46 protein-coding genes and 1 pseudogene (2 of these 47 cut by a window edge) are annotated in these 57,671 nt (G+C 47.3%); 24 read left to right on the forward strand and 23 right to left on the reverse strand.

All coding sequences use genetic code 11. From position 1 onward, the window contains the following. Both AC6I8U_RS11130 and AC6I8U_RS11135 read right to left on the reverse strand, forming a co-directional pair. On the reverse strand, positions 1–36 hold the start of the coding sequence (locus tag AC6I8U_RS11130; RefSeq protein WP_042474315.1) for a YbaN family protein. The gene continues 375 nt to the left of window position 1, outside the view; only the first 36 of its 411 coding nucleotides appear in the window; its start codon is at positions 34–36; its stop codon lies beyond the left edge, outside the window. A gap of 271 nt (positions 37–307) precedes the next feature. Beyond that, complete coding sequence (locus AC6I8U_RS11135) at positions 308–1,399, reverse strand: response regulator (protein ID WP_498016895.1); 1,092 nt, start codon at positions 1,397–1,399, stop codon at positions 308–310. A 357-nt stretch (positions 1,400–1,756) separates the two neighbouring features. Between AC6I8U_RS11135 and AC6I8U_RS11140 the strand changes: the two genes are divergently transcribed. Next, the gene (locus tag AC6I8U_RS11140; RefSeq protein ID WP_234494129.1) at positions 1,757–2,632 is read left to right on the forward strand and encodes a LysR family transcriptional regulator; all 876 of its coding nucleotides are present in this window, start codon (positions 1,757–1,759) and stop codon (positions 2,630–2,632) included. Between the two features lie 120 nt (positions 2,633–2,752). On the opposite strand, the gene purF is transcribed toward AC6I8U_RS11140, so the two are convergent. The 10 genes and pseudogenes from purF to fabB all read right to left on the reverse strand — a co-directional run bounded on the left by purF (position 2,753) and on the right by fabB (position 16,990). Further along, positions 2,753–4,267 (reverse strand): amidophosphoribosyltransferase, encoded by a 1,515-nt coding sequence (gene purF, locus AC6I8U_RS11145; protein WP_498016896.1) that lies wholly within the window; start codon positions 4,265–4,267, stop codon positions 2,753–2,755. Positions 4,268–4,303: 36 nt separating this feature from the next. Continuing rightward, a pseudogene (locus AC6I8U_RS11150) lies at positions 4,304–4,793 on the reverse strand (CvpA family protein). Between the two features lie 61 nt (positions 4,794–4,854). Beyond that, positions 4,855–5,403: an SPOR domain-containing protein gene (locus AC6I8U_RS11155; RefSeq protein WP_234494131.1), complete on the reverse strand. Its 549-nt coding sequence runs from the start codon at positions 5,401–5,403 to the stop codon at positions 4,855–4,857. Positions 5,404–5,428: 25 nt separating this feature from the next. After that, entirely contained in the window at positions 5,429–6,700 is a 1,272-nt protein-coding gene (gene folC / locus AC6I8U_RS11160; RefSeq protein WP_498016897.1) for a bifunctional tetrahydrofolate synthase/dihydrofolate synthase, read from the reverse strand. Between the two features lie 42 nt (positions 6,701–6,742). After that, the gene (gene accD, locus AC6I8U_RS11165) at positions 6,743–7,672 is read right to left on the reverse strand and encodes an acetyl-CoA carboxylase, carboxyltransferase subunit beta (protein ID WP_042474304.1); all 930 of its coding nucleotides are present in this window, start codon (positions 7,670–7,672) and stop codon (positions 6,743–6,745) included. Between the two features lie 179 nt (positions 7,673–7,851). Further along, the gene (truA, locus tag AC6I8U_RS11170) at positions 7,852–8,655 is read right to left on the reverse strand and encodes a tRNA pseudouridine(38-40) synthase TruA (RefSeq protein ID WP_234494133.1); all 804 of its coding nucleotides are present in this window, start codon (positions 8,653–8,655) and stop codon (positions 7,852–7,854) included. 196 nt (positions 8,656–8,851) lie between these two features. Continuing rightward, positions 8,852–13,102 (reverse strand): FimV/HubP family polar landmark protein, encoded by a 4,251-nt coding sequence (locus AC6I8U_RS11175; RefSeq protein ID WP_498016898.1) that lies wholly within the window; start codon positions 13,100–13,102, stop codon positions 8,852–8,854. Between the two features lie 289 nt (positions 13,103–13,391). Beyond that, positions 13,392–14,405: an aspartate-semialdehyde dehydrogenase gene (locus AC6I8U_RS11180; protein WP_498016899.1), complete on the reverse strand. Its 1,014-nt coding sequence runs from the start codon at positions 14,403–14,405 to the stop codon at positions 13,392–13,394. Then, complete coding sequence (locus AC6I8U_RS11185) at positions 14,402–15,535, reverse strand: 4-phosphoerythronate dehydrogenase (RefSeq protein WP_498016900.1); 1,134 nt, start codon at positions 15,533–15,535, stop codon at positions 14,402–14,404. Before AC6I8U_RS11185 ends, AC6I8U_RS11180 begins: the two co-directional genes overlap by 4 nt. A gap of 243 nt (positions 15,536–15,778) precedes the next feature. Further along, a complete protein-coding gene (fabB, locus tag AC6I8U_RS11190; protein WP_042474295.1) occupies positions 15,779–16,990 on the reverse strand; it encodes a beta-ketoacyl-ACP synthase I in 1,212 nt (403 codons plus the stop codon). A gap of 175 nt (positions 16,991–17,165) precedes the next feature. Here fabB and mnmC point away from each other — a divergent pair, with 175 nt between their 5' ends. From mnmC to dgcA, 8 genes are all read left to right on the forward strand, one after another. Next, positions 17,166–19,181: a bifunctional tRNA (5-methylaminomethyl-2-thiouridine)(34)-methyltransferase MnmC2/FAD-dependent 5-carboxymethylaminomethyl-2-thiouridine(34) oxidoreductase MnmC1 gene (gene mnmC / locus AC6I8U_RS11195; protein ID WP_498016901.1), complete on the forward strand. Its 2,016-nt coding sequence runs from the start codon at positions 17,166–17,168 to the stop codon at positions 19,179–19,181. Positions 19,182–19,394: 213 nt separating this feature from the next. After that, positions 19,395–20,471 carry an ABC transporter substrate-binding protein gene (locus AC6I8U_RS11200; RefSeq protein ID WP_498016902.1) on the forward strand — a complete coding sequence of 359 codons (1,077 nt, stop codon included), beginning with the start codon at positions 19,395–19,397 and terminating at the stop codon, positions 20,469–20,471. Continuing rightward, positions 20,468–22,294, forward strand: coding sequence for a sensor domain-containing diguanylate cyclase (locus AC6I8U_RS11205; RefSeq protein ID WP_498016903.1), 1,827 nt, complete (start codon positions 20,468–20,470; stop codon positions 22,292–22,294). Before AC6I8U_RS11200 ends, AC6I8U_RS11205 begins: the two co-directional genes overlap by 4 nt. Before the next feature lie 172 nt (positions 22,295–22,466). Beyond that, on the forward strand, positions 22,467–23,540 hold the full coding sequence (locus tag AC6I8U_RS11210) for a DUF4056 domain-containing protein (RefSeq protein WP_498016904.1): 1,074 nt from the start codon (positions 22,467–22,469) through the stop codon (positions 23,538–23,540). Positions 23,541–23,543: 3 nt separating this feature from the next. Then, positions 23,544–23,918 carry a diacylglycerol kinase gene (locus tag AC6I8U_RS11215; protein ID WP_234494141.1) on the forward strand — a complete coding sequence of 125 codons (375 nt, stop codon included), beginning with the start codon at positions 23,544–23,546 and terminating at the stop codon, positions 23,916–23,918. Positions 23,919–24,138: 220 nt separating this feature from the next. Then, entirely contained in the window at positions 24,139–25,035 is an 897-nt protein-coding gene (locus AC6I8U_RS11220; RefSeq protein ID WP_498016905.1) for a LysR family transcriptional regulator, read from the forward strand. 113 nt (positions 25,036–25,148) lie between these two features. Further along, positions 25,149–26,153 carry an N-acetyltransferase DgcN gene (gene dgcN, locus AC6I8U_RS11225; protein WP_498016906.1) on the forward strand — a complete coding sequence of 335 codons (1,005 nt, stop codon included), beginning with the start codon at positions 25,149–25,151 and terminating at the stop codon, positions 26,151–26,153. A gap of 97 nt (positions 26,154–26,250) precedes the next feature. Continuing rightward, positions 26,251–27,216, forward strand: a complete 966-nt coding sequence (dgcA, locus tag AC6I8U_RS11230; RefSeq protein ID WP_498016907.1) for an N-acetyl-D-Glu racemase DgcA — start codon at positions 26,251–26,253, stop codon at positions 27,214–27,216. 80 nt (positions 27,217–27,296) lie between these two features. On the opposite strand, the gene AC6I8U_RS11235 is transcribed toward dgcA, so the two are convergent. Next, the gene (locus tag AC6I8U_RS11235) at positions 27,297–28,679 is read right to left on the reverse strand and encodes an MATE family efflux transporter (protein WP_498016908.1); all 1,383 of its coding nucleotides are present in this window, start codon (positions 28,677–28,679) and stop codon (positions 27,297–27,299) included. A 268-nt stretch (positions 28,680–28,947) separates the two neighbouring features. Here AC6I8U_RS11235 and AC6I8U_RS11240 point away from each other — a divergent pair, with 268 nt between their 5' ends. Next, entirely contained in the window at positions 28,948–30,339 is a 1,392-nt protein-coding gene (locus AC6I8U_RS11240) for a DEAD/DEAH box helicase (RefSeq protein ID WP_498016909.1), read from the forward strand. 87 nt (positions 30,340–30,426) lie between these two features. Here AC6I8U_RS11240 and AC6I8U_RS11245 read toward each other — a convergent pair whose 3' ends face one another. Beyond that, positions 30,427–31,062, reverse strand: a complete 636-nt coding sequence (locus AC6I8U_RS11245) for a murein L,D-transpeptidase catalytic domain family protein (RefSeq protein WP_234494147.1) — start codon at positions 31,060–31,062, stop codon at positions 30,427–30,429. 548 nt (positions 31,063–31,610) lie between these two features. Here AC6I8U_RS11245 and AC6I8U_RS11250 point away from each other — a divergent pair. Both AC6I8U_RS11250 and AC6I8U_RS11255 read left to right on the forward strand, forming a co-directional pair. Continuing rightward, positions 31,611–32,894 carry a DEAD/DEAH box helicase gene (locus AC6I8U_RS11250; protein WP_234494148.1) on the forward strand — a complete coding sequence of 428 codons (1,284 nt, stop codon included), beginning with the start codon at positions 31,611–31,613 and terminating at the stop codon, positions 32,892–32,894. Positions 32,895–33,030: 136 nt separating this feature from the next. Then, the gene (locus AC6I8U_RS11255; RefSeq protein WP_498016910.1) at positions 33,031–33,903 is read left to right on the forward strand and encodes an aspartoacylase; all 873 of its coding nucleotides are present in this window, start codon (positions 33,031–33,033) and stop codon (positions 33,901–33,903) included. Positions 33,904–33,959: 56 nt separating this feature from the next. Here AC6I8U_RS11255 and AC6I8U_RS11260 read toward each other — a convergent pair whose 3' ends face one another. From AC6I8U_RS11260 to AC6I8U_RS11280, 5 genes are all read right to left on the reverse strand, one after another. Then, a complete protein-coding gene (locus tag AC6I8U_RS11260) occupies positions 33,960–34,976 on the reverse strand; it encodes a CobW family GTP-binding protein (RefSeq protein WP_498016911.1) in 1,017 nt (338 codons plus the stop codon). Then, positions 34,966–35,526: an LbetaH domain-containing protein gene (locus tag AC6I8U_RS11265; RefSeq protein ID WP_498016912.1), complete on the reverse strand. Its 561-nt coding sequence runs from the start codon at positions 35,524–35,526 to the stop codon at positions 34,966–34,968. Before AC6I8U_RS11265 ends, AC6I8U_RS11260 begins: the two co-directional genes overlap by 11 nt. A gap of 24 nt (positions 35,527–35,550) precedes the next feature. Then, positions 35,551–36,885 carry a dihydroorotase gene (locus tag AC6I8U_RS11270; RefSeq protein WP_498016913.1) on the reverse strand — a complete coding sequence of 445 codons (1,335 nt, stop codon included), beginning with the start codon at positions 36,883–36,885 and terminating at the stop codon, positions 35,551–35,553. A gap of 26 nt (positions 36,886–36,911) precedes the next feature. Then, positions 36,912–37,376, reverse strand: a complete 465-nt coding sequence (locus AC6I8U_RS11275) for a Fur family transcriptional regulator (RefSeq protein ID WP_498016914.1) — start codon at positions 37,374–37,376, stop codon at positions 36,912–36,914. Between the two features lie 151 nt (positions 37,377–37,527). After that, a complete protein-coding gene (locus AC6I8U_RS11280) occupies positions 37,528–39,672 on the reverse strand; it encodes a TonB-dependent receptor (RefSeq protein ID WP_498016915.1) in 2,145 nt (714 codons plus the stop codon). Positions 39,673–39,828: 156 nt separating this feature from the next. Here AC6I8U_RS11280 and AC6I8U_RS11285 point away from each other — a divergent pair, with 156 nt between their 5' ends. The 11 genes from AC6I8U_RS11285 (at position 39,829) to AC6I8U_RS11335 (ending at position 51,257) form a co-directional block, all read left to right on the forward strand. Further along, positions 39,829–40,800: an ABC transporter substrate-binding protein gene (locus tag AC6I8U_RS11285; protein ID WP_498016916.1), complete on the forward strand. Its 972-nt coding sequence runs from the start codon at positions 39,829–39,831 to the stop codon at positions 40,798–40,800. After that, positions 40,785–41,786 (forward strand): FecCD family ABC transporter permease, encoded by a 1,002-nt coding sequence (locus AC6I8U_RS11290; protein ID WP_498016917.1) that lies wholly within the window; start codon positions 40,785–40,787, stop codon positions 41,784–41,786. Before AC6I8U_RS11285 ends, AC6I8U_RS11290 begins: the two co-directional genes overlap by 16 nt. Positions 41,787–41,788: 2 nt before the next feature. After that, positions 41,789–42,763, forward strand: a complete 975-nt coding sequence (locus AC6I8U_RS11295; protein ID WP_498016918.1) for a FecCD family ABC transporter permease — start codon at positions 41,789–41,791, stop codon at positions 42,761–42,763. Next, positions 42,763–43,590 carry an ABC transporter ATP-binding protein gene (locus AC6I8U_RS11300; protein WP_498016919.1) on the forward strand — a complete coding sequence of 276 codons (828 nt, stop codon included), beginning with the start codon at positions 42,763–42,765 and terminating at the stop codon, positions 43,588–43,590. Before AC6I8U_RS11295 ends, AC6I8U_RS11300 begins: the two co-directional genes overlap by 1 nt. Beyond that, positions 43,590–44,504 (forward strand): (2Fe-2S)-binding protein, encoded by a 915-nt coding sequence (locus tag AC6I8U_RS11305; RefSeq protein WP_498016920.1) that lies wholly within the window; start codon positions 43,590–43,592, stop codon positions 44,502–44,504. The genes AC6I8U_RS11300 and AC6I8U_RS11305 overlap by 1 nt, the downstream gene beginning before the upstream one ends. Before the next feature lie 23 nt (positions 44,505–44,527). After that, positions 44,528–45,835 carry an MATE family efflux transporter gene (locus tag AC6I8U_RS11310; RefSeq protein ID WP_498016921.1) on the forward strand — a complete coding sequence of 436 codons (1,308 nt, stop codon included), beginning with the start codon at positions 44,528–44,530 and terminating at the stop codon, positions 45,833–45,835. A 199-nt stretch (positions 45,836–46,034) separates the two neighbouring features. Then, complete coding sequence (locus tag AC6I8U_RS11315) at positions 46,035–46,790, forward strand: ATP-binding cassette domain-containing protein (RefSeq protein ID WP_498018356.1); 756 nt, start codon at positions 46,035–46,037, stop codon at positions 46,788–46,790. After that, positions 46,790–47,662, forward strand: a complete 873-nt coding sequence (locus AC6I8U_RS11320) for an ABC transporter ATP-binding protein (RefSeq protein ID WP_498016922.1) — start codon at positions 46,790–46,792, stop codon at positions 47,660–47,662. Before AC6I8U_RS11315 ends, AC6I8U_RS11320 begins: the two co-directional genes overlap by 1 nt. Positions 47,663–47,674: 12 nt before the next feature. Further along, on the forward strand, positions 47,675–49,180 hold the full coding sequence (locus tag AC6I8U_RS11325; RefSeq protein WP_498016923.1) for an ABC transporter substrate-binding protein: 1,506 nt from the start codon (positions 47,675–47,677) through the stop codon (positions 49,178–49,180). Positions 49,181–49,185: 5 nt separating this feature from the next. Continuing rightward, positions 49,186–50,922, forward strand: coding sequence for an ABC transporter permease subunit (locus tag AC6I8U_RS11330; protein WP_498016924.1), 1,737 nt, complete (start codon positions 49,186–49,188; stop codon positions 50,920–50,922). An 80-nt stretch (positions 50,923–51,002) separates the two neighbouring features. Then, positions 51,003–51,257: a hypothetical protein gene (locus AC6I8U_RS11335; RefSeq protein ID WP_234494168.1), complete on the forward strand. Its 255-nt coding sequence runs from the start codon at positions 51,003–51,005 to the stop codon at positions 51,255–51,257. A gap of 107 nt (positions 51,258–51,364) precedes the next feature. Here the strand turns inward: AC6I8U_RS11335 and AC6I8U_RS11340 are convergent, their stop codons facing one another. Further along, complete coding sequence (locus AC6I8U_RS11340; protein ID WP_498016925.1) at positions 51,365–52,078, reverse strand: hypothetical protein; 714 nt, start codon at positions 52,076–52,078, stop codon at positions 51,365–51,367. 15 nt (positions 52,079–52,093) lie between these two features. Here AC6I8U_RS11340 and AC6I8U_RS11345 point away from each other — a divergent pair, with 15 nt between their 5' ends. Further along, on the forward strand, positions 52,094–52,219 hold the full coding sequence (locus AC6I8U_RS11345) for a hypothetical protein (RefSeq protein ID WP_498016926.1): 126 nt from the start codon (positions 52,094–52,096) through the stop codon (positions 52,217–52,219). On the opposite strand, the gene AC6I8U_RS11350 is transcribed toward AC6I8U_RS11345, so the two are convergent. From AC6I8U_RS11350 to AC6I8U_RS11360, 3 genes are all read right to left on the reverse strand, one after another. Beyond that, on the reverse strand, positions 52,216–55,347 hold the full coding sequence (locus AC6I8U_RS11350; protein ID WP_498016927.1) for an efflux RND transporter permease subunit: 3,132 nt from the start codon (positions 55,345–55,347) through the stop codon (positions 52,216–52,218). The two genes, AC6I8U_RS11345 and AC6I8U_RS11350, sit on opposite strands and share 4 nt — an antisense overlap. Positions 55,348–55,359: 12 nt before the next feature. Beyond that, on the reverse strand, positions 55,360–56,403 hold the full coding sequence (locus AC6I8U_RS11355) for an efflux RND transporter periplasmic adaptor subunit (RefSeq protein ID WP_498016928.1): 1,044 nt from the start codon (positions 56,401–56,403) through the stop codon (positions 55,360–55,362). Between the two features lie 132 nt (positions 56,404–56,535). Next, positions 56,536–57,671, reverse strand: the 3' portion of a protein-coding gene (locus AC6I8U_RS11360) for an OmpP1/FadL family transporter (protein WP_498016929.1). Its footprint extends 31 nt past the window's final position; the window shows 1,136 of its 1,167 coding nt (coding positions 32–1,167); its start codon lies beyond the right edge, outside the window — the gene reads right to left on this strand; the stop codon is at positions 56,536–56,538.

The raw sequence follows: 57,671 nt of genomic DNA on the forward strand, positions 1-57,671 counted from the left end.
AAGTCGTTTTACAGTGGTGAGATTGTCTCTGGTCAAAAACCCGCGTATCCGTTCATTACTCTAATCCAAGTGAGAGTAGCGGGAAGCGTAGGGATAAGCAATGCTGCGATGAAACCTAAAAAGTAAAAAATATTGTATGGTTCTTTGAATTCTGAATCTGACATGACTTTGCTCTTGGGTATAGTTGTAATAAAAAGGGAGGCAATCGCCTCCCAATGCTGTAACATTTTCACTATATACCAATTACATTTCGTCAAAAACAGATGAAAAGTAGGGTTATTCGCAATCGTAATTTGATTTAGCCAAACTAAACTAAGCGAATGTCCCAACTGAAGCTACTCGTGCCAACCTGACTCAATGTCAGCTTGCCTGCGTCGTTAAGCGCCAAATCTTTGGTCATAAAATTACCCAAGCAGTTTTCGCCTAACTTTTTACCTCCAGCCACGTTGAAATGTGCCTGCCCGTTCTCCCATCGACAGTTCAAGCCCGCAGGAAGGATAGATAAAGATCCATCATTAAGGTCGATGCTGCCAAACAGCGCATTCACAGGCCCGGTTCCATTTGCACAGGTCATCCCTTTCTCGATATCACGAGCCAACCCTTTCAGATCAACGCTATTGTGTTGAAGTCGACGGACGTAATCATCAAACAAGGTTCTGACTAGCAAGGTACTCGCCACACCGCCATCTTCGGCAGAGTCGGCGTCGACGAGATAAAACGCCAGTTGACCACTCATTAACCAAGTGTAGTCGAATACCAAGGGTAAACTGTTCGCAGACTGGAGTAGCCGGTAACTACTACGCCATGCTCCGAGCGCAGAGTCTTTCTCTGGCAACAAGGCGGTTAACAACTCTCTCGCCGCGTTGGGGTTCTGTTGAAGATACTCCAAATGCCAGTGAAGCTCCTTTTCCTCATCCGAGCCGCCTGGTTCACCATCTTCAAGATGGAACCATCGACTAACAAAGTCAGATTGCTCACCCACGCTAGAGTTCTCTTCGAGCACCACATCGATAGCCTCGGCCAAATAACGGTAATCGCTAAGAGGCTTGGTGAGGAAGTCTTTTACGCCCATCCTCAATGCTTTCGCAACATCCCCCATGTCACCAGTAGCTGAAATGACGATGACGGGCAAAGACGGATATTCCACCCTTACCTCTTCAGTAAACTCCATACCAGTAAGCAGTGGCATGGCTAAATCACAGAGGACCAGATCAGGCTGAACCTCTCCTAACATCTTTAGTGCTTCTAGACCATCGCCGGCTTCAACGACCTGATGACCAATTGCTTCTAAGAACTTTCTGGTCACACTCCGGAAGATGGGGTCATCGTCCACGACCATAACCCTAGCACTATGCTGTTGCTCTATGGCAACGGCGACTTGACTGTCGGTTTTAGACATAAAAATACGCCTCACAAAAATCTATTGAGCGTTTAATTGTTATTATTTTTGGTTTACATCAAACGTCGTATCGTAAGGAAACGCTACAATGATGCAATTAATTGACTATTGAACTCAGCATACAATCCTCTCCTGAGTACTTTAACTGTAGGCAGAAATCCACTTTTATACAAATGCCCCCATTTGTGGCATTATCTTGTGTTCTAGGTTTTGTTATAAAGGCGCTCAAATCGCTGATTTCCCCGTACTTTAAAAACAAAAACGCGATTTGTCTTGTGAAGGTAAGTCTTGGATAAAGGGTTACTTTTTCAGGATTTGGGCTATATTAAAAACCAATAATTACAAATAGTTGAATATATGAAACTCGATGACTTAAATCTGTTCCGGCTTGTTGTAGAAAATGGGAGTTATACGGCAACTTCTCGTAAAACCATGATCCCAGTTGCAACAATTACTCGACGCATTCAAGCTCTTGAAGATTCACTGAACCTTCGTTTGCTGAATCGTCACGCGCGAAAGCTATCGCTCACCGAAGCAGGCGAACGTTTTTATAATGAATGCTCTCCCCTTCTTCAACGTCTGACATCGACAACAGAAGAAATCACGGACGAGTGTAAAGGCGCATCGGGTAAACTGAAGATTTCCTCCCCTTCAAATCTCACCAAGCGCATGATGATGCCAATGTTCAATGACTTTATGAGTCAATATCCTGACATCAGCCTCGATCTCACAATGAGTAATCACGCCGATCAGCTTGATCCAACAGAGTGGGATGTGATCTTCCGTGTTGGCCCTCAGCGCGACTCAAGCCTCATCGCTCGTAAGCTAAGCACTGTGAAAGATATCTTGGTCGCACACCCAGACTATCTCGCTAAACATGGCGAACCTAAACATGCGGAAGAGCTTTCTTCACATAGGCTCTTAAAAGGTGCGCCACTTATCAAATGGCAGCTAAAAAATGTCAGCGGTGAGTCGATCATTGAAAACTCTAAAGGGCGCTTCGAAGCAAATAGCTTGAACGTGGTTCGCCGCGCTTGTTCTGCAGGCCTAGGCATTACACTAATGCCTGACGTCATGTTGCAAGAACACATCGACAATGGCGATTTGGTACGCGTACTCCCTGAGTGGAGCGCAAACCCACGTGACATCTATATGCTCTACAACCATAAAGACCACCTACCAGAGAAAGTGCGCTTGTTTATCGACTTTGTTATCGACTACTCATTGCATTAATCGGCCAGCAAAACATCGGTCTCAACTTAACAAGCATAAAAAGACCCCCAATAATTGGTGTCCAACTATTGGGGGTCAGTTCATCGCTCTGGTTTTTTCTTAGAACTCTATCCGAGACGATTAGATACCTTCGTTGTGAAGCTCTAAGTTCGCCAGATCTTGTTGGATATCACGCTGCACTTTCGCATCGTCATTACGCAGAGAATCTAGATAGTCTAAGTATGACTGGTCGATATCACCTGTTACGTACTCACCGTTGAATACCGATGCTTCAAACAGCTTAACATCTGGGTTACCCAAGCCAACCGCTTCGATAAGGTCAGGGATAGTCTGGTAAATCAGTGCATCTGCGCCAATTTGCTTACAGATAGCATCGTTATCACGACCGTGGGCGATAAGCTCGTTCGCACTTGGCATATCAATGCCATAAACGTTCGGGAAGCGAACTTCTGGCGCAGCTGACACCATGTACACTTTGTTTGCACCGGAGTCACGAGCCATCTCGATGATCTGTTCTGATGTTGTACCACGAACGATAGAGTCATCAACAAGCAGTACATTCTTGCCTTTGAATTCTGAGCGAATCGCGTTTAGCTTGCGACGTACAGATTTCTTGCGCTGCTGCTGACCTGGCATGATAAAGGTACGGCCCACATAACGGTTTTTCACAAAACCTTGGCGGTATGGCTTATCAATAGCTTGTGCAATTTGCAGAGCAATGTCACAAGAAGTCTCAGGGATCGGAATAACGACATCGATATCAAGGTCTGCGAACTCATCCTTGATGCGCTCACCAAGCTTTTTGCCCATCTCAACGCGTGCGCTGTATACCGAGATCTTATCGATAAATGAATCTGGACGAGCAAAATAAACAAACTCGAAGATACATGGGTTCAGTGTCGGGTTGTCAGCACATTGACGCGTGAATAGCTCACCATCGAATGTTGCGTAAATCGCTTCACCTGGCGCAACGTCGCGAACGAAATCAAAGCCTACTGCATCAAGTGCAACCGACTCAGACGCTACCATGTACTCAGTTTTGCCTTCGAATTCGCGCTTACCAAGACAAAGAGGACGGATACCGTTTGGATCGCGGAACGCAATCATGCCATGACCGATGATCATCGCAGCGACCGCATAAGCACCTTTGATAGTGCGGTGCACATTCGTTACGGCACGGAACACATCGTCAGAGGTCACATTGCCTTTAACAGTATCAATTTCGTGTGCAAGTACGTTAAGAAGAACCTCAGAGTCAGAGGTAGTGTTAACGTGACGACGATCTTTCTCAAACAGCTTTTCACGAACTTCGTGAGCATTTGTTAGGTTACCGTTGTGTGCCAGGGTAATACCAAACGGAGAGTTTACGTAGAACGGCTGAGCTTCAGAGGCGCTAGAACTGCCTGCTGTCGGGTAACGAACATGTCCAATACCTACGTTACCTTGGAGGCGCTGCATATGCTTCGCTTCAAAAACGTCTTTTACTAGACCATTCGCCTTACGCAGACGAAAACGATTGCTTTCTATGGTAACAATACCAGCGGCATCTTGGCCACGATGCTGTAAAACGGTCAAAGCGTCATAGATAGACTGATTCACAGGCGTAGAGCCAACGATTCCAACAATACCACACATGTCCTAATCCTCGATTTGCGACATTAGCTGACGCCATTAGGCGCCAGACAGGAAACTAGAAGTTGCTTCGATATGTTCAAAAAACGGCTCGATGATTAACTTAAAGTGCGGAATCAATTGAGATGAATCCCACCACTCACTGTTATTCAGCGTGGTAAACGTGTCGACAAAGAAGAGCACTGCCGAAACAATCAGCACACCTCGAAGAGCACCGAACACGATTCCCAGTACCCTATCGGTACCAGAGAGTCCCGTTTTTTGTACTAACTGCCCCAACACATAATTAATGAGCGCTCCAACAATTAGAGTCGCAACAAACAGGGCAGCGATTGCGGCGCCATTTCGAAACATGTCATCTTCGATATTGGTAAAGTACACCGCTAGTTTAGCGTAGTACTGGCTAGCGATAAAAAAACGCGCCAAACCATATCACCAACGACATTGCCTCTTTGGCAAATCCGCGAACTAAACTGATTAAAGCTGAAAGCCCAATCACACCCAAAATGACAAAATCTAACCAATTCATGAATTCTTCATCTCAAGTTGGCGCGCATTTTAACAGAAAAATGCGCGACGCAAACGTTTTCTTATGGATTTAGTGGTTTAAATTTGAGCAATTGACCTCGAGAACCGGTAATTTCCTCCAATTCAATCAATTGCTTCTCCAATTTACTTTTTGAAACATCTGGACCGATGATGACGCGAGTAAATGTCGCTTCTTGTTTCACATGAGCTTGATAGCCACGCTTTTGCAGATCCTCTACTAATGCACGTGCATTATCGGCATTTTTTAGCGCCATCAGTTGAATAATCCAAGCACTGTCTGCGTAATCGTTGCGCTCTGGAACCTCTTGTACCGCAACGTCGACGATATCAGCTGGCGGACTTTGCTCCTCTACCACTTCTTCACCTACGGTTGCTTGTACTGGCGACTCCGGAAGGACAGAGATGTCCTCCTCTGGCTCCAGCACTTCAAAGCTCTCTACATCCGCATTGATCTCTGGCTTAAGAGGAATGCTGGCAAACTCTTCTTTGTAATGCAGTTTCTTACCATCAAGTAAGTCAGGCAGAATGATCACCCCTACAGCGACCAATACTATGGTCCCAACTAAACGGCTTTGGAATTTACTCGCCATCGTTTCTCCTAGATTAGTCTTCGTCCTAGCTTCTCGTACCGCCGCAATGCGCGAGAACCTCACCAACGGTATGGAACGACCCTACGACCAGAATCAAATCCTCTGGCTGAGCATCCGCTTTGGCTGCATCAAAGGCCGTAACTGGTGAATCGTATCGAGTTAGTGTCTCATTGGACTCTAGATGTGAGCACAACTCATCCGCAGAGGCGGCGCGAGGCCCACTTAAAGAAGCAGGATACCAGTGCTCTGTCAGAGGATTCAAAACTCGAATAGTCTCCTCGATATCTTTGTCGTGAAGCATACCAATAACCACTTTGAATCGAGTCTCAGGATAGAGTCGACCTAATTGTGCTACTAAATACTCTGCTGAGTGCGGGTTGTGCGCAACATCAAGAATTGTCGTCGGTGAGCCCGCTAACACCTGCATACGACCCGCCAAGCGTGCTTGTTTTAACCCATTAACAATATTGATATCTGTAATATCGAGGTTTGCGGCACCAAGCGCCATCAGCGCCGTATTGGCATTCATTAATGGTAAAACAGGGATTGGAAGGTCTTCTAGCGTGAACGTGCCATGATGCCATGTCCATGTCGAATCCGAGGTTTGCGCATAATCGAACTGAATACCCGTTTGGTAGAACTCAGCGCCTATATCATCAGCATGAGCAGGAACCGTTGCAGGTGGCTTAGGTTGTCCGCAAATCGCAGGCTTGCCAGAGCGGAAAATACCCGCCTTTTCAAAACCGATGACATTGATATCATCACCTAACCAATCTACGTGGTCCACGGCCAGACTGGTAATTACTGACACATCATGATCAACCACGTTGGTCGCATCAAGTCGGCCACCTAGTCCAACTTCGAGCAGAACCACATCAACGCTCTGCTCTTGAAACTGCTTCAGCGCGGCAAGTGTCGCATACTCAAAGAAGCTTAAACTCACATCACCACGAAGCTGTTCAATATAGGCGAATGCCTTGGCATGAGATTCGTCGGGAAGTTCGCTGCCATTGATACGAACGCGTTCGTTGTAGCGAATTAAGTGTGGTGAGCTGTAAACACCAACCGAGTAACCTGCATCGAGCAAGATGGCTTCCATCAAAGCACACGTTGATCCCTTGCCATTGGTGCCGGCAACGGTAATAACTTTAGGAGCAGGTTTGGTGAGTTGACCTTTTTGCGCCACGACTGACACACGGTCTAGGCCAAGATCTATGGCACTGGTATGAATACTGGTTAAGTAATCAAGCCACATCTGTAGTGAAGATGTGGCTTGAGGAATGGATTGTGAACTCATTTAGCCGTCAATATCTTAACGTTTGATAACTTAGTGAGTACTTTACCCTTTTTCGTCCGCTTCTGGTACTTCATATGATGGTTCTTCTGGAGAATCTTCTACAGAGACCACAAGAGGAGACGCTTGATTTGTCATTTTCGCTAGCAAGCTGCCCACACGCTGACGCATTTCACGGCGGTCTACAATCATGTCGATCGCACCATGCTCTAGCAGGAACTCACTGCGTTGGAAGCCTTCTGGCAGGTCTTCACGTACCGTCTGCTCGATAACACGACGGCCCGCAAAGCCGATAAGCGCTTTAGGCTCACCAATGTTGATATCACCTAACATCGCCAAACTTGCTGATACACCGCCCATTGTTGGGTCAGTCATGACAGAAACGAATGGCAGACCTTTTTGAGATAGACGCTCAAGTGCAGCGCTGGTTTTCGCCATCTGCATCAGAGACATCAATGCCTCTTGCATACGTGCGCCGCCACTTGCAGAGAAGCAGACCAGACCACAGTTGTTTTCCATAGCCGCTTCTACTGCACGTACAAAACGAGCACCCACAACAGAGCCCATAGAACCACCCATGAACGAGAACTCAAAGGCACAAGCGACCACTGGTTGACCTAACAACTCACCTTGCATAACCACAAGCGCATCTTTCTCACCACTGTTTTTCTGAGCAGCAGAAATACGCTCTTTGTAGCGCTTAGAGTCTTTGAACTTAAGTTTGTCTTGAGGCTCAAGTTCAGCAGCAAGTTCAACACGGTTACCTTCATCTAGGAAAGTCTCTAGACGACGGCGCGCTTTCATGCGCATGTGATGATTACATTTAGGGCAAACTTCTAGGTTACGCTCTAGTTCAGCGTGATATAGAACTTGCTCGCACGACGTACACTTAGTCCAGATACCTTCTGGGATTGACGCTTTGCGCGAGCTAACAATGTTATTACTTTTTTCTAAAATCTTTTCAAGCCAACTCATGGAAGACCTTATCTCTCGTTACCCCCGCCAAAATGGCGAAAGTGTTAAATTCTAATTAATGCCGTTGGATTAAACCATATTACAGACAAACTGTAGATAAAAAACTGGTTGTACCTATCCTTGTGACCAAGCCGTAACTCTTTATTAATGCAACTATTCACTCATCAATATGAGCGAAATTACCAGCCAGAGTTCAAATCATTTGGCAAAAATAGTGGACCAATTGGCATTTCTGGGAGCTGGTACTCATCAGGATAATCAACGTCAACCAAGTACAACCCCTCCGCCTTAGCAGTCGCTCCTGCCAGTTTGCGATCTTTCTGCGCCAGCAGCCATTCAAACCACTCTGGTGGCTGCTCGCCTTTACCAACGACAATCAAGCTGCCAGTGATGTTGCGAACCATATGATGTACGAAGGCATTGGCTTTAATGTCGATCACGACATACGGGCCATGGCGTGACACATTTAAATGCATGATATTACGCCACGGACTGCGAGACTGACACTGTACCGCCCTAAACGAAGTGAAGTCATTTTCACCTAGCAAGTACTGACCAGCTTGATGCATTTTTTCAACATCAAGCTCCCCATGATAATGGCTGATACCAGAAGATAAAATGCCAGGACGCAAATCATGATTGAAGATCACATAACGGTAACGTCGGGCTGTCGCGGAGAAACGCGCGTGGAAGGCTTCTGGCACTTCTTTAGCCCAACGTACGGCGATATCTTTGGGAAGGTTTGCATTGACGCCCATCGTCCATGCTACGGGCTTACGGATTGCAGAAGTTTCAAAGTGCACCACTTGCCCTGTACCGTGGACACCAGCGTCAGTTCGCCCAGCACACTGTACTTCGATAGGTTCATTGGCGACAACGGAGAGTGCTTTCTCTAGCTCTTCTTGAACGCTATTAACTTCACGCTGTCTCTGCCAGCCGAAGTATTTTGCACCGTTATACTCAATACCTAATGCTACTTTCATCGTTAACTCTGCATCTGTGAATTTTCAAAGGGGGCAAAGTATATACGCAAGTGTCGTTTGTATAAAGTCACAGCCTGTGAATGCACGGTCATTTATCTGTTTGGATGTGGTCATTCGCTACTTTTGCTAATAAGCAAAAAAGGAAAAACGGTGGTCAGCCACCGTTTTCCTTTACTTAGAGTTGGGTTAACAAAGGTTATTGATACTCAGATAACTTACTCAGCAGCCGTTTGGCTTCGTCCTCAATCTGCCCTGAACCCTCAAGCAACACTTTTTCTAGTAGCTTGATCGCCCCCTCGTAATCGTTCATCTCAATATAGATTTTCGCCATATCAAGATTACCCGCTGCTTCGGAGTCGCTATCGACATCGACATCGGATATTGGACCGATAACATCAGGGAACTCATCTAAGCCCACATCAAGCTTTAGCTCTTCTTCATCTTTGTCGGACTCTTCACCATCTTGCACCTGAGCCATAAGCTCATCAATGGTCATGAACTGACTATCTGTAGCATCAAAGTCGGAGTCAGGGTCTTGAGAGGACCAGTCTTCATCCGCTGCTTTCGCTAGCGATCCAGCATCATCGTCATTCCAAATCGCTTGCTCTTCGGCAGGAATATCACTGTTGATCGCCGCACGTTGATCATCGGTCAGCGTAAAGCCGTTCCAGTCTTCCCCCGCATCCGATGTTGGTGCATCTTGCAGCATCGCTTCAATGTCCAAACCGGCACTATCCGCTGTCGTTTGATCGACGGGAGAAATATTTGAGAAGGCTGCATTATCACCATCTTTTAATAGCTCATCTAAGTTACCTTCTTGCTCAATAGCTGACATGTCAACCATATTAAAGGCATCAGCAAGCGCGTCGATTTCGGAGTGATCTAAGGTTTCCCCAACCATCTCCTGAGGCGCGAAAGACGGCTCTGAAATGTCTGAGCCTTCTGTTGAATTAACGACCTCGGTATCATTCCCAGCAAAATCCATCGCAGCTTGCTGCTCGTCATACTCAGGAATCGACTCTAAGCTTATCTCTTCTAGCTCAAGACTGTCTTCGCCTACTGTTAGCGGTTCGAGGTCTTCCGATGGCTCATGAGCGACCTCCGACAGCGCGTCTTCCTCGGTGAACTCAGGAAACTCAAAATCTTCGTCGATAAGCTCGTTATCAGGCTCTGGCAAGTCGTTCTGTATAGGCGTCGGCTCTTGTTCTAATGCTGGCACTTCATCTTCAGAGAGTGTCTCAGCGACAGGAGCCTGCTCTTGTGCACTTTGCACAGAATCAGCAATCGCATCTTCCTCGCTGTACTCTGGAAGCTCGTCATCAGCAAAAGCAAACTCACCGTCAGCGGAGTCCTCTGATATCGGTAAGTCTTCACCCACACCCTCAGCATCTGCAAAGGCTTGCTCTTCACCGTACTCACTCTGTAGAGCGTTCGCTAAAAAATCCGCATCATCAAGCTCTGTTTCGGTTGATGCCGTAGCACTTTCAACAGGCTCAGTCTCTTGAGATTCAAACGAATCTGACTCAGCTGCGACTGACTTAGCATCAGATGACGCACTCTCTACGTCGTCTACAAGCCAATCATCGTCCGAAGGTATACCAAACTCATTAGCGACCAGAGCATCCAACTCTTTTCGTGCCTGCTCGGAATTATCTTCCTCATGAGTTAGGTTACTTGCACCTTCAATCTCTGGTGCAAACTCAAAGTCCGCAGACGAGTCCGAGGTAGGCTCTGACAGCGCTTGCGGCGCAACACTATCCTGTTCCGCATCAAGCTCTAGAGAAGGTTCTTCCAGAGACTGATGAGCGTCGAGAGCCTCTTCATCGACAGTTTCAACCTCAGGATCAGCCTCAGCAGCAGTTAGGCCTACATCCACCGGCTCTGGCACGGCCTTCTCTTCCGACTGCTGGGCACTGACTTCATTTAGCAACGCGTCAATGTCGTCTTCGGAGACCGCCGTATCCTCTAGATCAACTTCGAGCTCATGATGCTCTTCGTTTGACTGTTGCTGCGGCGCGTCAAACGCTTCAACTTCGCTTACCGTTTCACTGGCTGCTTGAGACAATTCTTCAACCGCTGAGCTCTCGTCAGCAGCAATATCGTCGGATGCTTCGAGTTCAGAAGCATCTTGGGATGAACTAGCCAGAGAATTCTCGGCCAATAAAGCATCGATGTCGTCTAAATCCAGTTCATCTTCTTGTTGGTCCAAAACCGTTTCAACAGATGAAACTGTAGTGTCTTCATCAGCAATGTCAGATCCTAACAAGCTATCAGAAGAGAAAGGATCTAGGTCGAAGTCATCATCTAACTCATCTTGAGTAGAGCTAGAAAGATGACTTTCAAACAAGACTTCATCTAGCAGGTCAGTACTGCTTTCGTCTAGATTGTCATCTTCGTCCGCTAATAAGTGAACGTCGTCATCATCGGATTGGCTTTGCGCATCTTCAGCAGACAAGACCTCATCAAGCATCAAATCTGAATCATCAAGATCGGATAGCTCAAAGTCGTCCTCGAGCATCTCATCAAGTAAATCAACGTCGGTTTCGTTCGCTACTTGTGCATCGGTATCCGTCGTTGACTCCGGTGTTGCATCTATTTGAGAGAACTGGGCAAACAGGTCATCAATATCGTCATTACCGACGCTTTCAGAGGCTTCATTTGGCGAATCTAAATCGAAGCTTTCGTCAATGTCGTGTGTATTTAGAACTGGTGTATTGCGGTCTTCAGCGACGCTGTCTGTCGAGTTGCTATCCTCAGCAATCAGTTTGTCGAGTGAGGCCAGCGGTGAGTCTGCGGATAGATCATCAAGATCGATGTCACCTTCATCGAGGTCAAAATCGTCTCCTGCAAGTAACTCATCCATCTGGGCCTGGTCGAGCGAAGAATTGTCTTCATCGTCAATCGGCGCTTTATCGGATTCTGTATCACTGTCTAGGCTGAAATTAGTGAACAGGCTATCTAGATCGTCTTGAGAGACCACTTCATCACTATCGTCTTCATCTGACAGGTCTAAATCGAGGTCATCAACGTCATCACCCGGCACGGCGACATCATTAAGCGCTCGTTCCATCTCTTCAAGACCTAGTGCTTTTTCGCCATTCTTAACACTGATACCGTTGTTGCTAGCATCAAGATCGACCACGCCGATATCCAGCTCACCATCATCATCAATGCTGGCAAATGGGTCGTCGTCATCTAGATTGAAATCGAAGTCACTTTCATCAAGGTCCGCGAACACATCAGGCTCAGCATCTTCCTTAGGCTCTTCGTCAGTAGTGTCCTCTTCTTCAAGACCCGCTAATAGGTCATCTGAGAATAGGTCTTCCTCTTCATCAGCTGCGACCGCTCCTGCGGCGAGCGCTGCACCGCCTATCGCTGCAGCTCCTGCGGCCTCAGGACTATTACTTGATGCTATCTGATTATCTTCTACCGCTTTCGAAACCGCAGGCTCATTGCTGCGCTTGCGTGAGCGCATGATCATCATCACCAGTAAACCAACTAAAAGAGCAGGAATACTCGCCAGCAATGCAACGAACCAAGGTTTGGCTAACCAAACGTCAAGTTGGCTAGGTGCCAAGCGAGCAAGCTCAGCTTGCTTGCGCTTCTCTTCGCTAAGCTGACGCTCAACTTCACTGCGAATGCGCTCTTCGTTATCCACTTCCGTCTTTAGGACTTCGACCTCATTCTGTACTTCTGACAGCATGAGTCTTAGCTGATGGTTACGCTCTTCCAGAGAAAGCAATTCGCTTTCAGAGCGACTTAGCTCTTCTCTAAGTGCTTGCGTCGCATCGGGCTCAGCTTTCGTTGTACCCGAAGCTGAAGACTTAGGCACAGACGGTTTGGCCTCCGCCACTTCTGGCGTTGGTGTCTCTTTGACTATCGGCTGCGCGGGTACTGGTGGCTTATCTGCGACCTTTGTCGGCTCTGCAATCGAAGGCTCTGTAACCAACGGCTCTACAACTGACGGACTCGGCGTTACAGCACGTTCTGGTCTAGGCGTTGGTGCAGGAGCAACGCTCTGATTGAGCTTATTTTGGTGTGCTGAAAGCACCGCCAGCGCTTCTTGTAGGTCAACACGATTGATTAACTCATTAGAAGGGATTCGCAACTCGCTACCGGGAGCAAGCTGATGAATATTATTCTGCTCAAACTGCCCTGGGTTTAGCTCGTAAAACGCATAGATGGTTTGTTGAACACTCGCATTTGCTGGCTTAAATCGACTTGCGATTGACCATAGGGTTTCGTTTGCTCCCGTTGGTCCATAATAACGCGCGGGCGAGTCAGAATCTGACGCGACGGCTTGGCGTACCGGTTGTGAATATTGCGGAGCCGAGATGACTTCGCCGTTAGGGCCGGTTAATCGAATAGTGTCAGCGCTGATTGAAAAAGGTGTTGTCGCTCCTGCTAGTGCTAACGTCACTAGCAAAGGCTTTAAAAAATGATGCATGGAAGGCTCAGCTATCTGCAATAAATAAAACAATTCTTATCTCGGTACTATATCGGATAATCACTCCAAAACTATAGTTCAGCCTTGAAAAAACATGATTCAAGCATGATATTGGTACCATTTTTACATTGCTTAACAGCACAAAGGCCCCTAAAACGGAGCCTTTGATTAAAAAGTGACAAGAGAGCGCTAAAACCCTCACTCACACAATTGGTGTGCGATGTTATCGCAGCTCAGAAGCAACGACTTAGAAGCCACTGCCTAGAGACCACTACCTAGAAGCCACTACCTAGAAGTAATCGCGAATCAACACTTCCGCAATTTGTACTGCGTTGGTTGCAGCACCTTTGCGCACGTTGTCCGCAACGACCCATAAGTTAACGCCGCTATGATGGCTAATATCGTTACGAATACGACCGACCATCACATGATCTTTACCGCCCGCGTCACGAACTTGCGTTGGCATATCTTCACCGTGGAACACTTCGATACCTTCAGCTTGCTCAAGCAATTGAACCACCTCTTCTGCAGAGATAGGTGCGCGAGTCTCTAGGTGAACCGCTTCCGCATGACCATAGAATACCGGTACGCGAACACACGTTGGGTTGACCATAATGCTTGAGTCATTGAAGATTTTTTGGGTCTCCCAAACCATCTTCATCTCTTCTTTGGTGTAGCCGTTATCCATAAACTGATCGATTTGTGGGATGCAGTTAAATGCGATTTGCTGACCAAACGCTTTTGGCTCAACTGGCTTGCCGTTTAGCAGCATTGCCGTTTGGCCTGCTAGTTCATCAATACCACTCTTACCTGCACCGGACACCGACTGATACGTTGTCACGTTAATGCGCTCAATACCTACAGCATCATGAATTGGCTTCAGTGCCACCAGCATTTGGATCGTAGAGCAGTTTGGATTAGCAATAATATTGCGGTTTCTAAACTCGGCAATGGCCTCAGGGTTAACTTCAGGCACGACTAGCGGCACATCGTAGTCGTAACGGAAGTTTGAAGAGTTGTCGATCACAACGACGCCTTCATCGGCCGCAATCGGAGCCCATTTTGCCGACTGTTCACCACCTGCAGAGAAAAGTGCGATATGGACTTGTGACCAATCGAAGTTCTCTACGTTCTCAACCTTCACTGTTTTACCGTTTATACGATAGGTTTTACCTTCGCTGCGCTCACTCGCTAGCAGGTAGACATCACCCATCGGAAACTCACGTTCTTGCAGCACTTCGACCATAGTTTCACCTACAGCACCTGTTGCTCCAAATACAGCGATATTAAATTGTTGGCTCATTTAGTTACCTCGATTTGAAATCCTAGTTCTGCTAACGGCGCGAGATTACATGTCTCATCACCCTTAACAAGGACAGCGCCGTATTCGCGTCTATCCCAATAAAACTTGCGCATTTTGTCGAAGCCATTTTCGTTGTAGATTTCACGACGGAAAATGGCGTCGTCCTTGCGTACATCATAGATGATCTGCGTCATACTGTGCAGTGCTGCTTCATCCCAAGCACGATCAAGCGTCAATTCAGGAATTGGCGCAACGGGTAAAAGTGCATCAGGGTTTGCACGTTCAGACAACCCAAGAAACTCACAATAGCTGTTAAAGATCATGGTGGTGCCACGAGCTTTACCTTCAAGACCATAACCGGCGATGTGAGGGGTCGCGAACGTTAACAGAGGTAATAGATCAAAATCAACTACTGGCTCAAACTCGAACACATCTAATACAGCGGTAAAGCCATCACTCTGAAGCAGTCGCTGCTTTAATGCCTCGTTATCAACAACTGGGCCACGTGCAGCATTGATCAAGATCTGGTTGCTGCGAAAATTAGCAAGGCGCGCTTGGTCAATGAGGTGATGGGTTGGGTAGTCACCGTCGCGAGTGATAGGGGTATGCATGGTGACCACATCAGACTGCTCAAGCAGAGCGTCTAACTCGGTAAAGGTTCTCGTATCACCTTCATTTTGTTTGATCGGGTCGTTAAGCAATACGTTAATGCCGATACCTTGTAGACACTTTTGTAGATAGCTACCCACCTGGCCACAGCCAATGATACCAACGGTCTTGTCAAAGATAGAAAAACCTTGTTGCTGGGCGATTACCATCAAGCTACTGATAACATACTCAGCAACACCGACCTTGTTACAACCTGGCGCTGCAGTAAAGTAGATGCCGCGCTGCTTTAACAAAGCTTGATCAACATGGTCCATTCCTGCCGTTGCAGTTCCAACAAACTTTAGCTTGTTCGCCTTTTCCAATAGCGCTTCGTTAACCTTAGTGATTGAACGAATCATCAAAGCATCGACATCAACGAGATCGTCCGCCGTTAGCTCACGGCCTGGTTTTGCGATGACTTCACCTAGCTGACTAAACAGTTCGACAGCATAAGGCATTGCCTCATCAACAATAATCTTCATGGGAGTATCCAATGGGGTTGTCCTTACAATAGGCTGAATTGTGCAAGATATATCAGCAGGTGTCGAGTGAACGATACACAAAGAGAGTCTGACTGGAGTGTTAGAAAGAAAAATGCCCAGCCATAAGGCTGGGCAAGATCCAGAACAAAAGGATTCTAACCCGCTCTCCAGGGGCTAAAACTTGCGTCTGCGACCAGTTTTCACTGATCAGCTCTGGAAATCATTGAAACTGATTATCCAGGATTAACCTTGATATTTTTTCAGTACTAGCGTTGCATTAGTGCCGCCAAAGCCAAAGCTGTTTGACATTACCGTGTTTAGCTCTTGCTCACGCGTTTCTGTCACAATGTCTAGACCTTGAGCGGCTTCATCTAGCTCATCAACGTTGATGCTTGGAGCGATGAAGCCATGGTGTAGCATTAGCGTTGAGTAAATCGCTTCGTGCACACCTGCTGCGCCTAGTGCGTGACCTGTCATCGCTTTAGTTGCAGAGATTGCTGGACTGTTGCCACCAAACACTTCTTGGATAGCACCAAGTTCTTTCACGTCACCTACAGGTGTTGATGTACCGTGAGTGTTCACGTAATCAATCACTTCAACGTCTTGCATCGCCATCTTCATACAACGCACAGCGCCTTCACCAGATGGTGCTACCATGTCGTAGCCATCAGACGTTGCGCCGTAACCTACGACTTCACCGTAGATCTTTGCGCCACGAGCGAGTGCGTGTTCGAGTTCTTCAACGACAACCATACCGCCGCCACCAGAGATAACGAAACCGTCACGGTTAGCATCGTAAGTACGAGACGCTTTTTCTGGCGTTTCGTTGTACTTAGTTGATAGCGCACCCATCGCATCAAACATCATAGTTTGAGACCAATCTAGCTCTTCGCCGCCACCAGCAAAAACGATATCTTGTTTACCAAGTTGGATAAGCTCCATTGCGTGACCGATACAGTGAGCAGAAGTTGCACATGCAGAGCTCATCGTGTAGTTCACACCACGGATTTTAAACGGTGTCGCAAGACATGCTGACACTGTAGAAGACATAGTACGAGGTACCATGTAAGGGCCAACACGTTTCACACCTTTAGCGCGAAGCGTATCAACAGCAACTGTTTGGTTAAGTGCAGATGCACCACCTGAACCCGCAACAATACCCGTGCGGTCATTTGAAACTTGGTCTTCTGTCAAACCCGCGTCTTCGATCGCTTGCTCCATTGAAAGATAAGCGTACGCTGCCGCGTCGCCCATGAAGCGCATTTTCTTACGGTCGATGTGCTCAGCTGGGTTGATTTTCAGATCACCCCAAACCTGAGAACGAAGGCCCATCTCTTTGAATTGCTCAGAGGCGTTAATACCAGAACGGCCTGCTTTAAGAGACGCTAAAACTTCTTCCACGTTGTTACCGATGCTCGAAACAATACCCATACCGGTAATTACGACTCGTTTCATGTGACATTCCTATAAATTCAAAAACGGCTAAATGATAACGAAGATACAGGATAAAAGTGGTCAGCTTTCCCATAAATTCGTACAATTCGCATCAATAAATGCTATCGATGCCCCACTAAATGTAGTTGTGATAACTTTCTACAAACGGGTATAACACAAGATAAGTGTCAAAATTATGACTTCCATCACTCATGCTCAACTCGACTGGAATGAGTCGGGAACCCCTGTATCCGATCAATTTGACGATGTTTACTTCTCTAATGTCAATGGTTTAGAAGAAACTCGTTACGTATTCTTGAAGCAAAACCGACTTCCGGAGCGTTGGAGCGAACTCGACCAGCGTCGCTTCGTCATTGCGGAGACAGGTTTTGGTACCGGACTTAACTTTCTTGCGGTGTGGCAATGGTTTGAGCAGTTCCGAGAGCAAAACCCAGACGCGTCACTCAAAGAGCTGCATTTCATCAGTTTTGAAAAATACCCGCTTTCCAAACAAGATCTGGTCAAAGCTCATCAATCATGGCCTGAGCTGGCTAAGTACGCTGAGCAATTACAAGCGCACTACCCTATTGCTGTACCAGAATGTCACCGCATCGTGCTCGCTGACGGCGCGATCACGCTAGATCTCTGGTTTGGTGACATTAAAGATTGCATGCCTTTAGTTCCGACTCCAAGTAACGGTGTGGTTGATTGCTGGTTCTTAGATGGATTTGCACCAAGCAAAAACCCTGAGATGTGGAACCAAGAACTGTTCAACAACATGGTCAAACTGGCCAAACAAGATTGCACCTGCGCGACGTTTACTGCTGCGGGTTTTGTTCGTCGCGGTCTTATCGAAGCCGGCTTTGATATGAAAAAAGCGAAGGGCTTCGGTACCAAGCGAGACATGATTGTTGGTCATATCGCAAACAAAACACCTTTCTCAAACTACGATGCTCTTTACTATCGTGAAGCAAACTCAAATCCCAAACACGTCGCTATTGTCGGTGGTGGCGTTGCCAGCGCAACCCTTGTTGCTTCTCTAGCTCAACGCGGTATCAAGACAACGCTCTATTGTAAAGATAATGAGCCAGCGCAAGGCGCATCGGGTAACCGACAAGGTGCTGTCTACCCGCTCCTTAATGGCGAACATCAAGGCGTATCTCGCGTCTTTGCTCCCGCTTTTCTGTATGCAAGACAATTTGCGGAACAGGCAGCAACACGTTTTGACTTCGACCATGATTGGTGCGGGGTGACGCAACTGATGTGGGACGAGAAGTCAGAGAAAAAACTGGAAAGAATGCTCTCTGGCAACTTTCCAACGGAGCTCATTCAACGACTGGATGCGGCGCAAACCACAGCTGCAATCGGGGTGGAGTCACCGCATGCTAGCGTCAATTATCCATTGGGAGGCTGGCTATGCCCAGCAGAGCTCACCAAAGGTTTAATCGAACATTACAAGACCTCTGGAATGCTCACGGTTCACTTCAACAGCGAAGTAGCATCTCTGATGCAGATAGAAGAAGGCAAATGGCAAATATTGCTAAGCAAGTCTAATGAACCACAAGGACCGCACTTTGACGCTGTGATCATCGCTAACGGTCATGAGTTTACGCAAATCGAGCAAACTAAGCCGTTGCATCTTACGGCAGTAAAAGGACAGGTAAGCCACATACCGACCACCAGTGTGCTACAAAAGATTCAATCAGTACTTTGCTACGACGGGTATATGACGCCCCACAATCCAAAGACAATGACTCACTGTATCGGGGCTAGCTACGACAGAAAGAATATTGATACTGATTTTGACGACATCGCCCAACAAGAGAATGGCGATAAACTGAGAGCCTGCATCCCAAGTGTAGATTGGGTCAATGACGTTGACACGAGTGATAACAAAGCGCGCCAAGGAATCAGAACCGTCAGTCGTGACCACTTACCTTTCATGGGACCGGTCACCGATTTTGCCTCGCTCGACAAGAGTTATAGTGACGCGCTATCGAAGCCAGAGAAGCTGCCAAACTACACTGGCCTTTATTGTTTGCTGGGCTTGGGTTCCCGCGGTCTAAGCTCTGCACCTCTTCTCGCTGAAACGCTTGCTTCACAGATATGTGGTGACCCGTTACCGCTGCCAGTCGACGTGCTGTCTGAGCTTCATCCCTCAAGAGCTTGGATTAAACGAATGAACAAATCTAAGCCACTGAACGACAGCTAACCACCATTTCAAGATACCAAAGCGAGGGACACCCCCCTCGCTTTCTACTCAATGCACCCAACTAATAGATCCCAACCATAATCCCACTTGCCTCAAAGCTGAATCAGCGTTCAAAAAATGAGAATCACCAAACAAACCATGTGATTTGGCTCACAATAGTTCGACGTGTGCACTGTTCGCTCCCATAATCCCTCTAACACAGGGAGTGTTTGTATGAAATTGTTTTGGGTGCTTGTCACTTGCTGCTTTTTGGGGAATATCACGTTTGCCTTCGCGGAGGGGGTAGGTTCGCGCTCTGCTGACGTTAAAGTACTTTTCGTCAATCCAGGCTTCTCAGATGAGAGCTTTTGGGGCGATGTAGACAAATATGCCATAGCAGCCGCACAGTCGCTTGATATCCAACTAGAAATTATCCATGGTCAGCGGGACCGCATTCTCACGCAGCAAAAGCTTGCAGAGCGAATGAAAAAAGCACCGGAGCCTGATTTCGTTATCCTAGTGAATGAAAAAGGATCGGGGCAAAACCTTCTCGAGCCAATAGCGCCGCGCGGAAGTAAAGTCACCTTCGCCCTAAATGACTTAGCTGCAAGCGAAAAACGCATCATCTACGCAAACCCTAAATATGCACACCGCCTGCTACCTGGGGTATTTCCTAACAACTACAACATCGGTTACCTGAGTGCTCAAAGCTTGTTTTCGAGTGGGGGAAGCGTGCCAGGTGACTTTGTCTTGATATCCGGCGATAAAAACACGCCCGCTTCTATTAACCGTGAAGCGGGAGCCACATCGTTCATTATGCAGGAAGATAGGGTGTCACTGTCTCAACGAGTTTATGGTGACTGGAAGGAATCCATCGCTTATGAGCAAGCAAAGGTTTTACTAAACCGCCATAAAGACATTCGCTATCTGTGGACAGCTAACGATCACATGGCCTTTGGGGCTATTCGCGCTTTAGAGGATGCAGGGCTAGAGGCTGGAGAAGATGTTTTTATTGGTACCATTAATACGTCGGCCGAAGTGTTGAATGCGCTCGCTAAAAAACAAATTGCATCCTTATCTGGGGGACACTTTACTGCGGTTGGCTTGGCTTTAGTGAAAATCTATCATTATTCCAACGGAGAGCCTTGGCCTCAGCGCACCAAATACAACCTATTCCAACCGATTATGTATCCTTCAGACTTGTTTGACATCATGAAGCAAAAAGATTGGAACAACATCGACTTCAAACGCATCGATATTCGAGCAAACCCCATTAATCCGTTTGCCCCTCAGCTCGGGGAGGCTCAATGAAGTCATTTCCGGTGAAAACGCTAAGACACAAAATCATCGCAATCATGCTCGTGGTTACCGGTATGCTGGCTATCGTCAATATCAATATTCAAGCTTATGTTGACTACCAACAAGAACTGGTGGATATCGAAAACAATGCGACCCGGCATGTTCGCTCGCTCAGTCACCCCATTTCAGAAGCTCTTTGGGATCTAGACTTGCGACAACTTGAGCAGCTCATTGTCAGTATTAGTGAAGACAAGTACATTCGAGATATTCGTCTAGATGGCATTGACGGCACTCAAATCAGCTCCAGCGATGATAGCTTTCAATCTAATGATCACCATAGCTATGAACTGAGGTACAACGGGCGATTTTTAGGCATACTCTCCTACCATATTGACGATGCACTCATACAACAAGAAGTCTTGTCGCGCCTTTGGTTAGGGTTGGCACTCAACACCTTAGAAGCGTTGGTGATCATTTTGGTGGTCATCATCATTATTTACGTGCTGGTCACTAAGCCATTGAAGGAGCTATACACGCTATCTAAAACCATTAACCCTAAAACCACCCGCAAACTTAAGCTCCCTGAAAGCCTCACTCAAAGTGACGATGAACTCTCTTATGTCGCCAAGGCACTACAACAACTCAACAGCACCTCAAGACGTGCCATTGCGGCTCAAAGAAGAACTGAGAGACAGCTTCTCCACCACCAAAATCAGTTAGAGCAAAGCATCCAGATCCAAACGAAAGCCTATAAAACACAAAGCCAACTTCACCGAATCTTGGCAGACATGTCTTTGAATATTTTGACGTGTAATGAAGAGAGCATGGCGACGGTCATGTATCGAGCGTTTGAACCTATTGGAAGCCTACTTAATATCGACAGGCTGAGCGTCCTTGCTGTTGAAGACAACGTAGCCAAGTATCGCTACTCTTGGCGCTCAGATGGCAGTGACAACCCCTACGGCCAGGGGTTCAACATTGATTCAATGACCTTTTTGCAGCGTCGATTGCGCTCACTGGAGCCGATCTTAATCAATGACACCGAGACTCTGCGACGAGACGCCGAAAACGAATATCAAATGCTATCTGAACTAGGCATTCAATCTGTTGCCATCTTTCCACTGATTGATGGCAAGTCAATATTTGGCTTATTAGTCGCTTCAAACACCAGAGAACCCTCACCGTGGAGCGACACACAAAAGACTATTTTGAGTCGATTATCGACGACAGTGAGTGAACTACACATCCGGATGAGAAACCAAAAAGAGATGACAGCGCTGCAAGATGAGCTCATCGAAGCGAATCAGCGCCTACACATCGCGGCTGAAACAGATGAATTAACAGGACTTCCTAATCGCCGCCCATTTATGAATGAGTTAGAACACCACGCGAACAGTCTCTACGTAAGCACTATTACCACTATGATGATCGACGTAGACCATTTCAAACAGTACAACGACCTTTACGGTCATGTTCAGGGCGATTTTGCCCTCAGGTATGTCGCTAACGCGCTTAAACATATACTCGCACCGTGCGGACACATGGTCGCTCGAATTGGCGGTGAAGAGTTCTGTGCCCTACTTATCAACGTGAGTCATCACGAAGCGTTAGTTCTCGCCGAGCGAATGCGATTAGAAGTCAGTGATCTAAAAATCCCTCACACGGGCAATAAGCCATTTGGTGTGTTATCCGTATCCATTGGCGTCTCTCACCAGGTTGTAGACGAGCAAATTGCCACTCAATTGTTATTAGAGAATGCCGATGCTGCTTTGTATAGGGCAAAAGAGAAGGGTCGAAACCAGGTTCAATCAGAGCCGTCCGAGAATAAGCAGTGAATCACGCTGACTATTTGGTCTACTTTCAATCAACTGGCGCAAAATGGCTAATTTGAATACGACAAACTACTATTATCGAAACCATAAATTATTGCATTTTTTTGACAAAGCGCTGATACGTACACTGCACAATCTCCCGCTTTTTCGTTCCACAAACTCATTTGGTTTACTTATGAAAAAATTACTATTGTTACTGAGTCTTAGCCTTACCGCTGCAGCCCCGACCTTCGCAGAAACTGAGACAGTACCAGTAGGGATAAGACCATGCTGCGCTTTTGGCACCGGTCTTAAAGCAGAGCTAGGAAGTGTCCCTGTCCCGTTCTACTCCATCAAAAACGTACTTAATACTGAAGACGTCAATGCTCATGTGTTTAACGATGGCTCTGCAAGTGTTGTGGGCAGCTTGTTTGGCACGTCTGACGAAGTCAATGGTCTGATTTTCACTAATAAAGGTGGTTTCATCGATACGGCGCACGTACGAGACACTGCTGATTTCGCGTTTTACCTCTATCGCTCTCTCAAGCAGCGCGAAGAGAACAGTTACGAAGTAAACCTGACACCAGAACTTCGTGAGCGACGCATCGTATTTGAGAATCTGGATCAGCTAAATAGTGACAATCACGATGAGGCGAAACTCGCGGCACTCATGGCATTCCGCCTCGCACAATGGCACGAAATTGCCCAGTGGTTTGGTCTTGTCTCTGTTGGGGGGTTTAAGGAGTACCCTTCTGCATTCTCGCCAGAGGATTTGTATTCGAACATGCTGGGTGCACTCATCGCTTATGAAATTCTCAAGATAAACCCTGAGATCAAACAAGAAGCGTTTGTCGTGCTGTTCCCAGACTATTTCCGTAAACACCTCAAGATGCTTGATGCGCAGGACGAAGATACGACGATAGCCAAACTCAAAGAGATTGATGGTATTTGGTGGGACAGCTCAAAACGACTGCCAAACAAATGGGTAGTGAAAACACGTGACTATCACTTTAGCCTAGATCTGATTCCAAATGCCGTCACCAATGGTACGCCTCTATCCTTGACGCCATTTGAAGAGCTTGAGCAATATGGACAGTTACAACTGGTAAAAGCTGACAAGATTCAGTCATTTGATATACTTACGAGCACATTGACGGACAAATCCGTTTGGACTCATGAAGATTTTCAAGCGATTGGCGACACCTCTAAGTCTGTTGATGATAAACACGAAAACAATCGAAACGACGCACTCACTCTAAAGTTGAACTAAGACATGACTGAGATCCAAAAAAACACAGGTCTAAAACGTGTAATCTACGCTGCCCGATACTCTTGGTATGGTTTGATTGCAGCATGGAAGAATGAGGCGGCGTTTCGACAAGAATGCGTGGCGTTGCTCCTCGCTGTCATTGTCGCTTTCTCATTGGACGTTTCTTTGTTTGCAAAAGCCGCTCTCGTTGGCAGCGTCATCTTTGTGATGATCGTGGAGTTAATGAACTCAGCGGTGGAAGCTGTGGTTGATCGCGTCGGCCTAGAAAGGCACGAGCTCTCTGGAAGAGCCAAAGATCTCGGCTCCGCAGCCGTATTCCTTGCCATCGGTTTAGCACTCATCGTCTGGATCTCGATTCTCTGGATGCACTTTAGCTAGCACCGACAAGTTAAACGGAAAGGCTTACTCTCTATTTGAGGTTAAGCCTTTTTTGCATCCAGTATCTTAAGTAGCTCTGTTACATAGCAGCGACACCTAGAGGCTACACCTCGAAACCATACCTAGAAGCCATACCCAGAAACTACACCTAGCAACAAGGTTCTCAATTGTTGTCATTTGCTTTACAGTGACCCTATCTCCCTATTGATCCGAGGCGCTCGTGAATCTGCGACAGCTGGAAGTCTTTCACGCCATAATGCAAGCTGGCACCGTCTCAGGTGCAGCCAAGAACCTGCATGTATCTCAACCCAACATCACGCGAGTGCTCGCTCACACAGAGCAGCAGTTGGGGTTCTCACTGTTTGAGCGTGTAAAAGGACGCCTAGTCCCCACACAAGAAGCACATCGACTTCTACCAGATGTTGAAAAAATCTATCGCCAATTGGGAGAGTTTCAAACCCTAACGGAAAAGGTGCGAAGCGGTCATCAACATATTAGAGTTGGCGCGCCGCCCATACTTGCATCTAAGCTCCTGCCACCTATCGTCACTAAAGTAAATCAGCAATACGGTTATTCCATTGATCTGATGACAGGCAATCACTCAGAACTTTGCCAAGCTCTACTCACTAATGAACTTGATATTGCGATAACGTTCGGCGAAGAAACACCAGCCGGGATCTCTCACGAGCGGCTGATAAAAGAGACAATGCGAGTGCTACTCCCCAAAGACCACCTATCACACAACCTAGTACAAGGTAGCTCAATATCACTCTCTGCTGTGCTAGCGGCAGATATTGGTATCATCGCGCTAGACGATAGAGACCCGCTTGGAGTCAGACTTGCGGCGGCTATTCGGGCTATTAACCCTGATTTCTATGCTTCATTCACCGTTCGTAGCTACAACGCAGGCGCTGAGCTTGCCAAGCTTGGCGCAGGTATTGCTATCGTAGACCCATGGACAGCTGATCAATATAAAAACGAGAAAAACCTCAAGTTTGTTGCACTGAGCGATTCCATCGACTGCTCCGTTTCTTTGCTCACCAGCGATATTCACGCAATGTCCATCGCAACCAAAAACTTGCTATCGATTCTAAAAGCCAGTAATACCTCATTGTAATTGCACTGCCTATAACATGAGGTTATAGGCGAGCAACAACAGAGTATTCGTCTGCTCGATCTTATCCCTATATCTTGGACATTCAATATTTGCTATCCAACGTAAGGGACACTATGAACATTGCACAGCCTTATCTTCTTTTCCTCGGAGATGTCACCGACCCACTCGCAGCAAAAACGGCTCGCGGTATCGTCCAATGGCGACCACAAGCTTGCCTAGGTGAACTGCGCTTAACTGAAGAAACCGTTTCTCTAGGACTCGAAGCACTAACCCTCGAGCAAGCTAAAGCAAATGGTGCAAAAACCTTAGTGATTGGCACAGCAAATGCTGGTGGTGTCATCCCTAGAACCTGGGTTGAAACGCTTATTACTGCGGCTAACCTTGGGTTTGATATTGCCTCAGGTATGCATCAGCGTCTTACCGATATTCCTGAACTCGCAGCGCTTGCCAGCCAAGGTAAGATCCAGTTGTTCGATGTTCGTCATTATGATGAGCGCCTAGATGTGGGCACAGGTGCCAAACGCCAAGGTAAACGCCTTTTGACTGTCGGTACAGACTGCTCAGTAGGTAAAATGTTTACAGCGCTAGCTGTTGAGAAAGCACTTACACAACAAGGTATTAATGCCCAATTTAAAGCCACCGGACAAACTGGGATCCTGATTGAAGGCACGGGTATCTCAGTAGACGCGGTTGTCGCAGACTTTATTTCAGGAGCCGTCGAAGCGCTAAGTCCGAGTTTTACTGATCATGAGTGGGATATTATCGAAGGGCAAGGGTCTTTGTTTAATCCCTCTTTCGCTGGCGTAAGCTTAGGTTTACTGCATGGTGCTCAACCTGATGCGCTGGTACTGTGTCATGAAGTCGGACGCGAACATATTCGCCATTTACCTCATGCTGCACTGCCAAGCATAAAGCAGACTATCGAAGCGAACCTTATGGCGGCGAGAGTCACTAACCCTGCTGTGCAGTTTGTTGGCATTTGCCTCAACACTTCAAAAATCGATGACAAAGAAGCCGAAGCGTTATGCTTAGAATGGAGTGAGAAGTTCAATCTACCTGTGACTGACCCTGTTCGTTTTGGGGTTGATGAGATCGCACGACGTGTCGCGGCGCTATAGCAATAGCGATGAACTGAGAGACTTCCGTTTTAGGTGCATTCATCTAAACCTACGAAAAGCATGCTCTGTTACTTGGTCAAAGGGATACAATGACATTATGAAAATCGAAGCGCACCATCACTCCATCAAATTAGCGAAGCCGTTCACGATTTCTCGAGGGACGCGAACGCACGCCGAAATGGTAAGAGTGTCGATAACCTATCAAGACCACATTGCACAAGGGGAATGTACACCGTACCCAAGGTATGGTGAGTCTGTTGATTCGGTCATCGAGCAAATCAACGCGTTTAGTGAAACGCTCACTTCGTTGACTCCCGAGCAAGCCCGCATAGAGCTCCAGCGCTGCCCTGCAGGTGCCGCGCGCAACGCCATAGACTGTGCACTATGGTCGCTCGAAAGTATGCTCAAAGGGTCTCATTTCCCTGCTCCTTTCTTTACTATTAAGCCGAGTATTGAAACAGCAATGACGGTTTCCGTCGCCGATGTCAGGACTATGGCAGATCAAGCGAGTGAATATGTTGAGCAAGGTGCGACGCTGCTTAAGGTTAAGCTCGATGGTGACGCAGTCCTTGAAAAAATCAGGGCGATCAGAGAAGTGGCGCCTAGTGCGAAGATCATCATTGATGCTAACGAAGCATGGGCAGACATGGATCTGGCCACGGTCTTTACCGATTTAACGCCTTTCAACATCACTATGATAGAGCAACCTGTCCCTAGTGGTCAGGATGCGTTATTGAAAGACATCCCTCACCCCATTCCTTTATGTGCCGATGAAAGTTGTCATACTCGCGAACAGCTTGGTGAACTGGTCGGTATTTATGAGATGATCAATATTAAACTGGATAAAACCGGCGGACTTACCGAAGCGCTTGCTCTTGAGAAAAGCGCCCGTGAAGCCGGGCTAAGCATCATGTCAGGTTGCATGCTCGGCTCATCCTTAGCGATGAAAGCCGCACTGCCGATTGCCAACCGTGCTGAAGTGGTTGATCTCGATGGTCCTGTTTTACTAGGCTCGGATGTTGACAATGGCCTTCGCTATCAGCAAGGGAAGCTCTATCTCTAACTAGCCCGTTCAAAAACGACAAAGCGCGCGATAACCTGAGTTTATCGCGCGCTTTTTGGTATTGACCGAAGGTAAGCTAACTAAGCGCCAGACAAAAGCTCAACATCACGTCGTTTAATGACGCTTCTTAGGCGCAACAGCATTAATATTGCCGCCACAGTTAGGCCGGTAAGAATACCCACCCAAAAGCCCTTTTCTCCCATAGCGGGAACAATGTGATCAGTTAGACCGAGCACCACACCTAGGGGCAGTGCTAACCCCCAGTACGAGGCGATGGCAAGGATCATCGGTACTTTGGTGTCCTTGTAGCCACGCAGGGCACCATTAGCCGATGTCTGAAGCGCATCACTGAATTGATACATAGCGGTGAATACTAACAGCGTGGCCGCTGTAGCGCTCACTACTGGATCTGTGGTGTAAAGACGAATAATCCAATCAGGGAACAACAAGAACATCGCCACTGAGCAGAGTGACAACAGTGCCGCAACCAAAATACCTATCTTGCTTCGTTCAATCGCACCCAGTTCGTCTTTTGCACCTAGTGCATGCCCTACACGAATAGTGATACCAAAAGAAATACTCATTGGGATCACGTAAGTCATGCTGGATATATTGAGCGCGATTTGAGCGGCGGCAACATTCTCGGCACCGATACGACCAATGAGCAGTGCAATCACAGCGAAGATGCTTCCGCATACGGCGATATTCATCCCAATCGGCAAGCCTAATCTAAGCAGGTTGAAGATAGCTTTAATTCGAGGCTTGATATCATTGAAACGAATAATGGTTTTGTAGTGGTGATGGCCCTTGATATAAGAGTACAACAAGCCCGACATTAACCAATACACCAAGCTCGTTGCCCAGCCACAACCTACAGCGCCAAGTTCAGGGAAACCAAACTTACCGTAGATAAGGACATAGTTAACGGGAATGTTCACTAAAAGACCAATCACTGAAATGATCATTGGCGCTTTGGTATTGTTCATCCCCTCGCAAAAACCATTCAAGGTATAGAAAAGTGCAATGCCGGGAACACCAAATGCCAACGCATAGGCGTAGTCACTAGCAATAGGAATGATCTCTGACGCAACACCAATCCACTCAAGAATCGGCTTTGCGCTGACTAAGTAGGCAATAAGCAAAGCACTCGAAGTCAATGCCAGCCACACCATCTGAAAGAAGTCGACCGAGATACTGTCGAAGTCACGCGCACCACGATGAAACGCAACAACCGGCGTTAATGCCATGATCACACCGCGAAGCAGAAGAAGAACCGGAATCCATAAGCTAGCGCCCAACGCGATCGCTGCAAGGTCTGCTGCGCTCACTTGACCAGCCATCGTGGTATCCACGAAGCCCATCGCTTGAGTAGCAAGCTGTGTCAAAATAATCGGTACAGACAGGTGCATCAAAGCGCCCGATTCTTTAGAAAAACGAGTTAAAGGAGGAGTAGTCGTTTGCATGAATGTCTTATAACACCAATATAAATGCACCAGTGGAGGCAGGATGGCGATTGCGCATTTTAGGGTGTGCCCGTCTAAGGCGGCGACAATATAAACACCTTAGTCTTAGATTTCAATACTGCTTTAGGCCTAAATCGCTGAAATAATGCAACCAAAATTGTATTGAACTTCATCACAAAACCACGCAGAATAGCGCGCCTTACCCTATCCTTGGGTTTACGGCATATCTCACCCGAATTGCCTCTCTTTCCTTTAATTGAGTATCACTATGAGTTTTGATTCATTAGGTCTTTCCCTACCTATTCTTCGTTCGCTTAAAAAGCTAGGCTATGAGAAAGCATCGCCCATACAAGAGCAAGCTATCCCAGCCATCATCGAAGGTAAGGATGTCATGGCGGCCGCTCAAACGGGCACCGGCAAGACCGCAGGCTTCGCCCTGCCATTGATTCAAAACCTTGATACAGGTAATCGAGTTAAAGCTAACCATATTCGCGCCCTCATCCTTACTCCAACAAGGGAGCTCGCGGCTCAGGTGCATGAAAGCGTTTATAAATATAGCGCTTACTTACCTCTGACTTCACAGTGTGTTTTTGGTGGCGTGAAAATCAACCCACAAATGATGAAGCTGCGCAAAGGTTGCGACATCATGGTAGCAACGCCAGGTCGTTTACTCGATCTGTATCAGCAAAACGCAATCAAGTTTTCTCAACTTGAAGTGCTGGTGCTTGATGAAGCGGACCGCATGCTGGATATGGGCTTTTATCGTGATATCAAAAAAATCTTAGACTTACTACCAGAGAAGCGCCAGAACCTACTGTTTTCAGCCACGTTTTCTAATGAAATTCGCGATCTCGCAAAAGGATTGGTCAACGATCCTGTCGAAATATCAGTTACACCGCCCAACTCAACCACAAAGCTTGTTGAGCAAAGCGTGTACGTAGCGGACAAAAAACAGAAACCAGCCATGCTTGCTAAGCTCATCCAAGACGGCAACTGGCAGCAAGTATTAGTATTTAGCAGAACGAAGCATGGCGCTAACCGTCTAGCTCGCTATCTAGAAGAGAAGAAGATCACCGCGCTCGCCATTCACGGTAACAAAAGCCAAGGCGCACGAACAAAAGCGTTGGCTAACTTCAAGTCTGGTGAAGTACGTGTCTTGGTAGCAACCGACATAGCAGCTCGCGGGCTTGATATTCCTCAGCTACCGCAAGTGGTCAACTTTGACCTTCCGAATGTCTCTGAAGACTATGTGCATCGAATCGGTCGTACTGGACGCGCTGGAGAAACTGGCAACGCTTACTCTCTAGTATGCGCTGACGAAGCAAAAGAGCTGTTTGCGATTGAGCGCCTGATCGGTAAGCTACTTGCAAGGCATGAACTTGATGGTTTTACGCCTGTAAATACAATACCGGAGTCGAAGTTGGATACCCGTCCAATGAAACCTAAAAAGGCGAAAAAGCCTAAAAAACCAAAGCAAAATCAACAAGAAGGTAATTCATCGCCTAGAAAGAATGCCGAAAATAATAAGCCTTCTGCAACGGGTAAAAAGAAACCGCGCAAGTTTAATTTCAAGCGCAATAACAATGGTGAGCAACCTGCGAATAAACCGCGTAAGCCTCGACCAAATCGCTCGCGTTCGAATAAACCTAAACAAGATTAGATACAAATCTAACGAGAACAAATAAAAAATCCCGCAAATAAAGTGCGGGATTTTTTTGTTGTCGTCATTCTTAATTAATTCAGAAAGTTATGCACTAGCGTATATTACGCTGCCACCTTTAATTGTATCGATGATTTCTCGAGACAAATTTTCAGGTAGTGCTGGGCATCCCCAACTGCGGCCTAGATAGCCATTTTGCTTAATAAAAGACTCGTTCGCGTAATCTGCACCGTGAACCACTATGTAGCGCTCACGCGCGTTGTCGTTGATGCCTTTATCTAGCCCGTCGAGACGCAATGAGTAACCATTCGAACCGTAGTAGGTAGAGTCCGTCAAGAAGGTGCCCAGTGAGGTTTTGCGTGAGTTCACAATGTTTGAGAACTTCGTCGCTGTTTTCTTACCACTATTTACGCCATGAGAAACGTAAGTGTTAAAAACTAACGACTTCTTATCTAAATCTATGACGAAAAAACGTTTTTCTGTCGAAGGCTTAGAGTAATCAATAATAGTAAGCAGAGACTTAGAACGGTTTGCTGCATTTTCGTAAGCGTTGTATGCATCGCTAAATAGTTGAAAATCCACAACACCTTCTAGTTGAGCACTGCGATATATACCTTTTATCGTACCTGATTCTAGTTTTACTTCGCTGCGAACGTTGTGGGAAAACAGTACTACGGCGACAAGTGCCAACAACCACAACGGCGAAAAAATATTTTTTACCATTATTACAACAAGTTAATCTAATTTAAATCAATTTAATCGGACCTCAATGTCCTTAATTGGCTGCCAATATTAGCTTAACTTTTGTGCTAATAGAATAAAATTAACGTATTTTTACATCATTATTTGAATAAGATCGAAAAAGAATAATGAGTAGTGATTTCAAAATATTTAATATCAATAAGTTAACTATAGCAAAATAGACAAATGTGTTTACTGAATCTCGATTAATATGCATACCGATCACTATCGAAAGCTCACAAGGCCGCCCACAATAGCCGCTTCTTTAGTAAACAACACATTCGATTTGGCACTCCCCCTATCCCAACATTTAAGTTGCTTTTTGCACCCATAACCATAAGAACAGCACACCTTCCATACTCAAATCAGCCAATAAGGCCTGTTTTGGTGAAATTTTCACCAAAACACCCCAAAATAGTCACCACTTACGGCTAGAATTCTTTTATAATCTGCGCCCATCTTTTTCCTAGTTGCCTGCACGAGCAGTTACTGGGCTAGAGAACACGGTCATCTGCTTTTAGGAACATAGAATGTCATTTTCATCACAAGGTTTTTCATCAGAAATCGTACAAGCGCTTACTGAGTGTGGTTATGAAAAGCTCACCCCTGTCCAGCAACAAGCGATCCCTCATGCTCGTCGTGGACACGATATCCTTGCGCACGCACAAACGGGAACGGGTAAGACAGCAGCATTCTCTTTGCCAATCATCCAACAATTGCTAGATGCACCACAGCAAGTTGGCCGTGCAACGACTCGAGCACTGATTCTGGCGCCAACGCGTGAGCTCGTGGATCAAATTGCCAACAATATCGCTGACTACACTAAGTATGTTGATCTAACAGTGACCGCTGTTTACGGCGGCGCTAAGATGTCATCTCAAGAACGCAAACTTGAGAAAGGTACTGACGTGTTGGTTGCAACCCCTGGCCGCCTAATTGAGCACATTGAACTCGGTAACCTCAACCTCGCAAACCTTGAGTTCCTAGTATTCGATGAAGCTGACCGCATGTTGGACATGGGCTTTATCAGTGCTATTCGCACCATCATGAGCGGCATCGCAGGTCACCCACAAACTATGCTGTTCTCGGCAACCTCTTCAGCGCAAATGAACGCGTTGGCACAAGACCTTCTTCGTAAGCCGAAGCGCGTTATCGTTAATGAAGAAAACTCAACAGCAGCAACGGTTTTCCACGTGGTTTACCCTGTTGATGAAGAGCGTAAACTAGAGCTACTGTCTGAGCTCATCGGTCGTAAGAACTGGCAGCAAGTTTTGGTGTTCGTAAACTACAAAGAAACCGCAAACGAAGTGGTTAAAGAGCTTAAGCTTGATGGCATCAAGGCCGTTCTGTGCCACGGTGATAAAGCACAAAGCTCCCGCCGCCGTGCACTAGAAGAGTTCAAATCTGGTAAAGCTCGCGTAATGGTTGCGACAGAAGTTGCAGCACGTGGTCTTGATATCCAAGGTCTTCCTCACGTAGTGAACTACGACATGCCATTCTTGGCAGAAGACTATGTTCACCGAATCGGCCGTACGGGTCGTGCTGGACAACAAGGCCATGCCGTTTCTTTTGTTAGTCGTGACGAAGAGCTGACGCTGGTTCAGGTCGAAAACCTGATTCAACAGCGTATCAAACGTATCCAGCTTGCGGGCTACGAGCCAAAAAGCCGTGATGCCCTACTGACTAAGATGCACAGCAAGCCTGCTTACAAAGATCGCCAAGGTCGTAAGAACAACCCTCAGCAGGAGCAAAGCTCTGCTGAGCGCCGTTTGAAGATGATGCGTGCAATCCGCAATAAATCTAAAGGCGCGTAATAACGCCAAAGCCTTTTGAAAACGCCGCTGCGTAAAACGTCAGCGGCGTTTTTTTATCCCTGTTTCTCCAACTCTAGATCTCCCCTTTGCTGTTATGTTATAACATTTCACAATTTCAAATTTGGTAGATGTAGATATGGCGAACCCTTCAATTAATCAGGTACTTCTCGTTGCTGGCACACATGGCAATGAGCTATCAGGTCTTTACTTACAAAAACTCATTCGAGATGGCGTGTATCAGGCCGACCGGTCAACATTTCAGATCAAGAATACGGTGGGTAACCCTCCCGCAGTGAAAAAGAATACCCGTTTCATCGACATAGACTTAAATCGAGCTTTTTCGTCTGCTGACTTAGAATCTGACGCCAACGAAAAACGTTTAGCGGCAGAGTTTGTTAAGCAGCATGCCGACAACGAAAATCAATTGATCATTGACCTACACAACACCACAAGCAACATGGGTGCAACGCTGATTCTACTATCAAGCGACCCCTACTACGCAAGGATGGGGGCCTACGTCAAACAGCGCATGCCCGAAGCGAATATCCTGTTTGAAGACCGTAAATCATGGATCGACCAACCTTATTTATGCACGACAGGTCACCATGGGTTGATGCTTGAGGTCGGTGCACAAGCTCATGGCTCGCTTAAATACGAGACGCTAGAGTTAATGAAAAACTTGCTCACCGCGGTACTCGACTATATAGAGAATACCAATCTAAACAATGCACTAAAACTTAGCGATTATGACGCTTATGGTTATATTGAAGAGGTCATGTTCCCGCTCGATATTGATGGGATGCGCCTTGCGACTGTCCATCCAACACTCTGTGGTAAAGACTTTGTCGCGGTTAAGCCTGGAGAGCCTATCCTAGCGACGTTCCTAGGCTACGATGTACATTGGCAAGGCAACGAAACCGTCTACCCACACTTTATAAATGAGAGCGCCTATTGTCAGAGCAATATTGCGATGGCGATGGCAGAGAAACGCACCGTACGGGTGAGCTAGAGACTAAACAGGCGGGACTAGAACCCCGCCTGTTTACTTAATTAGTGATACGATTTCTAAACACTGGCGACACAGGCAAGGAGCCGCTGTTCGATAGCATCATCAAGCTTATCCGCAATAAGCTCAATTCGGCTTTCCGCACAATCATCCAGCTCCATTTCAGTTATCCCGTCTGAAGTTAGGTTGTAGCCAAAAATACCCATATTGGTGATAAACACCGCTTTCATGCGCTCAACCTTCAGGTCTAAAAGCAGCAGTGCCAGTTTTTGACGGTCAAACACTTTATCTGGTGCAAATCGCCAGCCAACACTCTTAAAGCCTTCACCTTCATTCTCTGCCTTTAACATACCGCTCTCAGGCATTGGCAATTCTGAGGCTAGCGGTTTTGATGAGTGATGATGGTGGTGATGATGGTGATGATGGTGATGTTGCTCATTCGCTAGTGTTGCGCCTTCAAAGGCTGAAAAAGGGATATTTCCGTGCTCTGCAAATATCACTTGCGCATCAGGATGCCCCACCTGCTCAACATACCCTTCCAGCAGTTGCTTCTCGTCAGCTTGATACAAATCGATTTTGCTACCAACAACGGTATCAGCAATCGATATTTGCTGATTGAATGTCTCATGGTTGGTGTAACGAGTATCAGAAAGCTTTCTGGCATCAACAAGCGTCAGCGTTTTTTGCAGCGACAACACTTTTCGATAGTGTTCAGAGGATAGAACTTCGAGTACTTCTTTTGGATGCCCGAGCCCTGTAGGCTCAATAAGCAAACGGTCTGGTCTCGCCTCATGCAGTAACTGGTTAAGCGCGATTTGCATCGGTAGCCCCGCCGCACAGCACATACAACCACCTGGTACTTCTCGAATGAAGACCTGTTCGGTCTCGCCGGATTGACCTTGCACTAAGCTACCATCAACACCAATCTCACCGAACTCGTTGACGAGCACAGCCCATCGCTCGTGCTCGGGCTTATTCTTGAGTAGATGTAAAATTGCCGATGTTTTGCCGACACCAAGAAAGCCTGTAATGATGTTGGTTGGTACACTTTCTATGACCGTGCTCTCAGAGCTCATTTGCGATTCTCCTATAGCCTTGTACCAACGTGTGGTTTGCTGAAACAACAGACTCAGAGAAAGCGGAATACTTAGGCGGTACTCGTGAAATGCTGTTGAGGTCAAAATCAGCACCAATGTTCGTCATTGGCGGCACATGGAAGTTATCTGGTAAGTCTAGTCCATCGATAACGCAGTTATGGCGGATGACACACCCTTTGCCAATGACTGTATCAAATACAACTGAGTTAAAACCAATAAACGCATCGTCTTGTACCTCACAAGGACCATGAATAATCGAGCGATGAGCAATGGAAGAGCGCTCACCTATGGTCACGGCTGCGCCCGCTTTTGAGTGAATCACCACACCATCTTGAATATTAGTGTCTCGTTTAATGATGATTGGCTCCATATCACCCTCATCATTCACTTCATCCGCTCGAATCACCGCATAAGGACCAATAAAGACATTGTCCTCAATAACGACTTTGCCGCAGATGATGGCGGTAGGATCAACGAACGCCGTTTCAGATACGACCGGCATATGACCCGTTGGGTTTTTTCTTAACATATTGGAATCTCTACAACTTCCTGATTAACGGCTGAATGATAGTGGCATAGCATTAGAATCAACGAGCACTGGCTGAGTATCGTCAAACACCATCTGACCATTTACCCACGTACGCTTGACTCGAGAGGAGAAAGAATGCCCAGAGAATGGTGACCAGCCGCAATGGTAGAAGGTATTCTCATGCGTCACTGGGGTGACTGAATCACAATCAATCAGTACAAGGTCAGCGAAATAACCTTCACGGATAAACCCGCGATTCTCGACACCGTAGCGAATAGCTGGGTTATGTGCTGTCTTTTCGACCACGTCACTAACACTCAATCTGCCATAGTGAACGTGATCCATAAGTGTAAGTAGAGCGTGCTGCACCAATGGCAAACCCGCTGGTGCTTTATCGTATTCAACCTGCTTCTCTTCAAACGTATGAGGAGCATGGTCAGTCGCGATGATATCGATTTGACCCGTCTTGACCGCTTGAATAATCGCATCACGATCACTTTGATATTTCACCGCAGGATTACACTTAATCAAGTTACCCTTCTCGGCATAGTCTTGATTAGTGAACCACAAATGATGCACACAGGCTTCTGCAGTAATATTTTTCTCGGCCACAGATCCCGCCTTAAACAAGCTCAACTCTTTTTCTGTTGTGATATGCAATACATGCAGCTGACTTTGGTGTTTCTTCGCCAGATCGACCGCGTAGGATGAAGAGGCATAACATGCTTTGTCATCACGCAATAAAGGATGATCGTCAATGGTGAACTCAGAGCGAGTCTCAAGCAAACGAGCTTTGTTCTCGGCGATCACAGCGCCGCTTTCACAGTGCGTCACAATCAATACCGGAGAATCACGGAAAATCTTATCTAACGCTTCCGGATGCTCCACTAAGAGATCACCGGTTGATGCCCCCATAAAGACTTTAACACCACAGTGTTTGCTAGGATCCAGTCTTTTGATCTGCTCTAAATTGTCTTCTGTCGCACCAAGATAGAAGGCATAGTTGGCGGCAGAGTTTTTTGCAGCAATAGCGTATTTCTGCTCAAGCGCTTCGATGGTTGTGGTAGAAGGGCTAACGTTTGGCATCTCCATATAACTTGTGATACCACCAGCGACTGCTGCCAGTGACTCTGTTGCAATCGAGCCTTTATGAGTGAGTCCAGGCTCTCTAAAATGTACCTGGTCATCAATCATACCAGGCATCAAGTAGGCCCCTTTTGCGTCTATCAATTGCTCATTAGGCAGAGCACTAAGATTTGCCGCTACCTGCTCAATACGTTGTCCTTTGATACGCACGTCCGTCTCTCGAACTTCACCTTCGTTGACCACTTTGGCGTTAATAATTAGCGTTGATGACATGGGGTGACTTTATCTCCTTAATTGGTTTACTTGCCGACATCTGCGGCACATTGATCACACACACAGTTAATCTCTAGCTGAGGGCTAACCACGGTAAAGCCTTCTTGCTCTGCATTTGATTCTAAGTTGGTGATCATTGATGGATGTATGGTCTGTTCGACAATTTTGTCGCACTTACAACAGATCAGAAATTGAGGGATGCCATGCTCACAATCGCGATGGATATGAGCACATGCCACATACTTGTTCGAAACATTAAGTCGGTGAACCAAGTGTTCTTCTTCTAAGAACTCGAGCATTCTATAGGCCGACATTGCCTGAAGATTTACCCGGTACTTCTCGCGCGCAAAGTCTATTAACTCATAGACAGAGAGTGGCTTGCTAGCACTCAACAATATAGACAGCACTTGCTTCCTTTTCGCTGTCAGTCTTTTTCCCTGAGACGTGCAATGTCGCTCAGCATGAGCGAGTAGGTCATTAATTGAACTCATTAGGTGCACTCATACATTTATATTACTCACTTATAAAATGTTATAACATAACAATTGAAACAACCCAATAGTCTCATTGCATCGACATCTTTTGTCAGATATAAAAAAAGCGCTCGTAAAGAGCGCTTTTGGAATCAGTTACTATATTGTGTTAGTACTTAACTTCGTAGCCTAAGTAAATACGACGACCTGGCGCAAAGTAGTAACGAGAGTTGTTACGCTCAGCTTGAGCATAAGGCGTCATGTACTTCTCATTAAGTAGATTCTCTACTGCCACGTTGATAGTACCAACTGGAAGGTCGTAGTAAGCGCCCATGTTCATTAGGAAGAAGCTTTCGACAGCATAACCTGCACCACTGGTGATCTCGTCTGACTTATCACGAGCACCTGAATACAGAAGGTTTAGGTTATAGCGACCATAGTCTTGCGTGTCATACAAGAAGCTAGAGGTGATCTTAATCGGCGCAATGCGAGTACCGTCAAGTGGTTGCCATTCGCTGTCTCCATCCAGCTTACGCTCACCCTCTTGCCAAGAAACAGTATTGTCGTTTCGTAGATTTGGCATGATGTCAAAGCCTAATGTCGCCTCCACACCCCAAACGCGCTCAGGTGCCCGAGTGCTTTCTAGGCGGTTATTGGTTTCATCGTAGTTCAGTGTTGAACCAAGATCTGAAGAACTGTAGAAGCCTGCCAGAGAGTAGTCAGCAAGACCCACTACACCACGAAAACCAATTTCGTAGTTATCCGTCTTGATTGGTTGAATCGCGCCTTCAACGTTATCGCTATCACCGGTACGAATTGCACGCAGAGCTTCGTTCGTTGACATACCTTGTGCAAACGAGGCAAAGACTTGATGGTTATCCGTTAAGTAATGAGTCGCGCCAATATTAAATAGGAACTCACTAATATCAGGATTACCACCCTGAACCGCTTTACCAGCGTTAGCATGGGTATTACCTACGATAAAGTCATCCACACCAAGACGCACATACTCATAGCGTACGCCGTATGAAAGCGTCGTATTGTCTGTCACTTGGCTGGCAAACTGGCTGAAAGGTGCAATCGCAAATTGTTCAACATCTGGCGTATTGTTGTAGAAACCAACGCTGTTTGGTTGCTTAAAGCTTTGCTGCTCTACGTCCATACCCCACGTGATGTCTGCCCAGCTTACCATGCTCGAGATGTTAAGCTTCATGCCGTAACGATCAAAGTCTGTCATGTTGTGACCGTAGTACGTTTGACCTTCTGTCGGAGAGCCTGGGACATTGTCCTTCATTGCCAGCGTAAAGGTCTCGGTATCTTGAGTCATCCAGTAACCCGTGACATCTAGCATACCCCACGCGAAACCAATATCTTGATAACGCAACTGGTAATTTGCAAAAGTACGCTTAACATTATTTGGCTGGGCTGGACCGTTCACACCAACTTTACCGGCTACGTTGTTGTTGTAACCCGGACCACAATGCACAGCTTCCGCTGGTTTGCCCTCAGCACCGTTACCACCGGTAGCACACCATCCATCGTTATCTTCCATGCGGCGAACACCGAAGTTAAATGTCAGTGAGCGCTCTGCATCGAAATCTCGGTTCCAAATACCGTTCAGGTTAATATTGTCCATGTCATCAGCGTTGTTTACTGATGGAAGACGGTTACCACTTGCGTCGTAGCTACCACCGCGCTGATCATAACCAAGACCGATACGCCACTGGTCAGTATCGTTACCGCCTTGCGCTTCTTGGTACACATTCCAGCTTAGTGAATCACTGCCAAATTCTTGGAAGTTAGTACCCACTTTGGTGCGGTACTGTGTTTCACCTGCTTCTGGACGCTTAGTGATCACGTTAATGATACCGCCCTGCGCACCTAGACCGTAAACTGCACTACCACCACGAATAACCTCGATACGCTCAACGTTTTGCGGATCGATGGAAGAAAGCTCTTGTCCAAAGTCTAGGAAACTGTTGTTTTGTGATACGCCATCAATCATTAGCAGAACACGACGACCACGGATTTGGTTTTGACCTTTGCTACTCAAATTACCGTGCACTGAGGTACCCATACCCGGTACTAGCATAGAAAGCGCTTCGTTGATGTTACGACTCTGATCCATAACTCGACTTAGCTGCTCTTTCTCGATTACCGTTACCGAACGAGGCACGTCGCTAAGTTTCTGTTGCGAACGGCTTGCCGTTACAACCATGGTTTCATCTGTGTTTGCAGTTTCTGATGCATATAGCGAAGGTGCAGCCAGAGCTAACACACTGCCAATAGCTAGACTTAGGTTGGAGATTTTCACAATACTACCCGTGATGTTTATAAAAATTCGCGACACATTCTCAGAAGCTATCAAACCCAATTGAGTCTTATTATTATTTGTCTGAGAATTAGAAGCGTGCTAGTCTAGCAGCTTCTCTATTAATGTAAATATCAATGATAACCATTCTTATTCTGAATGTTTTTTAGCCAACTTTCCCGAATTGCTACTCTTCTTGTCGCAGCACTCTCAATTTCCAGCTTTGCCAGCACTGAACTCATCGATGATGGGGGCAGGCGCATTGTATCGTCGGGAGAAAATGTTTCGTCGGAGCAAAAAGCTCCTAGAGTCGCCAGTATTTCTACGTTTGGTGCGGAGTTATCGTTAGCGCTCGGTATCCAGCCAGTCGCTGTCTCAGCTTACTCAACCACGTTTCCAGCCTATCTGCGTTCGTTAGAATCGATTCCGTCTCTGGGCTCGCGTGCCCGCACTAGCTTTGAAGCGCTATATAACTCGAAACCTACCATTGTGATTGGGCTCGAGCGCATGATTTCACCTTACTATCAACGTTATGCGGAAATCGCTCCGACATACGGCTTCGACCTGATAACCCTCGAAGATAGTCTGCGAGCCGTCGAGGTGGGTTCGGCAGCATTAGGTCAGCATGAACAAGGTAAACGCATCAACCAGTGCTTTTTGAGAACGCTCGATAACATGAAACGGCAGATCATCGAGAGTAAGGGAGACAAGCCATTAACTGGTATGTTCCTTACCAGCGCAGGTGTGACGCCTAGAGCTTACTACTCTGATTTTATGACGGTATCTTTGATGGAAGGTCTAAACATCCAGGCTGCAAATGGTGCCTCACCTTACTCAGCAAAAACACCGTTTTCTGGGCAGGTGGGTCTTGAATGGTTAATGAAACTCGACCCTGACGTGATCTTTATGTACGACAGCGCTGATCCCCAGTTCACCCAATCTAAGGTGTGGAAAAACCTAAGTGCTGTTAGAAATCAACGTGTCTACCGCGTGGATATGACGTGGCGTGAAGCCGAGGGACCTTATTCAAGGCTATGGGTCGCCATGGACATTGCATATAAAACCTACCCTGAGCTATTTCCCGCACCGACGCTTGCAAAGGTTGAGGAGGCACTATGCCTAGCACATTAACCTCAGGTTCAACGCAGGTTCAAGAAAGCGCAACGGCAGCGTATTGGAAACTACTCGTATCGGTTGTAGGATTTTTCCTCATTACGCTCTGGTCATTGACCGACGGCATTTATCAGTATTCAATTTCTGATCTCTGGACGTTTCTCACCACCGCGAGTACATCAAGTGAATACCTAGTGTTTTGGGAGCTCAGACTACCACGCACACTCATTGCCATTATTGGCGGAGCGTCTTTGGCTATCGCGGGTCATCTAATGCAAGACATTGTAAAGAACCCGCTAGCATCCCCCAACCTGACGGGAGTTATGTCGGGCGCCTCGCTGGCAGTCCTAATTGCAATGATGTACGCCCTACCATTACCTATGATCGCATGGGGGGTTATCGGTGGTTTCATTGGTGGCATCACGACACTGTCCATCAGTTGGAAGCAAGGGGTCACACCGGCTCGTCTAGCATTAGCAGGCATCTCGGTAAGCGCTTTCTGTCAGGCCGCAGTAACTTATATCTTGCTTTCTGATCGTGTTGATAGTGAGTCTTTATTTTTCTGGTTAACCGGCAGCAACGCGGGCGCAAACTGGAACGTGCTTTGGCCTCTCGTGATGGCATTTGTGCCTATTTCAATCTTGCTTCTAATTTGCCAGCGTCAGCTAGGGTACCTACTTCTAGACGATACGGTAGCACGCAGTGTCGGTGTCGCTATCAACCAGTATCGACTGGCGTTTGGATTACTGGCGGTGATACTCACGGCCGCGTCTGTTGGCGCATTTGGTCCGGTTGGATTTGTCGGGCTCGTCGCACCACACATTGCTCGAATGCTAAAAGGAAACATTGTTATTTCTGCCCTCATCGGCGCTAGCCTGCTCACCGTTGCTGACTACTTCTCTAGAACGTTATTGTCTCCGCTAGAAATCCCAATTGGAGTGCTCACCGCAGCGATGGGGGCTCCGTGGTTTCTGTATCTAATCATCAACCGAGCAAGGGTGTGACTATGACAAGCCATACGAAAAAATCAGGAATTCTTGCTCTAAGTTTACTCGCTCTGATTATTACCCTGATGATTGTGATGATCCCAAAGGCTCACTGGCAAGCAGGTCACGCCTTCTGGACTCACGGAACCTACCATCCTTTTTGGTCAATCACAGTACCGAGAATTTTGCTTGCGCTGATGGCAGGTTTGATGCTTGCAGTATCCGGATACTTACTGCAAACCACGCTTAAAAACCCACTTGCTGATAGCGGCATATTAGGCGTCAATGCCGGCGCTTCTTTTGGCGCTGTTTGCGCGCTTCTCTTGCCTAGCTGGTTTGGTTGGAGTATCAGTACAGAAAGTGCGCTTGTGTCTTTCTCAATGTTGGGTGGGCTGTTGGCAACATTGCCAATACTGGTGATAAGCCAACTCGCCGGGACTTCATTAACCCTCCTCACTGGCGTGGCGATGACGGCGATTATCGGTGCACTTAGCTCTGCGCTAATCTTTACTATCGGTCAAGGCAAAACCGATCTCGCACTACAGTGGATGGCAGGCGGATTGTACGGGCGTGGCTGGGAGCAAATCGGTTATTTGTTGCCTTGGTTTATTGCCACGTTATTTTTCGTTGCTCTTGTCTTCGTGCCGCTAAAATGGGTTCGCTATGATGACAGTGTACTGCGTGGTATTGGCATTAAAGGTCCAACACTTCGCATGTTACTGCTCGTTGGTACGGCATTGATTACAGCACCTGCAGTATCGGCCGTTGGTCCTATCGGCTTCGTTGGTCTTGTGATCCCCCATATGGCTAGAATGCTCACCAACAATGAACCATTACACTCGCTACTTACCACTATGCTGCTCGGCAGCATCTTTCTAGCAGGTTCTGATTGGCTTGCAAGAACCCTACTCTTTCCCACGGAGATCCCTGCAGGCGTGATTACCGCATTATGCGGCGTGCCCTTCTTCCTGTTTCTATTAAGGAGAAACTCATAATGTCAGAACTTCTCGCATCTACTCAGGTGAATAGCAACACTGCCACACTTGCGGGTAAAGGGTTGGTGTCAGGGTACCAAAATACTCTGATTCTCAATGGCGTCGATATTGAGCTAAAAGAAGGTAAAGTCACGTCATTTATCGGACCCAACGGCTGCGGTAAGAGTACACTGATGAAAACCCTGACAGGTGCCATAAAAGCGCGCTCTGGTGAGGTCAGCTTTTTAGGAAAGCCGTTAAGCGATTGGAAGCTTAAACAGCTCGCCAAACACATCGCAATATTGCCGCAGCATCCAGCAGCACCCGAGGGAGTAATGGTCGAGCAACTCGTTGCTCTAGGGCGAGTTGCGCACAAAAAGTGGTATCAAGGTAATAGCGAGCGTGACAAACAGGTGGTGTCAGAATCTCTCGCATCGGTTGGACTCGCAGGTTACGAGCAACGCGTCGTCAGCACGCTATCAGGTGGTGAACGTCAGCGTGTATGGCTCGCAATGTGTCTAGCACAAGAGGCAAAGTGGTTACTACTCGATGAACCGACGAGCTATCTTGATCTTGGCCACCAGCTAGAGCTTCTCGAGCTATTGCAAAGACTCAACAAGGAGCGCGGTCTCACTATCGTTTACGTACTCCATGAGTTGAGCCAAGCGGCCCAATTCTGTGATGAGCTCGTCCTGATGAAAAAAGGACAGATTCTCAAGCAAGGTTCACCGTTAGACGTACTGACCGAATACACACTCAAAACTGTGTTTAAAGTTGAAGGGTCAATGCAAATTATCGACGATAAAGTGTTTTGCCTGCCAAAAGCATTTGTTAGAGAGGACAGTTAATGAGTTCAGTAACCCAATCGACCCCGATTGATGTCGAAAAAGCGATGTTAAGCTTTCAGCTCACTCTAAAACAAACCTATCCAATCTTGAGTGACGCACCGAAATCACTTAAAGGTATGCAGGGTCTACTCAATCAACACGAGCCTTTTTTCCGACTCTCTATTGAAGACTCGCCTTCGGGATTTCCGGCAACGACATGGTTTGAGCAAGAGTTTTCCACTGCCGTGACTGCCTTTAGTGAGTTTATGCAGACCAAGAAGCCGTTCGCAGCGCCCATCTGGCAAAAAACGCTCAATGCCTGCCTGTTCACCTCTTTGATTGGCTTGAGACTCAGATTTAACTGCGTGCCAGATCTCTCATTTGAAGATCTACATATAGAAACCGGGGACGATCATCGTGTATCAAAATTGTCTATACCCGCTGACACCAATGTATTTGTACTTGCAGCTCAATCAGATGTTGCTAACTCCACTCCGGTGTCCAACCATGATGCATTAGATAAAAAGCTCGCGGAAGTCATTACACGCTTGGGTGAAGCGATGCAGCCGCACTTCAAATCTCAGAAAGTCGCAACGAAGTTATTTTGGGGAAATGCACTTTATGCGTGTGGGCTAGCATACTCAAAGCTCTTTAACCGCCCCATAGATACACAGGTCACCAACGCTGATTTGTTCATCCAGAACCAATGGTTTCAATCGTTGAGTAACCAAGTACAAAACAAAGGCGGCGAGTTAAATGAAATCAAGAAAGTTGAGTTCAAAGGCTTTCAAAAGTGGTTTGTGCGTCGCGAGACTTGCTGCTTGAAGTATAAGATTGATGGCAAAGCAAAATGCACAACATGCAACCTTATCGAGCCAGGTGAACAGATTGGTATGGTGCAAACAGCACTTAAACACACCCTTTCACAAGGCTAACTGCGGACTACTTTATTTTTACCATGACTATCTCTCACAAAGACTATTACAAGATTGCCCTACCCTTTATTGTTTCAACCGTCACTCAGCCACTGCTTGGCGCGGTAGACACTGCCGTCATCGGTCAGCTAGGTGTTGCAGAGCTGATTGCTGGTGTTGCCGTCGGTACAGTGATTATGAATACCTTGTATTGGTTATTTGGCTTCTTTCGTGTCAGCACGACGGGTCAAAGCGCTATAGCACTCGGAAGAGGTGATCAAAGTCTTCTTGCAAGCAGCCTGATGAGACCGTTTGTGCTCGCCGCCTCTGTTGGACTGGTGTTTATCGTCCTGCAATCTTTGCTCTGGCAGGGTGCGCTTTGGATCATTGAACCTGAAGCCGATGTGGCGCAGCAAGCTGAGATCTACTTTTCTATTCTTATCTTTGGTGCTCCGTTTGTCTTGCTCAACTACACCGTTATTGGTTGGTTAATGGGTCAAGCGAAAGCAAAAGAAACGCTCTATACCCAAGTCTTTGGCAACGTTCTTAATATCGTGCTTGATGCTGTATTTGTACTCTATTTTGACCTTGGTGTCGCTGGGGTTGCCTATGCGAGCTTGATCGCTCAAATAGTGATGTTCGCCATTGGTATCAGTTTGGTGCTCAGAACAGCTGGAGTATCGTTGTCATCGCTCATGTCAGCTTCAAAGATGACCAAAAGCGATCTCGCGACCATCGTCTCATCAAACACAGATCTACTGCTACGCACAGTTTGCTTGCTCACCTTCTTCAACATGATGGCACGAACAGGGGCTCAGCTTGGTACCGACATCCTCGCGACTAACGCTATCCTGATGCAGATAACCTTTATCGTCAGCTACCTTTTTGACGGCGTGGCGAATGCATCGAGTGTCTTCGCAGGAAAAGCGGTCGGCGAGAAAAACCCATCCATGCTTGATCGCGTTTTGAAGCTCAATTTCCAGTGGACAGCTGGATTGATTGTTCTGCTCACACTAATCGTTGCTCTATTTCAGAATCAATGGGTTTACCTATTCACAAGCCTAGAGACCATCGTCGGCTTGTATCAGGAAATGACGCCATGGCTACTCGTGTTCCCTCTAGTGGCAGGTTTCGGCTTGACCGTGTACGGCATATTTACCGGAACAGGAACGACAAGACCGGTTCGAGACTCAAGCATTGCGACGCTGATTGTGTTCCTTGCCGTACAGGCATTTAGTGTCGAACTATGGGGAAATCATGGCCTTTGGCTCGCCTTTACTCTGTTCTACTGTGGTCGTATTGGCTTCTTATACCCATTCATAGTTCAAGTAAAAAAGAAGTGTATTGAGTAGAAAAGTAACTCCCCTATCCATGCACTGAAAAAATAGCTAAATCACTCTCATTCGAGCGCTCATTAAGAGCGCTTTTTATTGGTTGTTAAAGACCACTTTAAGGCCACAATAGACAAAATTAGCTCTCGATCACACTTCTAAAAACAGTTGCAAAGTGGTACGATTGTTACGTTATAACATCAGTCGTCAGAGCCACTCCGTGAACGCCCCAATCCTTACTGTCAACCAGCTTTCAATCCAGTCAGAAGAACGCGTCTTGTTCCAAGATATTCAGTTCGACATCAACGCAGGTGAAATGCTTGCCGTAATGGGTCCATCTGGTATCGGTAAGTCAATGTTGTCAAAGGCAATTGCAGGCTTTACTCCTGACTCGATGGTGGTTTCAGGCGATATCTTCTTAGCGGGCACCAACGTAAGTAATGTGTCCCTCATAGAGCGAGCACCAGAGCAGCGCCCAGCGTTTATTTTTCAGGATGCTCTTCAGGCTCTAAATCCTCTTGTAACGGTAGAAGCTCAGTTGACGCTGGCACATACCGGTTGGCGCACCAAGCCCAAAGCAGATGACCGAAGCACTATCGCCGCATTACTCACGCGACTTGGCTTCTCTGACCCTTCAGCAATCCTCAAGCTTTATCCAAGCCAGCTCTCTGGCGGTCAAAGACAGCGGATCTGCATCGCCATTGGGCTGCTAAGTAAAGCGTCTCTGTTAATTGCGGACGAACCAACGAGTGCGCTAGACCCGGTGACGGAACAAGAGATCCTAACGCTAATCAGAGAGAGTGTAAGAAACACCAACATGGCTGGCATTCTTATCACTCACGATCTCCATAGCGCATTAGAGTGCAACAAAATGGTGGTGATTGATGAAGGCCGAGTCATTGCCTACGGCGAGCCTCGCCATGCGCTCGAATGCAGCGAACATGATTTTTGCCAATCGTTAAGAGGATTGATCTGATGCCAGCTATTTCCTCGGGACAAGCTGTTTGTCTAGAACAAGCCAAGCACGCAGATAACGCTGCAGTATCAAGTGTACTGTTTGAAGATGTCAGTGTGCACCACTACTCAATGCCCAAGTGGCTGGGCGGTAAACCTTTTAAAGCACTCGATAAGGTGTCGCTCAAGGTTGCCGAGCGCAGTGTAGCGATTGTCGGCCCTTCGGGTGCGGGCAAATCCACAATGATTGAACTCTTGTTTGGATTACGCGCGCCACAAGAAGGTCGCATCAAGGTGTTGGGACACACGCTGCCTATCACTTCTAACAAAGAGTGTCTTGCGCTGTGTAAGCAAATCCAGCTGATTCCGCAGGAGCCACATACTAGCCTCAACCCTTATTACACCGTTGCCCAAGTGTTGACTGAACCGCTAGAGAGCCTAGGTATTGAGGGCAACCATCAGCAAAAAGCACAACGAGCACTAGAAGAAGTTGGGCTTCGACCAGAGCTATTAGCCCTGACGCCAAGTCAACTCTCTACAGGTCAAGCGCAGCGCGTCGCGATTGCCAGAGCGCTCATCGTTGAGCCTGAGTTACTGGTAGCCGATGAGCCCACCAGCAGCCTTGACCCAGTTAACCGCCAGCGTCTTATTGATCTGCTGAACACGCTCAAGCAACAAAGAGCGCTTAAACTCATTTTAGTCACGCACGATCTCGGCGCAGCCAGTGCATTGTGCGATGATATTGTGGTCTTAGACCAAGGGCAAGTTGTGGAGCATGAATGCGCTACTCGCATTATGAACTCCCCGACTCACCCAACAACCAAAGCGTTAATCCACGCCCAGTCGCTGACTTCGGCGGCCAATAAACATAACACCAACTCACAAACACAATAGAGAACCCTCACTATGCGTTTCCATTCCATTAAATTAGCCTGTGCGCTTGCTTTAGCTTTGCCATTAACAGGCTGTTTTGATTCAAAAGAAGAAGCTCAAAATACAGCCACTGACACGGCGGTAAAATCAGAGATTCGTGTTGCTATGATGCAGCCACCGCGTACAGGTCTGTCGCCACTTTCAGACGATGCTTTCAAGCTTTCTCGTTGGAGCACGGCGGAAACGCTTATCAACCTAACACCGAAGTCAGAAGCAGAGCCAATGCTTGCAACGGAATGGGAACAAGTTGACCCACTAACCTGGCACTTTACGATCCGTGAAGGGGTTAAATTCCACGATGGTTCAATGCTGGATGCCAATGCAGTGGTTAACTCACTTCAAAAAGCACTCGATGCCGCGCCAAAGCCGCGTATTCTTGATGGCATCGACCTTGAAGTGACCGCATTGAATGCAAGCCACGTTGAGATCAAAACGACCTTCAACGATCCACTGCTCCCAAGCCGACTATCAAGCCCTCAATTGGCGATTCTGGCTACCAGCGCATATCAAGATAACGGCCGCGTTATCCCAACAGGTGCAGGTACTGGTCCATTCGAGCTTGTAGAAATCAACGGCACCACCAGCGCAAAACTAGAGCGCTTCGATGGCTACTGGGGCGAGAAAGCTAAGATTGAGACGGTTATCGCAGAATACGTACCAAACGGCTTTGCTCGCGCTGCAGCACTTCGCACTGGTACGGCTGACGTTGTAGAAGCCGTGCCAGTTTCCCAAATCGCGACACTGGATGAAAACCTGCTCCACGAAGTCGCTATGCCGCGTACCAACACTCTTTACCTCAACAACAAGTCTGAAGTATTCAGTCAGCTTGAGCTGCGCAAAGTGGCGGCGACTGCCGTTGATCGTGAGCAGATAATCCGTACCGTTTACGAAAACCATGCCGATATCGCAGAAGGCCTCCTAGGTCCTGCTCTCGCTTGGGCTGCACCAATCCGTCCAGAAGCAGCACCTCTAGAAGAAGGTAAAAAAGCTAACGGTGAGAAAATCGTTATCGGTACCTTTACCGACCGTGCAGAGCTACCAGAAGTTGCAGCACTACTTAAGCAGCAGCTAGAAGCGGCAGGCTTCCAAGTTGAGCTTGATATCCGCGAGTACGCGCAAATCGAAAACGATGCACTGTCTGGCAAATTCGATGCGTTCATCCTGTCACGTGCAACTGTACTGGACTCAGGTGACCCAGTGGCTTACATGCAAAGTGACTTTGGTTGTGAAGGTTCATTCAACCTCGGTCAGTTCTGTTCTGAAACCGTAGATGAAGCACTGACTCACGCCGATCTGCAACCTCTAGGTGAACCACGCCAGAAGGCTATCATTGCTGCTGAGCAAAAAATCCTTGCTGAGTTCGCTGCGATCCCGCTGCTTCACGAGCGTGTGGTTCAAGGTGAAAGTGTGCGCGTAACAGATGCGGTTCGTGACCCAAGTGAGCGCCGTCTGATCGACGCACAAACTAAGGTTAACTAAGCGCAATGATGTCTGCTGGTGCACCTAGACTGTCGTTAAACGCGATCGCCCCGTGGCTATCGCGTTTAGCGTCGCTTATTGTCGTCGTTATCCTTGTAGGTTTAATGCCGGATATTGCTGGCATCGACCCAAGCCAATCAATCCTTCGAGCTCGTGCTGGTCAGCAACATCTGCTGACGCCCGAAGCACTTGCAGCGGTCAGAGAGGATCTTCAACTCGATCGCTCTGCCACTGAAAGGCTAATTGATTGGCTAGGTGACGCCCTTCAAGGCGACTTAGGGGTGTCTTGGATTGATGGCACATCGGTCTCAGAAGGTATTCAGCAGACATTGTCTACCTCACTTTTCTTAATGTCACTCGCACTCGGGCTGACGTTTTTTCTGTGCGGTCTTGGTTTACTGCATACGCTCTATCGATGGAAGGTCAACAAACTCGCTCAAACTCACAACAGTTTAAGTACGGTGCTGATATCGCTGCCAGAGTATGTCATCGCCTCGGTACTGATACTGGTCTTTTCCATCTGGCTGGGTCTATTTCCACCTTATGGTTGGCAGAGCTGGCAAGATATCTGGCTACCAAGCCTAGCGCTGGCATTACCTGCCAGTGGTTTATTTAGCCGACTTCTCAGAGACAGCTTGCAACGCGTTCTTAACGAACCTTGGGTCATTACTTGGCTGAGCGCGAATGTTAGCCCAAACCAAATCCTAAGGTTTGCGGTAAAACGCGCTATTAGTAGCCTAATTCCTCAGATCTCGATGATCATGATTGGCTTAACCGGCGGCGCAGTTGCTGTAGAGCAGATCTTCTCTATTCCCGGGATTGGCCGACTCATCCTTGGCGCTGCTAAAGCGCAAGATTTGCCGATGCTGCAAGGTGGGCTTCTAGTACTGCTACTGATCTCGATCTTTATTAGTAGTATCGGGCTACTTATCCAGCAATGGATTCTTGGACATAGCTTAAAAAGCGGCAAGCTGATCAGTAGTCACACGACGTTCTCATTCACTTCGAGTAAGGGCAAGCGCCTCACCGCTTACTCTATTTTTGCGGTTCTATTTCTGGTTTTTTTATGGTCGCTAGTTCGGGACCCATATACTAGCCAATACGTCAGATTAGCCGCACCTAGCCTTGAAGCGCCGCTTGGCGCAGACGGTATTGGTCGAGACTTAATGGTTCGTATTGGCGCAGGTATGCTGTCGACGTTCAAAGAAGGCTTCATCGCAACCTTGCTGAGTTTACTTGTTGGCATCATTTTGGGATTCAACACCAGAATAAGCCAAGGTCTTATCGAGATTACTAAAGGCGTGCCGTACATTATTGCCGGTCTGTTGGTTGCGGGTTTAACTGGGATGCATCCGAGTAGCGCAATGATCGCTATCGTCTTTGTGTCTTGGGCACCGCTTGCAGCTCACTGCTCAAGCCTCATTGCGGAGGCCAAAGCTCAGCCCTATACCCACTTAGCCCCTATCTGGGGAACGGGTCGCGTTAAGGTGCTAAGACATTACATTCTACCTTACGTGATGCCGCCACTATTGAGGCACGCACTACTAAGATTACCAGTGATCACCTTAAGCCTCACAGCGCTTAGCTTTATTGGTCTAGGTGCCAAGCCACCTTCACCAGAATGGGGGTTGATGATTGCTGAGAACTTGCCGTATATCGAACGAGCTCCACTAGGCGTAATGGGACCGATAGCAGGTCTTGTTTTGATGGGTGTGGCGATCAACTTGTTGTTCGATGATTAAGCTGTCCATGATCCTAATCAAGGTGTAAATATGCCGCCTTGATTACTATCTGGCAAAACAAAATTCTAAGAAGCAATGCAATGAACAACAATCACACACAGATTACCCTTGAGATGGTAGATTGCGCGATAGCAAAGGTGGAAACGGCCAATCACGTTTCCCTTGAAAGCCTAAAAGCTTTGCTAAGCACTCAACCAGAACAAACTCTTGAGATGTTTGGTGCAATGAACGCGCTGGAGTCGCTTGACGATAAATACAAGCAACTTATGACCAAGTACCCACAGATGCTTGAGAACGCTCAGCATGTGTTGGAGACATCGGTTTTGCTTGGATAAAACAGCACAAGCGTATGACAGATAAGAAAAGAGCGAGCATATCGGTAATATGCTCGCTCTTTTGGCTTATGAGTAACAACACCAGTGACACGGGGGGCTTTCAGCCATCAAAACTGATAGCTAAACGAGCCACCAATCTTGTTATTATTCCCATAATCATCTTCAGATAAAAACGCAAACAGGTTAAATGAGGCGTTCTTATTAATTTTGTAGCTCATGCCCAAACCACCCCAATAACTCGTGTAGTTTTCCGAACCTACAGCACCGCCAGCAACAGCTAGAACGCTCCAATCTGTGTCTGCGATTGGTCTTACACCGAACATACCAAGATAAACGCCGTGGGCTTTGCTGCGCATTAGCACATATTCATCTTCAAGATCATTATCTGACGGAACAGCCATCTCGCCATCGTTGTAGCTGTAACCCGCCATTGGGAAAAGCATCCAACCAGCAGGCGCGATATCGAAAGAACTCAGTGGCACGTAAGTTCCGATGCTGTAGTTGTTTCGATAGCTGTCGTTTTCGTAGTCGGTACGGCTGAAGTTGAAGTTCAAGATGCCAAGATCAAACAACCAAGAACCACCGATTCGCCACTCTCCCGTGTCATTGACTCGGCCGTTGAGCATTCTTACTTCGTCGAGACCAATAGAGCCCGACAGTGAAGCTGTATCTGAATAGCCAACACCAATCTTAGTGACAATCTTGGTCGGGTCTTCATGGTGCTTTTCGTCTGCTGAGACACCCGTTGTGATGAGCAAACCGAAAACAACGGAAAACCCTACTGCCTTTATAACTGAATGTATTCTTTTGCCTTGATTCATGAAGGTGCCTCATTATTGGCGAAATTAGAAGCACAGATCATAGCCAAGGTCGCTTTTGGCAAGCGCACTGACAGTGCAAAAAAGCCAGAACACAAGGTTCTGGCTTTTAATAACATCATGACGATCGCAATGACGAATTAATCCAATATCTCTACAGGCGTTTTATTGGGTTTCAGTTTCTCTCGAAGCGTCTGAAATACCGCGTAGAAGCCAGGTGTGAGTACTGCCCCTAACGTCATAACACAAAGAATACCACCAATGAGTGCTACACCCATGTTGTTTTGAGCCACGGAGCCGGCACCATCCGCCAAAACCATAGGAACAATACCCAGTACAAACGACCAAGAGGTCATATTTACTGCTCTAAAACGCATAGTACCACCTGCGATCGCAGCTTCCTCGATCGATAAGCCTTCATCCTCACGTTTTATCTTAGCGAACTCTACGATGAGGATTGCGTTCTTAGCCGCGAGGGCTATCAACAGAACAAGACCAATTTGACCATAAAGCGTGAGCGCCATGCCGTTGGCCGCCAACGCAATCATAGTACCGACCGCCGCTGTTGGTGCTGCAATAATGATGGCCGCTGGCAGTGCCCATGACTCATATTGCGCGGCCAAAAACAGGTAGATGAAAATCAGCGCCAAGCCAAATGCGTAGGCAATTGCGTTACCCGCCATTTTTTCTTGCAGCGCCATTGAGGTCCATTCATAGCTGTAGCCAACTGGCAACACCTCTTCTGCCACTCTTTCCATAGCAGCAATGGTTTCACCAGACGAGTACCCCGGCGCTGTCCCTACAAAGATCTTCGTCGCGGCTAGCATGTTGTAACGGTTAGTGATATCTGGAACCAAAGTAGGCTCAATACTCGCCACTTCCGATAACGGTAACATCTCACCCGCAGCGGTTCGAACGTGAATACGACCAATATCCTCTGGATCTACACGTTGCTCAGGCTTAGCTTGCAGGTACACATAGTAAGTTCGTCCCCACAATGAAAAATCATTCACACGTGCTGACGCAAGGTTCGTCATAATGGCTTCGTTAATCGTCGAAACTGGGATGCCATATTGGCGCGCTTTTTCTCTGTCAATATCGATAGCGAAGTGCGGAACGTTCGCTCTAAACAATGAGAACACACCTTGCAGTTCAGGTTGCTGGTTCGCGGCGGCAATCAACTCTTGCATAGTTTGCGCGAGCTCTGCTTTCGGTCGGCCTTGAAGGTCTTGCAACATAAACTCAAGGTTAGCACCAGAGCCGATACCCGGAATCGCTGGAGGCGTTATCGCCATTGCAATACCTTGAGGGAACTGACTTAACGCGCGATTTAGCCTTGCTTGCACGCCCGGCGCAGTATTGTCTCCTTCTAAGAGACGGCGCTCTTCCCATGGTTTCAGGTCAACGAAGAAGGTTGCTGAGTTTGCCTGACGTGAGAAGGTCAGGATACCAAAGCCGACGGCTCCACCAACGTTATCAACCGCAGGGTCGTCAAGAATGATCTTTTCGACTTGTTCAGTAAACGCACTGGTTCGAGCCAGCGACGCGCCATCTGGCAGTTGAACGATCGCGAGCATGGTCCCTTTGTCTTCGTTCTGAATAAACGCCGTCGGGATTTGCTGATTCATCGCAACCATAACGCCAATCGTGCCACCAAAGAGCACCAATAGCACAATGGCTTTACGCACCACAACCGTGACTGCTTTGCCATAAACCGCAGTGACCTTTTCAAATCCACGGTTGAACGCAACAAACCATTTAGGTTGTTTCTCTACTCGCTTCATGATGAGCGAGCAAAGTGCTGGCGATAGCGTCAATGCATTAACGGCAGAGAGAATCAGCGCAATACAGATAGTCAATCCAAACTGCGAGAACATCTGCCCTGTGATACCAGGCAAGAAGCTAACTGGAAGGAAAACGGCCAGCATAACCAAAGTTGAGGCAATAATCGGCCCAGTCACCTCTTTCATTGCTTCAAATGTCGCCTTCGCTGGCGAATAGTCTAGGTTTTCATTCAGTAGACGCTCGACATTTTCAATCACCAAAATCGCGTTATCCACCACGATACCAATGGCAAGTATCAGGCCAAACAAGGTAATCGTGTTGATGGTAAAGCCAATCGCATCCATAAAGAAGAAGGTGCCGACGAGAGATACTGGTATAGCGACCAAAGGTACAATCGTCGCGCGAATATTACCTAGGAACAGATACGTCACCACCACTACCAATACTGCCGCGACCAAAAGCGTCTCTGTGATATCGCTAATGGAATCTTCGATGAAGTTGGTGATGTCGAACGGATACGCATAGTCCATATCATGTGGCCAAGGCGTCTCCGCGAGCATTTCTTTAATCGCAGCCCCTGTTTGCAATGCATTCGCACCCGGTGCCAATGAAATCGTCATTAACGATGCCGGCTTACCGTTAAGTCTGGCGTACGATTCATAACGATCGTTCCCCATCTCAATATCTGCGATATCACTGACATAAATATTGCTGCCATCAGCATCGGTTTTCACCATGATCGACGCAAACTCATCAACGTCAGTAAGACGTTCCTCACCTAGTAAAGGAATTTGGAATGACACGTCATCACTGACTACGGTCGCGCCTAACTGACCAGCTGGTGATTGCGCATTTTGGTCAATGAGTGCTTGTCTAACTTCGCTGGTTGTCACGTTCAGCGCTTTCATTTTGTCGACATCAAGCCAGATACGCATTGCGTAACTGGTACCAAGTACATTGGTATCACCGACGCCAGGAATTCGAGCGAGGCGATCCTGAAGGTTGATTTCGACCCAAGTATTAAGATGCGTTTCACTGTAGGTATCATTCGGAGAGTGTACGGCCAGCGCCATCAAGGTATCTGACGATGCCTTAAATACCTGCACACCCATGCTGTTAACAACCGCAGGCAGTAACGGCAGCGCCGCAGACACGCGGTTTTGAACGTTAACCTGCGCCATATCTGGATCAGTACCGATATTAAACGTCACCTGCAGGCGATAAGACCCGTCGTTAGCCGCTCGCGAATCCATGTAGAGCATGTCGTCAACACCGTTAACCTCTGCTTCTATGGCGGCACCGACAACGCTTTCTATCGTTTCCGCACTGGCACCAGGGTAGACAGCAACGACGTTAATCACTGGCGGCGTAATGTCTGGATAGTCAGAAACTGGCATCATTTTGATGGCGACAGCACCAATAAGCGCTAACACAATCGAGATGACAAAGGCAAATTTGGGACGATAGATAAAAAACTTGCTTAGCATAGTTAGCCCTTATTATTGAACCACGACTGGAACGTTTGGACGAACGCGGACTAATCCATCAGTGATCACTTGCTCTCCCTCGCTAACGCCGGATTGAATGAACACCTGATTGCCGTCACGAGACAACACCTCGACCTCACGGCGCTCAGCGAGCCCTTCATCATTGATAACGTAGATAAACTGCATCATCAGATCCTGCATAACCGCTGACTGAGGAATCCAGAAGCCGGTTTGCTCGCTCTGGCTTGTTAACAGCACACGAACGACTTGGTTGGGTCTAAGTGCATTGCTTTGATTTGAGAACTCAGCAGCGGCTTGCAGTGTCCCTGTAGAGGTATTCACCTTGTTATCGATAAAGCTGATAGTGCCATTTTTCCCATGCTCATCGAGGGAGACAATCACTTCCCCAGACTGATCGATTGGGAAACGCATGTAGTCATCTTCACCCAGTGAGAAAGAGGCGTTAAGTGGGTCAAGCTGCGCAATATCGATCACAGGGCCTGCAATCGGTGACACCATATCGCCCAAGGAGAAGTTGCTTTTACCAAGCTGCCCATCATAAGGAGCGCGAATTTTGGTATGCCAGAGATCGTTTTTCGCACTGTCCACCGATGCTTTCGCTTTAGCTAAACCAGCTTCTGCAATCGAGAGGGTTGCGCTTGCATCATCGAGGTTCGCCTCTGTGGCACTACCTGACTGAACAAGTTCGTTGGTTCGATCATAATTTAGCTGAGCTTGTCGTTTGGTGGCCTCAGCTTGCTGTTCGTTAGCAATAGCAGATTGGAGTGCTAACTTGTAAGGCGTATCATCGATCTGAAACAGCACATCACCTTTTTTAACGTATGCGCCATCCGAGAAATATTGCTGGTGTAGATACCCTGATACACGCGCAATAAGGCGTGCATGCTCTTGAGCTTCCAGCTTACCTGTCAAGACGATGCTTGGTTGGTATACCCCTTCTTCGGCAGAAATAGCCGTAACAGGAACACCTGCGGCAAACGCAGACGAGATGGAAATGCTCATTGCGATAGGTAAAAGCAGTGGATGTAATTTCATAGAAACCTCTAAAGAATAACTCAGGTCAAGATCTGCGAGTTTCCGTAGAGTTAGAGGGGCTTAATGAAACCACTAGCAAGTATATATGGAGAGCACTGTGGCTCTCCTCTACGGAATAATACAGATAGGAATTTAGTAGGCGTAACTCACGCTTAGAACGTGGATACGGTTGCTGTCGACGCTACCTTGAAAGTAAGGGTCGCCGTCCGCGTCTCGGTAGGTAACATCTTGCGTGCCCAAGTCTCGGTACTGATAGGCGATGCCCAATCGGTGACCGTTGGATAAGGTCTTCTCTGCGCCCATACCTAGAGACCAGTTAGCGCCAATCGCCAGCTCAGGTGACATGTTGTCGATATCGTACATTGCCGTGTCGTGTTTGATGCCCGCTTGGTAAACCCAATCGTTTTGCGCATAAGCAAGTGCGGCTCCTAGGCTGTATACATTGTTTGCTTGGTCATCAAACTGACTCCATAACTCAACACCCGTCATTACTTTCAGTGTTAGCTGGTTTGACAGCGAGTGATGGATGCCTAAGTCAAATCGAGATGGCCAAGTCACGTCTTGTTGGATGGTTCTTGTGACTTTTTGACCACCCACTGTGAGATCAACGTCGACATCGCTGCCACTGTGATCGACTTTGTGTTTGTAGTTTGCAGACAAGTAGGTCGCATCAGACAGATCATACATCGCCGATAGGATAAAACTTGCGGCCGTTGAACCGCCTTCACCTGCAATGCGCACGAGGTCAACGCCTTGAACTGTGTAACCCGCATCAAACGACGTCATCATATGTTGGATAACCAAAGCGCCACCAAAGCTCAACGAGTCATTGAACTGGTAACCTGCAGCAAAGTGGATATTGAGCGCTTCCTGCGCCATATCATCAACAAAATGCAGCCCAGTTAGACCTTTGTCATAATCCATGCCTAGACCACCATCACCGTGCAATGATGCGCCAAGCACCCAACTAGCATTAACGCGCTTAGCGTAAGCTAAACTTGGTACGAGAGAGGCGTTCTTACCGTCGCTCGAGAGACCACTATAGTTTCCACTACCATTGTGATCAGAATAGGCATCCAAGTACTGCAGTCCCAATGAAAAGCTCGAATCTTCAATACTGGTCAAGCCTGCTGGGCTCGTAATCGCTGCACTTGCATCAATGCGATTAGTACTGTTGCCAACACCCGCTGAAGAGACACTGTCAAAGGTCGCAACCTCATGCAATAAGATGCCTCCCGCATGGGAAAAACCAGAAATTGACGCCATTA

It is taken from the genome of Vibrio sp. KUL80 (genome assembly GCF_059725495.1).

What these genes read in the sequence shown, in the direction of transcription:
- AC6I8U_RS11340 (WP_498016925.1), bottom strand. Translation starts at nt 52,078, where the DNA reads ATGAATCAAGGCAAAAGAATACATTCAGTTATAAAGGCAGTAGGGTTT.
- AC6I8U_RS11180 (WP_498016899.1), bottom strand. Translation starts at nt 14,405, where the DNA reads ATGAGCCAACAATTTAATATCGCTGTATTTGGAGCAACAGGTGCTGTA.
- AC6I8U_RS11295 (WP_498016918.1), top strand. Translation starts at nt 41,789, where the DNA reads ATGACAAGCCATACGAAAAAATCAGGAATTCTTGCTCTAAGTTTACTC.
- AC6I8U_RS11300 (WP_498016919.1), top strand. Translation starts at nt 42,763, where the DNA reads ATGTCAGAACTTCTCGCATCTACTCAGGTGAATAGCAACACTGCCACA.
- AC6I8U_RS11200 (WP_498016902.1), top strand. Translation starts at nt 19,395, where the DNA reads ATGAAATTGTTTTGGGTGCTTGTCACTTGCTGCTTTTTGGGGAATATC.
- AC6I8U_RS11240 (WP_498016909.1), top strand. Translation starts at nt 28,948, where the DNA reads ATGAGTTTTGATTCATTAGGTCTTTCCCTACCTATTCTTCGTTCGCTT.
- mnmC (WP_498016901.1), top strand. Translation starts at nt 17,166, where the DNA reads ATGACTTCCATCACTCATGCTCAACTCGACTGGAATGAGTCGGGAACC.
- AC6I8U_RS11140 (WP_234494129.1), top strand. Translation starts at nt 1,757, where the DNA reads ATGAAACTCGATGACTTAAATCTGTTCCGGCTTGTTGTAGAAAATGGG.
- AC6I8U_RS11305 (WP_498016920.1), top strand. Translation starts at nt 43,590, where the DNA reads ATGAGTTCAGTAACCCAATCGACCCCGATTGATGTCGAAAAAGCGATG.
- AC6I8U_RS11215 (WP_234494141.1), top strand. Translation starts at nt 23,544, where the DNA reads ATGACTGAGATCCAAAAAAACACAGGTCTAAAACGTGTAATCTACGCT.
- folC (WP_498016897.1), bottom strand. Translation starts at nt 6,700, where the DNA reads ATGAGTTCACAATCCATTCCTCAAGCCACATCTTCACTACAGATGTGG.
- AC6I8U_RS11175 (WP_498016898.1), bottom strand. Translation starts at nt 13,102, where the DNA reads ATGCATCATTTTTTAAAGCCTTTGCTAGTGACGTTAGCACTAGCAGGA.
- AC6I8U_RS11330 (WP_498016924.1), top strand. Translation starts at nt 49,186, where the DNA reads ATGATGTCTGCTGGTGCACCTAGACTGTCGTTAAACGCGATCGCCCCG.
- AC6I8U_RS11260 (WP_498016911.1), bottom strand. Translation starts at nt 34,976, where the DNA reads ATGAGCTCTGAGAGCACGGTCATAGAAAGTGTACCAACCAACATCATT.
- AC6I8U_RS11270 (WP_498016913.1), bottom strand. Translation starts at nt 36,885, where the DNA reads ATGTCATCAACGCTAATTATTAACGCCAAAGTGGTCAACGAAGGTGAA.
- AC6I8U_RS11185 (WP_498016900.1), bottom strand. Translation starts at nt 15,535, where the DNA reads ATGAAGATTATTGTTGATGAGGCAATGCCTTATGCTGTCGAACTGTTT.
- AC6I8U_RS11355 (WP_498016928.1), bottom strand. Translation starts at nt 56,403, where the DNA reads ATGAAATTACATCCACTGCTTTTACCTATCGCAATGAGCATTTCCATC.
- accD (WP_042474304.1), bottom strand. Translation starts at nt 7,672, where the DNA reads ATGAGTTGGCTTGAAAAGATTTTAGAAAAAAGTAATAACATTGTTAGC.
- AC6I8U_RS11310 (WP_498016921.1), top strand. Translation starts at nt 44,528, where the DNA reads ATGACTATCTCTCACAAAGACTATTACAAGATTGCCCTACCCTTTATT.
- dgcN (WP_498016906.1), top strand. Translation starts at nt 25,149, where the DNA reads ATGAACATTGCACAGCCTTATCTTCTTTTCCTCGGAGATGTCACCGAC.
- fabB (WP_042474295.1), bottom strand. Translation starts at nt 16,990, where the DNA reads ATGAAACGAGTCGTAATTACCGGTATGGGTATTGTTTCGAGCATCGGT.
- truA (WP_234494133.1), bottom strand. Translation starts at nt 8,655, where the DNA reads ATGAAAGTAGCATTAGGTATTGAGTATAACGGTGCAAAATACTTCGGC.
- dgcA (WP_498016907.1), top strand. Translation starts at nt 26,251, where the DNA reads ATGAAAATCGAAGCGCACCATCACTCCATCAAATTAGCGAAGCCGTTC.
- AC6I8U_RS11250 (WP_234494148.1), top strand. Translation starts at nt 31,611, where the DNA reads ATGTCATTTTCATCACAAGGTTTTTCATCAGAAATCGTACAAGCGCTT.
- AC6I8U_RS11210 (WP_498016904.1), top strand. Translation starts at nt 22,467, where the DNA reads ATGAAAAAATTACTATTGTTACTGAGTCTTAGCCTTACCGCTGCAGCC.
- AC6I8U_RS11335 (WP_234494168.1), top strand. Translation starts at nt 51,003, where the DNA reads ATGAACAACAATCACACACAGATTACCCTTGAGATGGTAGATTGCGCG.
- AC6I8U_RS11205 (WP_498016903.1), top strand. Translation starts at nt 20,468, where the DNA reads ATGAAGTCATTTCCGGTGAAAACGCTAAGACACAAAATCATCGCAATC.
- AC6I8U_RS11245 (WP_234494147.1), bottom strand. Translation starts at nt 31,062, where the DNA reads ATGGTAAAAAATATTTTTTCGCCGTTGTGGTTGTTGGCACTTGTCGCC.
- AC6I8U_RS11320 (WP_498016922.1), top strand. Translation starts at nt 46,790, where the DNA reads ATGCCAGCTATTTCCTCGGGACAAGCTGTTTGTCTAGAACAAGCCAAG.
- AC6I8U_RS11265 (WP_498016912.1), bottom strand. Translation starts at nt 35,526, where the DNA reads ATGTTAAGAAAAAACCCAACGGGTCATATGCCGGTCGTATCTGAAACG.
- AC6I8U_RS11135 (WP_498016895.1), bottom strand. Translation starts at nt 1,399, where the DNA reads ATGTCTAAAACCGACAGTCAAGTCGCCGTTGCCATAGAGCAACAGCAT.
- AC6I8U_RS11255 (WP_498016910.1), top strand. Translation starts at nt 33,031, where the DNA reads ATGGCGAACCCTTCAATTAATCAGGTACTTCTCGTTGCTGGCACACAT.
- AC6I8U_RS11325 (WP_498016923.1), top strand. Translation starts at nt 47,675, where the DNA reads ATGCGTTTCCATTCCATTAAATTAGCCTGTGCGCTTGCTTTAGCTTTG.
- AC6I8U_RS11285 (WP_498016916.1), top strand. Translation starts at nt 39,829, where the DNA reads ATGTTTTTTAGCCAACTTTCCCGAATTGCTACTCTTCTTGTCGCAGCA.
- AC6I8U_RS11275 (WP_498016914.1), bottom strand. Translation starts at nt 37,376, where the DNA reads ATGAGTTCAATTAATGACCTACTCGCTCATGCTGAGCGACATTGCACG.
- purF (WP_498016896.1), bottom strand. Translation starts at nt 4,267, where the DNA reads ATGTGTGGTATTGTTGGAATCGTTGGCTCTACGCCTGTGAATCAGTCT.
- AC6I8U_RS11155 (WP_234494131.1), bottom strand. Translation starts at nt 5,403, where the DNA reads ATGGCGAGTAAATTCCAAAGCCGTTTAGTTGGGACCATAGTATTGGTC.
- AC6I8U_RS11350 (WP_498016927.1), bottom strand. Translation starts at nt 55,347, where the DNA reads ATGCTAAGCAAGTTTTTTATCTATCGTCCCAAATTTGCCTTTGTCATC.
- AC6I8U_RS11290 (WP_498016917.1), top strand. Translation starts at nt 40,785, where the DNA reads ATGCCTAGCACATTAACCTCAGGTTCAACGCAGGTTCAAGAAAGCGCA.
- AC6I8U_RS11235 (WP_498016908.1), bottom strand. Translation starts at nt 28,679, where the DNA reads ATGCAAACGACTACTCCTCCTTTAACTCGTTTTTCTAAAGAATCGGGC.